Here is a 57,671-nt window from a genome sequence, read left to right as displayed (position 1 = left end):
AGTACGTTCAGGTTGAATTGCTTGTGGAAGGCTTCTTCCGTCAGGTCGTCGATCATTTCAAATACCGCGACACCGGCATTGTTGACGAGCACATCCAGGGTCCCGTATTTCGCCTTCACCGTTTCAAACAAGCGCACGACATCCGCCGCCAGGCTCATGTCAGCCTGTACCGCGAAGGCTGTGCCGCCGTTCTCGATGATCTGCGCAACCACCGCATCCGCATCGCGTTGGCTGGAGGCATAATTGACGATGACGGTTGCGCCCTGCGCGCCCAGGGCCTTGGCGATCCCTGCGCCGATACCTTTGGAGGAGCCTGTAACAACCGCTATTTTCCCTTCGAGTTTCATTAACTGACCTTCTTGAAGTTGAGTGATATCCCAGTGAAGATTCGTCGCTGGCGCTGCGTGAAACCCGCAGTGCAACCAACCACCGGCCACCAGTATTGCGCCAACACAGGGGGCCGACGTTTGCCAGTTATTCGCTCATCCTTGCCTATTCTTCTCAGACAGCTTGCGCTGCCCGGGGATCTAGCCCATGTTCAGGAACATGGAAAAAGCAATGACCGAACTGCGCAGCATCGTGATGCGCGCACAAAACAAGTGGACGGATACCGGCTTGCCTCGTGTGGCGATGGTCCGGGCTGAGGCGTGTGCGGACCAGGTATATCAGCCGATGCTGCACCTGGTGCTTCAGGGCCAAAAGACCCTATCGATAGGTGACGAGGTTTCTCAGTACGCTGCCGGAAGCTATTTCCTGGTTCCTGTCGATGTACCGGCGACGGGGCAGATTCACAGCATCGCGCCGGATCAGCCTTATCTCGCGATCAGCCTCACCCTGGACCCCGCTGTGATCTCTGCACTGCTGGTGGACGATGGGAGCGTGTCAGGCAAGGCCAGCAGTGCATGCTTTGATGCTGTGCCGGCGCCCGCTGAAATGATTGATGCCTGGCTACGCATGATGCGGCTCATGGACCAACCGCGCGAAGCTGCGGTGCTGGCGCCCATGATCGAGCGTGAAATCCTGTTCCGCGCCTTGCAGGGGCCACTTGGGGGTATTCTTCGTGAGGTGGCTCGCCCAGACAGTCGACTGGCACAGATTCGCCGTGCTACCCAGTGGATTCGTGAGCACTACACCGAGCCCTTTCGCGTTGAGCCCCTCGCGGTGATGAGCGATATGAGCGTTGCGGCTTTCTACCGGCATTTCAAATCGGTCACCGCCATGACGCCCATTCAGTATCAGAAGCGTTTGCGCCTGCTGAGGGCCCGCTGGCTGCTGCTGTTCGATACGCTGGATGCAACCTCAATCGCCTATAACGTCGGTTATGAAAGCGCCTCGCAATTCAGTCGGGAGTACGCTCGTCTGTTTGGGCTGCCACCCGTGCGGGATGCCGCGAGATTCAGGTCGCCGCCTGCCGCACAGAACAGTGCCAGGAAGCGTACGGCAACTTCCTGAGCACTGCTGAGCAGGACCGTCGAACTCAAAGATCAGTGATCGTCGTTCCCGCAATACTCTCGGCCAACCCACCACCGAAGAGCCGCGCGGGGGTTTCAAAACCCGGCCGCCGTTCGCCGTTCAATATACGGCGCGCAGCTTCAATAGCAGCCAGTGGCGTATAGGAATAGCCGTTCACAGTTTCAATCACGGAGCGTGCGACTGTACCGTCCGCCCCTGTGACTTCAGCCACTGCCCGAGCCCGATGAGCATCCCGTTCCTCAGAAGTGGGGCCATCAGGCAGTTGGGACAGATCCCCCTGCGCAAACGCATCGCCAGCGATATGCACGAACATCGCAATGTTGGGTATGCCGGTCGAATGCCAGGCAGTCACCAAGTCACCGAAAGACAGTGGTACGCAGAGCACCGGTCCGTCGCCAAAATCAAAGTGTTGCGGCTGCGCATTCGGTGTTGCGACGAGTTCGCCATCAACCCTGGCGAGCAAACCGGCTCCGATGATTTCGCTGACGCTTATCGCCGAACCACGCGACATGGACCCTGGAACCTGAAGCGCGATGCTCAGTGCCTGAGGCCGCTCTACCCGCTGGGCAACATGCACAGCCAGGCAATCGGTGGGCACGACGTCCCAGCCCACGCCTGGCAAAAGCATCACGCCCGCCTTGGCTGCTTCAACACCCAATCGCTCAGCCAACCGGTAAATATTGATCTCGGCCGTAATATCCAGGTAGTCGACCCCGACGTTAATGCAGGCGCACATCAACGGGTCCGCAGTTTTCACAAATGGTCCGGCGAAGTTGAGCAGCACATTGAAGCCCTTCAAGAACTTTTCCGCCTCTGGGCCGGCCTCAAAGACTCGAAATGGAACGCCCAGTTGCTCAGCCAGTACCGCGAGCCTCTGCTGATTACGCCCGGCTATTTCGAAATCCAGCCCCGAGGCTTTCGCCCACTCCGCAGCCATGCGGCCGGTGTAGCCCGTAGCTCCGTAAATCATCAGTTTTTTCATTGGGCGTGCTGCCAGTTCTTGTAGACAAATTCAAGACTGTAGCCGTCAGGGTCCAGGACATTGGCAGCATAGTAATTCGGGTCGTAGTGCAGCCGGGCACCCGGTGCGCCATTGTCGACAGCACCCTGAGCAATGGCGCCAGCATAGGCTGCGTCGACCTCAGCCTTGCTGCTCGCCACAAAACCAACGTGCACGGCCTGCCCTTGCACGATGCCCTCCCGCAGCCAGAAGAACATCCGGCCATTGGCACCGAAGCCCTTGAGGTCTGGATGGCCCGGCGGACCGTCCTTGCCGTCGTAGTCCAGGCGTGCGGTGATCCCAAGCGGTACCAGGGCTGCCTCGTAGAAACGGATGGAGCGTTCAATGTCACTCACCGACAGAAAAATATGATCCAGCATGCCAAAACCCTCGTTCAGATGTTGTAGCCGCCCGCGACCTCGATTGTCTGGGCATTGATCCAGGCGCCTTCTTCGCACAACAGCATGGCAATGACGCGCGCGACGTCTTGCGGTTCGCCGACCCTGCCAAGCGCTGTTTGCGCCGCCAGCAGCGTCTCGAATTCATCGTTCAGCCCACCGCCCAGTTCAGTACGAATCGCACCGGGCGAAACCGCGTTGGCCCTTATACGCCGGTCACCAAATTCCTTGGCCATGTAGCGGGTGAGCACCTCCAGGCCACCCTTGAAGGCCGCATAAGGAGCGACGCCCGCAGTGGCCACGCGGACCGTGGCGCTGGTCAGGTTGACGATGCTGGCGTTCTCTTCCAGCAACGGCAGCAAGGCCTGGGTCAAAAAGAATGGCCCCTTGAGATGAACATTGAACAGGCCATCGAACTGCGCTTCGCTGATCGATGGCAAAGGGTTGAACAGCCCATAGCCCGCGTTGTTGACCAGGCCACTGAGGGCGTTCAGGTTCCAGGTTTCCCGCAATACATGGACTACTGACTCACAAAAGCCCCCGAAGCTACCCACATCAGCGACATCAAGCTTGAGCGCAACAGCCTTGCCACCTGCCTGCTCGATACACCGCACGACCGTATCCGCCGCCTCGGGATTAGTGTTGTAGGTAAGGATCACCCCCAGGCCCCGCAGGGCAACCTGTTTAGCTGCACTGGCGCCGATTCCCCGGCTGCCTCCAGTAATAACGACAACGCCCATGTCCTGCTCCACTGTCGACCAAATGAGCCATCACAGTAAACTTGCCCCTCACCGTGGGCTCAGCCGTTCCTACTCAAGACTTGCCTGTTTCTGCTTTTTACTTGCGCAGCGTATCCGCCTGCGCTAAACATCCGCTTCATGAACAATCAACTGAATGAACTGCGGTCCTTGGCCTCCAAGGCCGAGAACCGCCGCACCGAGACAGGCATCCCGCGGGTCGCCATGGTCCAGGGCAAGATTCCCGAGCACATGCTGGCTGCGGTCTATGACCCGATGATCAACCTGATCCTGCAAGGCAGCAAAACCATGACCGTCGGCGACCGCACGCTGCGGTATGACCCCGCGACGTATTTCGTCATGTCCATCGAGTTGCCGGCGGTAGGCACCGTGCACCCAGCTGCGTCAGGCGAGCCTTACCTGGCGGTCAGCCTGACGCTCGACCCAACGGTGTTGTCCACACTGCTGGCAGACCTTCCAAAACCGAGGGAGCGGTATGAAAACGATCCCGGGTTTTCCGTGGCGGCTGTCACTCCAGAACTGATGGACGCCTGGGTCCGCATGTTGCGGCTGATGGACAAGCCTGACGCCATTGCGGCTCTGGCTCCCGTCTACGAGCGCGAGATTCTGTTCCGCGTGCTGCAAGGCCCACATGGCTGGATGCTGCGGGAGATTGCGGCGCCTGATACCGCCATGGCGCGAGTGAGCCTGGCGATTCAATGGATCCGCCGTGATTTTGCCGAGCCGATCAGGGTAGAGAGCCTCGCGCAGAAAGCGGCCATGAGCGTCTCGGCCTTTCACCGCCACTTCAAGGCAGTCACCACCCTAAGCCCATTGCAGTATCAAAAGCGGGTTCGTTTGCTTCAGGCCCGAACGCTCATGGTGGCCAGCGCCAGAAGCGTCACTGCGGCCGCCTTCGAGGTGGGCTACGAAAGTGCTACGCAGTTCACCCGGGACTATGCGCGGGTATTTGGCCTGCCTCCTGCGCGGGACACTGCGAGGATCCTTGGCGAAACCAGAGCCATCAGGGGTAGCTGACAAAGCCACAGGTCGCTAAAGCCTCTATGCCGCCAAAGTGATGAAAAAAGGCGCCTGTTCGGCGCCTTGAAAACCATAGTGAGCGAGACGGCACCGGGCTGCTCGCCACAGAACCTACGGGGCCCCGTGAAAGCTAACGAGGCGTCAACCCAGGCACACACCAGCTCTCAGCAACCGCTCAACGCCACCTTCGTACGCTCGCCCGCAAAGAAGAACGGCCGCAGACGCACGCCCACGCTATTACCGATAAACGCAGCCACCAGCCACAGCCAGCCATGCAGGCTGCCCGAGGCGATGCCACTGAAGTAGGCGCCGATGTTGCAGCCGTACGCCAGACGCGAGCCATAACCGAGCAGCAGACCACCGATCACCGCCGCGAACAGCGAGCGGGCCGGGATTTTCAGGTTGGGTGCGAAACGCCCGGCCAGGCCTGCGGCCAACAGCGCACCAAAGATGATGCCGATGTCCATGACGCTGGTGACGTCTTCCCACACCGGCGCAACCAGGGCCTTGGCATTGCCCGGGATCTGCCAGAACACCCAACTGCCGACATCGACGCCCAACCCGCTGGCAACCTTGGCGCCCCACAGCGCGAACGCCGAAGTAATACCCCACGGCCGTCCGGCCAGCGCCAGGGTGGCGTAGTTGAGCAAGGCCAATCCAATCGCGCCCCATACCAATGGCCACGGCCCGCGCAAGAAGCGGCGCAGCCCTTGGTGTTCGCTGGTCACGCCCTCTTCAAGCTGTCCATGACGACGTTTTTCCAGGCGTACGGTCACAGCCGCAATGATTGCGAACACGGCCAGGCTCACGAGCAATGCCGGAACCACGCCGAAGCTTTTGACGATGGAAGTCGCCGGGAACGAGGGCAGCGAAAACCACCAGTCAACATGGTGAGTGGCGATCAACGAACCGCAGATAAAGAACAACAAGGTCACCAGCATGCGTGCATTACCGCCGCCCACGGTGAACAAGGTACCTGACGCACATCCGCCGCCCAACTGCATGCCGATGCCGAAAATGAACGCACCGAACACCACCGAAACCCCGGCCGGCGCCACTAGCCCGACCACTGGCTGACCGAACAAAGTGCCCGCGCCCAGCGCGGGGAAGAACAGCACCACCGCCACCGCCAGCATCACCATTTGCGCACGCAAACCCGCGCCACGCCGATCATTGATGAACACCCGCCAGGCCGAGGTAAAACCGAAGGCTGCGTGATAAAGCGTCAACCCCAGCGCCGCGCCGACCACCAGCAACAGCACTTGGCGCGAGCCGACGCTGTTTTGCAGGAACACGGCGCCAAACAGCAGGAAGACAAACGCCAGCAGTGGCGCGACCGGCTTGTGCGCAGGTGTCGCAGGAAGAGAAAAGCTCATGAGGTATCTCAGTTCGTTTGATTTTGGTTAATTGCGATGGCGCCGAGTATAAACCCAGGAGAGGGTCTTGATCTTTATGCAACCCGTCATGGCGAAAAGCCGCCAAACAATCCCGCCACACTGGCGGAAAACCGCCAAAACCAACAAAAAACCCGCTATTGCTGTGTAAATGCTGGATAACCAAAGAACCTCGCCAAAACCAAAAACTTCTTTTAAATCAAATATAAACTCAAATAACCCAATACTGAAACTCGCTACCTCTCCATAGAGCGCAGCGCGGCATGTTTATTGCTGTTTAATTTTTGGGCGACACAACAAATAAAACCTAGGCAATTTCTAGCATGCGCCCCTCCTTTTCTGACATGCGACCTAGACTTGTTGTTAGCCCGTTTTCGCGCGACGGCGCTCAGCGTTATAAATACAATAAGAGGAATATTCGCATGTTCAAAACTGCTGCCAAGGCACTCGCATATTGTGCTCTGTCAATGAGCATCGCCGGTATGGCCCATGGGGCCGACCCGATCGTGATCAAATTCTCCCACGTTGTAGCCGACAACACGCCGAAAGGCCAAGGTGCCAACCTTTTCAAAAAACTGGTTGAGGAGCGTCTACCCGGCAAAGTACGGGTAGAGGTTTACCCTAACTCGTCGCTGTTCGGTGACGGTAAGGAAATGGAAGCCCTGCTGCTCGGGGATGTGCAACTGATCGCCCCATCGCTTGCCAAGTTCGAGCACTACACCCCAAAACTGCAGATTTTCGACCTGCCATTCCTGTTCAACGACATTAAGGCAGTCGACAAATTCCAGCAGGGCCCCCAAGGCCAGGAGCTACTCGCCTCGATGGAGTCGAAAAACATCACCGGGCTTGGCTATTGGCACAACGGCATGAAGCAATTGTCGGCCAACAAAGCATTGCACGAGCCAAAAGATGCACGTGGCCTGAAGTTCCGTGTGCAGGCTTCTGCAGTACTCGAAGAGCAGTTCAAGGCCGTTCGTGCCAATCCACGTAAAATGAGCTTCGCCGAGGTTTACCAGGGCCTGCAGACTGGCGTTGTCAACGGTGCGGAAAACCCGTACTCGAATATCTACAGCCAGAAGCTCAATGAAGTTCAAAAATACATCACCGAATCCAATCACGGTGTTTTGGACTACATGCTGATCGCCAATACCAAGTTCTGGAACGGCCTGCCGGAAGATATCCGCACGGAGCTGAACAAGATCCTGGTTGAAGTGACCGCTGACGTGAACAAGCAAGCTGAAGCACTGAACGCAGGTGACAAGCAGCGCATCATCGACGCCAAGACCAGCGAAATCATCAATCTGACTCCAGAGCAACGTACCGAGTGGCGCGATGCCATGAAGCCTGTCTGGAAGAAATTTGAAAACGACATCGGCCCTGACCTGATCAAGGCTGCTGAAGCTTCCAACCAGTAAGGTGAATCAGCCGCACTGCGGCTCTAAAACCAGTTGAGTGCCTATGCATGGGCACTGGGTTTTTAGGCGAGATCGTGGTTTACCACGGTCTTCGTCCCTCGCCTTTGGAGATATTATTGATGAATGCCTTGCGACGCATTTGGGACCATTTTGAAGAGGGCTTCATCGCCTTTTTATTAGGGATGATGACGCTGGTAACCTTTAGCTACGTAGTTCTCAACAACATCTATACCTTTTTCTACAACTGGGCCGACCACTGGGAAGGCGGTAGCGAGGTGTTGTTTTCGATTGGCGACTTCCTTCTTGGCATGGCCCAGTCAATGACGTGGAGCATTGCTTTAACCAAGGCGCTGTTCGCCTGGTTAATCTTTTTCGGCCTGGCTTACGGCGTACGTACCGCCGGGCATATCGGTGTAGATGCATTGGTCAAACTGGCCTCGCGGCCGACCCAGCGCATCATTGGCTTGGTTGCCTGTGTTGCCTGCCTGACTTACGCCGTGATGATTGGGGTTGGCAGCTTTGATTGGGTCAAAACCCTGTTTATCGCCGACATCGGCGCTGAAGACCTCGGCCATTACGGCATCGCCCAATGGCATATCGCAGCCATCGTACCGTTCGGTTACGCCATGGTGTTTGTCCGCTTTGTGGAAATCCTGGTGCGCATTCTGACTAATCAGCAAACCGGCCTGGGTTTGGCTGATGAAGCAGCAGATGCGCTGAAACTAAACGATCAGGAGCAAAACCAATGACGATTTTGTTCCTTTTTGTCGCACTCTTTGTGCTGATGTTTATCGGCGTGCCCATAGCGATCTCACTGGGCCTGGCAGGCTCGGTGACGATTATGTTGTTCAGCCCGGACTCGGTTCGCTCGCTGGCCATCAAGTTGTTTGAAACCTCCGAGCACTACACGCTGCTGGCGATTCCGTTCTTCCTGCTATCGGGAGCGTTCATGACCACCGGCGGCGTGGCCAAGCGTTTAATCGACTTCGCTAACGCCTGTGTCGGCCACATTCGTGGTGGTTTGGCGATTTCGGCAGTTATGGCCTGCATGTTATTCGCAGCATTGTCAGGCTCATCGCCTGCAACCGTTGCAGCGGTCGGCTCTATTGCGATTGCCGGTATGGTGCGTTCGGGTTATCCACAAGCCTTCGGCGCAGGCATCATCTGTAACGCTGGCACGCTGGGCATTCTGATTCCGCCATCGATTGTGATGGTTGTGTACGCAGCAGCGACCGAGCAATCGGTCGGCAAGCTGTTTATGGCAGGGGTTATTCCAGGCTTGTTGCTGGGCTTGGCATTGATGGTGGCGATCTACATAGTCGCCCGCAAAATGAACCTGCCAGCGCAACCTCGTGCAACCTTGCGCGAGTTACTCACCGCCGCACGCAAAGCTGTCTGGGGCTTGCTCCTGATGGTGATCATTCTCGGCGGCATTTACTCCGGCATGTTCACCCCAACCGAGGCGGCAGCCGTGGCTGCGGTGTATGCAGGTTTTGTAGCGCTCTTTGTGTATAAGGACTTGAGCTTCCGCGAGTGCCCAAAAGTACTGATCGACTCCGGCAAGTTGACAATTATGCTGATGTTCATAATTGCCAACGCCATGCTCTTCGCCCACGTACTGACCACTGAGCAAATTCCGCAGACCATCACTGCCTGGGTGATCGAAGCGGGCTTTGCACCTTGGCAGTTCCTGTTGGTGGTGAACATTGTGCTGTTGGTCGCAGGCGCTTTTATGGAGCCGTCGGCAATCATCCTGATCCTCGCCCCCATCCTGTTCCCGATTGCCATGCAACTGGGCATCGATCCGATCCACCTTGGCATCATCATGGTGGTCAACATGGAGATCGGCTTGATAACCCCACCCGTGGGCCTGAACCTGTTCGTCACCTCAGCGGTAACCGGTATGCCGCTGACACAGGTGATCCGCGCTGCGTGGCCTTGGCTGATGATACTTTTGGCCTTCCTGGTAGTCATTACCTACATCCCGTCGGTGTCCCTGGCCTTGCCTAACTGGCTGGGCATGAGCTAAACCGAACGTATCGATTGCAACCTTTTCGCCCGGCCTTGTGCCGGGCTTTTTTATCTTGATCAGCCTGAAGTTGCCTTGATTGAACATGGCCAACCTTACAAAAACCTATCACTCATTCACGAATTGTTAAGAATCGCCCTCGTATACTCGCCGAATGCCCGGACCGCTCTTCCGAACAGTCCTTTGCCCCGGTAGCCAAACCCCATGACGCGCTCCGCTCTATTGCTGCTCGCTGCCCTGTTGTTTTTCTTTGCCCTTGGTAATCATGAACTGCAAGGCTCGACCGAAGCCCGAGTAGCCGGGATCGCCATGACGATGCACCTGGATAACGACTGGGTGGTGCCCCGGTTGTTTGGTGAACCCTTTTTGGAAAAACCACCCTTGAGCCTGTGGATCGACGCCGGGGCGATTCGCCTGTTTGGCGGCACCTCTGGGGCGGTCCGCCTGGCGTCGGCGTGTGCCGGGTTGTTCAGCGTGATGTTGCTGTACGCAATGTTGCGCAAGTTTGGCCGGCCAAAGAACCTGGCGTTTGTCGCAGGGCTGATGCTGGCGACCATGGGCAGCTACTGGAGCAACGCGCGTGGGGTCGGTGAAGATGCGTTGCTCAGCCTCGGCGTGACCATGGCCTTGCTGGCGTTTTATCAAGCCAATCGCCCCGAGCCCGAACGCTCCACCTCCAACCTGGGTACCTGGCTACTGTTTACCCTAGGCATGGTGATTGCCACCTTGAGCAAGGGCGTACTGGGCCTGGCGATGCCCGGCATTGTGATTTTTGTCTACCTGGCCAGCACCAGCCTGATGGATAAGCACTTCAAGCCCGGCGACTGGCTTCGCCCCGGGTTGTTTACGCTGCTGGCCCTTGTTCCCCTGGCGATCTGGCTGGGCTTTCTATTCCAGCGCGCAGGGATGCAGGCAGTCGGTGAGGTGCTGTTGACCAACAGTGTCGGACGTTTCAGCGGCTCCTTTATCGAGGCCGGTCACTACGAACCCTTCTATTACTACATCGCCAAATTACCCGAGGCTTTTTTGCCGTGGAATATCCTCGTATACCTGGGTTTGTGGCACTTTCGCAAAAGCCTGGTGCGCAACCGTTACCGGCTGTTCTTCACGGTATGGTTAGTGGCGCAGTTCACCCTGCTGACGTTGGCGTCGAGCAAGCGCACGGTGTACCTGATGTCGCTGACTCCGGCCGCCGCGGTGCTGGCCGCCGAATATGGCAGGGTATTACTGGGCGGGTTAAAGAGTCGCACGCAAACATCACACGTTGCTGCGCACATCTATAACCATCGCCGGGGCCTGGCAGGGGGCGTCTTTACCTTTGTGGTTGCGTGTTACCTGATCGCCGCGTCCTGGTTTGCACCGAAGGCCGATATCCGCCAGTCGTTCGTGCCATTGATCAGCCAGGTCCAGGCGATACAAGCCGAGGGCAACAACGTGGCGTTGTATCGACCAAACGAACGGATCGCGGGTGCCAGCGTATTTTATATACAGGGTTACTTGAGGATTCTGCAGTCGGAACAGGAATTAACCGACTATCTAGCCGCCAAGCCGGGGAATATGGCGTTGGTGGATAACACCGACCGGCTGGGCGTGCCGATCAAGGTGGTCAAGGCGATGGCAGTGAACCGTCAGCCTTACTACCTTGTTGAGCACTGATCAGCAAGAGGAGCGCTTGGGCAAGCGCTCCTTCGCGCCCTTACTGAGCGGTTTTCAGCTTGACCACATCACCCGACACCTTGGTGGTGTAACCCGTCAGGACCCACGCCCAGAACCAGTTTTCCTGGATTTGCGTATTGATCATGGCATCGCCGCCCTTGGCTTGGATGGCCGCGGTTTGCGCCCGCACAAAACGGCTGTTCTGCCTGATCGGGATAACGCCCAGCAGCAGCAGGCCGGTGGCCTTCGCTTCACTGTGGCCAATCACGGTGTATTGGCTCGGGTCCAGTTGCTGGGTCTTCATGGCGGTACCGGTGCAACCGCTGACAGTCAGGGCCAATAACAGGGAAGCAGCGATTTTACTGACGTGGTTCAAGGTAAAACTCCATGGGTAAAAGCCCGAGACTCAGTTCTCGAGCGCGGCGTACTCTAACGACATTGTCGCCTGATTAGTACCGTTACCAGAGCGCCAGGTCATACGTCAGGTAGACCCGATAGTTGTCCCGGTCACTGGCGTAGGTGGAGCGATACGTCGCCTTGCGCAATTCAACACCCACCCCTTTGAAGACACTGTCCTGGATCACATAGCGCAGGTTGGTATCCGATTCCCACTCCCGTGCCTCGCGGCCCTTGAAGTCGCCGTCCTGGCCCTTGTAGTAGCGGGTCATGAAACTCAAACCCGGCAGCAACGCGGCAAAGTCGTAGTCATACCGCAGCATCCAGGTCTGCTCGCCGGCCTGGATAAACTTGCCTACACCTGCGTTGCTGAAGGAGTACACCGTCGACACACTGGCATAGGGCAGCGCTGTATCACCCGTGACTTTCTGGTAACCCACACCCAACGCCTGGGGCCCCAGCCGATAGGTGAACAGCCCGCTGAACATATTGCTGTCGACCTTGCCATTGCGCGCCTCCCCCGCTTCGCCGCTGATGAAATAGCGCAGATCACTGGTCAGGTTGCCACTGCCCAACGGCAGCTTATGCACCAGGCCAAAAAAATTCTGCCGATAGAATTCGCGCATTTCACCGTAGTACCACGTGCCGCTGAGGGCGGGCGTGAAGGCATAGGTGGCGCCGGCGAAATCAAAGTCACTGCCCTTTTTGCCGGTGTAGCCCTGTGGATAAATATCCACGCTGTCGCTGGAGTTACGCTGTTTGAATTTGTCCAGATGCCCGGTGTGCAGGTACAAGTTGCGCACACCGGTGTACTCGACTTGAGTGCCCTGGAAGGTCTGCGGTAACAAGCGGCCATCGTTGTGCACCAGCACCGGGATTTTCGGCAACAGTGTGCCGGTTTTCACCACGGCGCCGCCGATGCGCATCTTCGCCGTGACGCCCAGGCTTGAAAACTCGCTGGCCGCACGACCATCGTCGTTAACCGGCAGCAATCCGGTGCCGGCATGGGTGCGGCTGGAGTCGAGCCTGATCCCCGACAACCCCTGCGCATCCAGGCCAAAACCCACAGTACCTTCTGTATAACCCGATTGCAGGTTGAGCAAAAAACCCTGGGCCCACTCTTTGCGGTCCTCACCGCCGTCGCGGTAACCGTCGTTGAAGTAGTAATTGCGCAAGGTCAACTTGCCGTGGGAGTCCTCCCAGAAACCCTGGGCCATCAACGGCGTCGACAGGCCTGCCAATATCCCTGCAGACACCACGCCCGCTTTCGTGAACAGCTCACGCATAACCTTTTCTCCAATGCCGTATTGTCGATTTTTATAGGCAGTTGCTAAGTGCGACAGGCTGGACGGCAAGTCGCATTGCGGCGGACACTAACGGCTCAGCGAACACCCGACAACGTTATGCGTGAAGCGCATCAAGCTATGCGCAAAGCATCTCCCGCCTTCGCAACCGATAGGAAAATCACGGTGAACCTCAAGCAGCTCGAAGCCTTCAAGGCAATCATGTCCACCGGGTCGACCATCGGCGCCTCGACCCGCATGGGCCTGTCGCAATCGGCGGTCAGCCGCCTGTTGAGCCAGTTGGAAGAGGCCTTGGGCGTTGCCTTGTTCCTGCGCAAAAAGGGTCGACTGATGGCGACTCCGGAAGCTGAAGAGCTGCTCGCAGAAGTCGCTGGGCTGGTGGACGGCATGCAGCGTATCCAGCGCCTGGCCGATGAGATGCGTGTGGGCCGCTCACGCAAGAGCCTGCTCAAGGTCGGGGTGCCTACCAGCATGACCCAGGAGCTGCTGCCACGGATCGTCGCCGAGTTTCTCAAGAGCCATGAGGAGATTGTCGTCGAGCTGCTGACCGGCTCCTACGACATGATCGAACGGGCCGTACTGGACCGTTCCGCTGACCTGGGCTTTGTACGCCTACCCACCGAAATTCCCGACTTCGACATCGAGCCGGTGTTGCAAACCGAAGGCGTGTGCGTGATGCCAGTGGGGCACCCGTTGAGCCGCCACGCGGTCATTGAGGCGCAGCATCTGCGAGACGTGCCGTTGGTAATGCTGGGGCGACAACGAGCGCTGCGAGCAGAGCTGAACCAGATATTTCGCGCCGCCAACCTCACGCCTCAGGTGCGGGTCGAAGTGCACTCGGTGGGTGCCGCATGCAGCTTTGTTGCCGAAGGCCTGGGGGTATCGATCGTCAATGGTTTGCTGGCCAGCCATTTCCTGCACCTGCCTATTGTCATCCGCCCCTTCCGCCCGGCGTTACCCTATGCGTTTGGCCTGGCATTTCGCGCCGATGAGCCAAGGTCGCAAGTGGTGACCGCATTTGCCGAACACCTCAAACAGCGTCTGGCCGCAGAAAACGCATACCCCAACCCATCCCACGCATAACGTTGTCGCCGGTAAAACTTTGCCCTAGTGTCCGCCCAACCAAGCGTCATTACCCAAAACAAAAACAGTGCCTGCCCACCTACAAGGGGAGCGCACGCAGGGGCAGCCAGCATGACCGAACCGCAGATCATCCGTACCCAACCGCCAGCCGAAGTGGCGGCGGACAAACCCGCACAACGTAAACAAATCAACCCGGCCATTATCCTGCTGAGCATCGTCTTGCTCGCGGTGGCGTTTACCTACGCGGTGAACTCGGGCAAGTTCCAGCGCCAGGACGGCCTGGTGGTGCCTGGCTCTTATCAGGTGCTGGAAAAACACAACGCCCTGGGCCAATTGCTCTCACTGGAGCCGCGTAAAGCCGGTGACAGCGTGGCCCGCCCGGTGTCGCTGGTGGAAGGTTTCATGGCCATTCCCCAGGGCATCGAGAAGCGCGCAGCGTTGATTTTCATGGTGCTGTTCATTGGCGGCATGTTTGGCGTGTTGAACAAGGCCGGGGTGATCGACGCCGGATTGGAGCGCTTGCTGGGGCTGACCCGAGGCAACATCTACGTGCTGGTGCCCAGCCTGATGCTGGTGTTTTCCGCCGGCAGCACCTTTATGGGCCTGGCCAAGGAATTCATCCTGATCGTGCCGCTGATGGTCGCCATGGCCAACCGCCTGGGGCTATCGAACCTTATCGGCCTGGCCATCGTCACCATCTCGGTGAAGATCGGCTACCTGGCGTCGATCTCAAACCCGGTGGCGCTGTCGGTGGCCCAGCCAATGGTCGGGCTGCCGATTTTCAGCGGCTTGAGTATGCGCGTCCTCGCCTACTGCACCTTCCTGTTGGTGGGCATTGGGTTTGTGCTGTGGAGCATTCGCAAGCATGGTTTTGATGCCAGCGCGCAGATCACTTTCGAACGCAAGCCGCTGCCTGTCCGTCATCTGGCAAACCTGCTTGTGCTTGGCACCGGCATCGGCTTCCTGGTCTACGCCTCCAACCGCTGGGAGTGGAAATACCACGAACTGTCGGCGTTCTACCTGTTGCTGACCGTGGCCTTCAGTGTAATCGCCGGGCTCGGCGCCAGCGTCGCCGCCAGCGCTTTCGTCGACGGCATGAAAAAGGTGCTGATTGCCGGTGTGCTGATAGGCCTGGCGACCGCCGTGGAAATAATCCTCAGCACCGGCCAGGTGCTGGACACCATCGTCAACAGCCTGGCCAACCTGGTGGGCGATCACGGGCCGCTGGTCTCGGCGTACGGCATGTTCTTCGCGCAATTGGGACTGGACGTGCTGATCCCGTCCACCTCGGGCCAGGCTGCCGTGACCATGCCGATCTTCGGGCCCTTGGGCCAGCTGTCCGGCGTCAGCCCGCAGACCACCGTGTTCGCGTTCCTGATGGGCAATGGGCTGACCAACATGATTACGCCGACCTCCAGCGGCCTGCTGGTGTTGTTGGCCACCGCGAATGTCGGCTGGGGCCAGTGGGCGCGCTACATCCTGCCATTGTTTTTGATCTATGCCGTGCTGGCGATGGTGTTGCTGGCCATTGCAGTAGCGATTGGGTACTGAGTCGATGACTGTTTTCCAAGGAAGTGTTTTCCCCATGCAGACGCTACACAACCAGATGATCCCAATGCGTGATGGCATCCACCTGGCCACCGATATCTATCTGCCGATGGGTACCGCTGGGCCGTTTCCGGTGGTGATCGAACGCACGCCCTATGACAAGAGCAAACCGTCGCGCTCGGAAAAACAGCTCGACGGCCAGCACATTTCCCGCGAGCAAATGGCCGCCCGTTTTACCGCCCAGGGCTTTGTCGCGATCTTCCAGGATTGCCGCGGACGGTATGCCTCCGAAGGCGTATTCACCAAATACACCGCCGAGGGCGAAGACGGTGTCGACACCCTCGCCTGGATCGTCGAGCAGCCCTGGTGCAACGGCAGGATTGGCAGCATGGGTTTGTCTTATGCCGCCCATACCCAGTTGGCCATGGCCTGCCTGCATCCGCCGGGGCTCAGTAGCATGGTGCTGGACAGCGGCGGCTTCGCCAACGCCTATCAGTGTGGGATCCGCCAGGGTGGCGCGTTCGAACTCAAACAGGCGACCTGGGCTTTTCGCCAGGCCAAGGAAAGCCCCGCGGCGCTGGCCGATCCAGCCATACGAGAAGCCCTGGAACAGGAAGACATTCACCAATGGTTCGCCCGCATGCCCTGGCAAGCCGGGCAATCACCGTTGCGTCATGTTCCTGAATACGAAACCTACCTGCTGGAACAGTGGGCCCAGGGCGACTTTGGCCCGTACTGGCAAACGCCGGGGATCTACGCCGAAGGGCATTATCAGAACCTTCCGGACATCCCGGTGCTGTTCATGTCCAGTTGGTACGATGCCTATGTCAGCTCGACACTGGCCAATTACGCCGCCTTCAGCAAAAACAGCAGCCACTCGCACCAATTGATCATGGGCCCCTGGTTACATGGTGATCGCAATATCACCCATAGCGGTGATGTCGAGTTCGGCCCACAGGCCGCATTCGACGGGCAGGTCGACAGCAACTGGCTGGACTGTCGGCTGAACTGGTTCGAACATTCACTCAAGGCGACACACCCGTCAACGGCTGCTCACGTGAAGGTATTCCTGATGGGCGGCGGCAGTGGAGCCAAAGATCAAAACGGCCGGATGCAACACGGCGGACGCTGGCTGAATAGCTCGCAATGGCCGTTGCCCCATAGCGAGTCGCGCACGCTTTACCTCACGGCCAGCCACCAACTGAGCTCGCTGCGCCCTGACGACAAGGATCGCTTGAGCTATTACGCCGACCCGAACCACCCCGTCCCGACCCTGGGCGGCGCGCTGACCTCGGGGGCGCCCGTGTTCGCCGGTGGGGCTTTCGATCAACGGGAGTCCAGCGGCTTTTTCGGCAGCCGCGGCGACAATCGTCCACTGGCCGAGCGCGAGGATGTGCTGAGTTTCCAGACCGAGCCACTGGAACAGGACCTGACCGTCGCCGGCCCCTTGCACATCGAACTGTGGATCGACAGTGACGCGCCCGACACTGACTTCACCGCCAAGCTGGTGGATGTTTACCCACCAAGCGCCGACTACCCCGACGGCTATGCGATGAATATCACCGATGGTATCCGGCGTTGCCGCTACCGCGATGCCTGGGAACAACCGACATGGCTGACACCCGGCGAGCGCGTCAAGGTGGTCATCGAACCTTTCGCCACCTGCAACCTGTTCAAACGTGGCCATCGACTGCGCCTGGACATCGCCAGCAGCAATTTCCCGCACTTTGACGTCAACCCCAACAGCGGGGAAGCGCAGGGGCAGGCGCAGCATCGGCGACGCGCGCTCAATACGGTTCATTTAGGAGGCGAATATGCCTCACGCCTGGTGCTGACAACTGTCATCGACACCGAATGAAAACACCACGTATCTACCACCGCGACACTGGTTGAGCGCGCCAGGCTATGACTCCAATTCATCACCATGGAGTCATAGCCATGGGCATCGCCTCACCGAGACAGTGTCACGCCGTCGTTCCAGGAAATACGCAGTTACCTGAGCCAGATAGGCACCTACCTGCTCAAAAACAACCCGATTCCAGAGCAGGAAAAGCCCAGCGAATTGATCCATCTGGAGCAATTGAACGTGGGCTTCTCGCGAAAAGCAGCGCCAGCGCCTTTCGTGCCTCATGCACCTGGCACCTGATGCCTGATGCCTGATGCCTGAGTAATCGTTAGCGGGCCTTTATGCACGCCTGCAAGGTAAATCCAGCCTGCATGAAAACTTACTTCAGTTGAGGTGTTTTTAGCCGATAACCCTCTACACCTTTGTACTGGCCCCAAGAACAACAACCTTCCAGTGCCGACAATGAAATGACTGCGTGCCTGGAGGCATTCGATGAACAACTGGTTCGCCAACCTCAGCGTCAACCTGAAACTCGGCCTGGGCTTCGGCCTGGTGCTCGCCCTGACTTCGATCCTGGCCTTCACCGGCTGGACCAGCCTCGGCGGGTTGATCGACCGTAGCAACTGGATGAGCGACATCACCCAGCTCAATGCCTCGCTGACCAAATTGCGCATCGTGCGCCTGCAATACATGCTGGCCAACGGTGACGAAAGCGTGGCGCAAAACGTACAGGCCAGCCTCGACGGGTTCGTGGCCCAGCAGCAAAAACTGCTGAACAGCTTCAAAAGCCCGGAAAACCTCAAACTGCTCACCGAACAGAAAAACATCATCACCGCGTACCAACAGTCGCTGAACAAAATGCGCGAGGCCTACCGCAACGGCAACGCCGCACGTCAAACCATGGGCGATCGCGCCGACGCCGCCAACGCGGTGATCAACACCCTTGAGCGCAACGTGCACCAAATACCGGACAGCACCGAACGGTTTACCCAGTTCGAGGCCATCACCCACACCAAGGAACAGTTCCTGTTGGCCCGCTATGAAGTGCGCGGCTACACCGCTAACGTCAACCCAGACACCGAGGCGCATGCGGCAGCGCAAATCGAAGCCGCGATCAAGGGTTTGAAAGAACTGGACAATGTGTTCGGCGCCAGCCAGCCAACCGAATTGAGCGCATTGCAAAACACCCTCGGCGCTTATCGCAGCGCGGTGCAGGCCTATAAAGCTGCCAACGCCAACATCGTCCTCGCCCGCCAGGAAATGACCGTACAAGGCGCAGGCATTGTTTCGCGCAGCGAGGCGCTGTATGACATTCAGTTGCAGCGCCGCGATAGCGAAAGCGCCCAGGCTCGCAGCCTGCAATTGATCAGCACTGCACTCGCCCTGCTGGTGGGCATCATCGCCGCCCTGATCATCACCCGGCAGATCACTCGCCCATTGCAAGAAACCCTCGCGGTGGTCGAGCGCATCGCCTCCGGCGATTTGAGCCACAACATCCAGGTCACTCGCCGTGACGAGTTGGGCGCGCTGCAACAAGGTATCCAGCGCATGGGCAGCACCTTGCGCGAACTGATTGCCGGCATCCGCGATGGTGTCACTCAGATCGCCAGCGCCGCCGAGGAACTGTCGGCCGTGACCGAGCAAACCAGCGCCGGGGTCAACAGCCAGAAGATCGAGACCGATCAGGTGGCCACTGCCATGCACGAGATGACCGCCACCGTGCAGGAAGTGGCGCGCAATGCCGAGCAAGCCTCCCTGGCCGCCTCGGCTGCCGACGGCGAAGCGCGTGCCGGCGACAAGGTGGTGGCCGAAGCCATCGCCCAGATCGAACGCCTGGCCGATGAGGTGGCCCGCTCCACCGACGCCATGGCGCACCTGCAACAAGAGAGCAACAAAATCGGCAGCGTGATGGACGTGATCAAGGCCGTGGCCGAGCAGACCAACCTGCTGGCGCTCAACGCTGCCATCGAAGCGGCACGTGCCGGTGAAGCCGGACGTGGGTTTGCCGTGGTCGCCGATGAAGTCCGCGGCCTGGCTCAGCGCACGCAGAAATCCACCGAGGAGATCGAAGGCCTGGTGGCCGGTTTGCAGAACGGCACCCAACAAGTAGCCAACGTGATGAACAACAGCCGCAGCCTCACCGACAGCAGCGTCGAGTTGACCCGCAAAGCCGGTGTGTCACTGGAAACCATTACCCGCACAGTCTCGAATATCCAGTCGATGAACCAGCAGATCGCCGCAGCTGCCGAACAGCAAAGCGCCGTCGCCGAGGAGATCAGCCGCAGCATCGTCAACGTGCGTGATGTGTCGGAACAGACTGCCATGGCCAGTGACGAAACCGCCAAGTCGAGTGTCGAACTGGCTCGATTGGGTGGCCAATTGCAGCAGATGGTCAGCCATTTCCGGGTGTAAATACTCTGGCGTAAAAAAGCCGCCCTACCAAGGCGGTTTTTTATTGCCTGCGTTTTTCCGCAGACAGAAGACTTAATCCACAATTTCTTCGACAAACACCACCCGATTGCCAAACGGATCCTTGATGCTCATCTCCCGCGACCCCCAGGGCGTTTCTTCGACCTCAGGCTTCGCATAGCGGTAATTTTTGCCCAGCAATTGCTGCTGATACGCCGTAATACCTTCGGCCTGAATCCGCACTGCCGCCCCCGGTGAAGCATCGCCATGATGTTCGGACAAATGCAGTACGCATTCTCCTGACGACACTTGCAGGTACAACGGGAAATTAGCCTCGAACCGATGTTGCCAATCGACCTTGAACCCCAAGAAATCGACGTAGAACTCAAGGGCCTTGGTCTCGTCGAAGATCCGCAGGATGGGGGTGACTCTTCCTAAGTGCATAGTGGTGGCTCCCTGTTCATGAGCGACTACTATAGAGCCTTGAAGCCCTGCCGCAAATCTCCGCTGCGCGCCAAAAACCGTCCCGGCCGCTGGCCGTTCGCTTGACCGTTCTGGTAACTCAACACACCATTGACCCACACGTCGTCGATCCCTTCGGCGGCGCGCTGGGGGTCTTTGAAGTCGGCAACATCCCGCACCCGCAGCGGATCGAACAACACCAGGTCAGCCCAATGTCCTTCGCGAATTTCGCCGCGTTCCGACAGGCCAAACCGCGCCGCCGACAGGCCCGTCATTTTGTGCACAGCGGTGTGCAGTGGGAACAATCCCACGTCACGGCTGAAATGCCCGAGCACTCGCGGGAATGCGCCCCACAAACGCGGGTGCGGGAACGGGTCTTCCGGCAGGCCATCCGAGCCGACCATCGACAGCGGATGAGCGAGGATGCGTTGTACATCGGCCTCATCCATCCCGTAATACACCGCCCCCGCCGGTTGCAGTCGGCGGGCAGCTTCCATCAACGGCACGGCCCATTGCGCGGCAATGTCCTGCAAGTCCCGCCCACCCATGTCCGGGTGCGGCGTTGACCAGGTGATGGTGATACGAAAAGCGTCAGTGACTTGCTTGAGGTCCAGGGTCGAGGAACTGGCGGCATAGGGATAACAATCGCAACCTACCGGATGGGTCTTCGCTGCCTGCTCCAGGGCCGCCAACAACTGCGGGCTGCGGCCCCAATTGCCGGCGCCGGCGCATTTGAGGTGGGAGATGATCACCGGTGCCTTGGCGTGACGACCGATCAGGAACGCTTCGTCCATCGCCTCCAGCACCGGTTCGAACTCGCTGCGCAAATGGGTGGTGTACACCGCGCCAAAGGCCGTCAGTTCTTCGCTCAGTTGCAGCACTTCATCGGTGTCGGCGTTGAAGGCGCTGGCGTAGGCCAGGCCGGTGGACAAGCCCAGGGCGCCGTCCGCCAGGCTTTCCTGCAGTTGCGCGCGCATGGCGGTAATTTCAGCAGGCGTCGCGGTGCGCTGCAGGTCATCCATATGGTTGCTGCGCAGCGCCGTATGACCGATCAGCGCTGCGACGTTCACGGCCGGGTGGGCGCTTTCCACGGCGGCGCGGTAATCGCAAAACCGTGGATAGGCGAAGGCCTCCGCATTGCCCAGCAGGTTCATCGGGTCGGGTGGATCACCGCGCAAACTTACCGGCGCAGCGCTGATGCCACAATTGCCGACGATCACCGTGGTCACGCCCTGACTGAGCTTGGGCAGCATCTGCGGTTGACGAATCACCACGGTGTCGTCATGGGTGTGGACGTCGATAAAGCCTGGCGCCAACACCCGACCTGTGGCGTCGACTTCATGTTCGGCAGTGGCGTGCGCCAAGTCGCCGATCTTTTCGATACGACCCTCGCGCAACGCTACATCGGCGATATAACCCGGCGTGTTGCTGCCATCAATGATCATCGCACTGCGGATCAGCGTGTGGTACTTCATTTCAGTCTCCCAGCGGCAGGCAATCGGCGCCGCCGCGATAATCGTCCAGGGCCAATTTGATCCGGCGCAGGCGCTCCTGGTTGTCGTCCGGCCGGGTCAAGGCCAGCTCGGTGGCGAGCACGTCGATGGCCAGCAGCATTCCGTAGCGCGCCGCCGTGGGTTTGTAGATAAAGCTGGTTTCCGCCGGTTGCAGCGGTAATAGCACGTCCGCCAATTGCGCCAACGGTGAGTCGGCAAGAGTGATAGCGACGATCCGCGCGCCATAGTTGCGAGCCAGTTCCACCGCGCCTAACAACTCCGGCGTAAGACCGGTGAGGGAGCAAACGATCAGCGCGTGTTCTGCACTCAGCGTGGCGGCCGTCACACGCATCATCACCGGATCGTGGCACGCGGCAATGGCGTAGCCCAGGCGCACCAGACGCACTTGCAACTCGTCACTGCCCAGGCTCGATGGACCGCCCATGCCGAACGCATGGATCATCCGCGCCTTGCCCAGCAAGCTCACCGCATCGAGAAAACTACGCTGACTGAAACCGGACAGATGCTGACGCAAGGTCGCCTCGATATCGCCAAGAATCTGCCGGTGAAACGCCGATTGCTCAGGCAGGCCAGCAGGGTCGAGAAAGCGACTGCCGACGCCATTGGCCTGGGCCAGTTGCAAGCGCAGGTCACGCAGGTCACGGCAACCGACACTGCGGGCGAACCGCGACAAGGTGGCGGTACTGACCTCGGCCCGCTGGGACAATGCTTCCAGACTGGCGGACGCCGCGAAGCCGACATCGTCGAGCATCAACTTGGCAATACGCCCTTCGCCAGCGCTGAACGAGTCTTGGCGGGCGCGGATCTGGTAGAGGATGTCCATCGGTTTGGCTCCACGTTACAACAAACAGGACAGGCCATAAGTCAGACCGAAGGCGACCAGCGAAATCAAAGTCTCCAGCACGGTCCAGGTCTTGAAGGTCTGGATCACCGTCATATTGAAGTATTCCTTGATCAGCCAGAAGCCACCGTCGTTGACGTGGGAAAAGATCACCGAACCTGCGCCGGTAGCCAGCACCAGCAATTCCGGGTGGGGATAACCCAAACCCAGGGCCACCGGCGCCACCACACCCGAGGCGGTGGTCATGGCCACCGTGGCCGAACCAGTGGCAATACGCATCAGCGCGGCAAACAGCCAGCCCATCACCAGCGGTGACAGGTTGAAGGCATTGGCCAGACCGAGAATTTCATGGGTGACGCCAGCATCCACCAGAATCCGATTGAGACCGCCGCCCGCCCCCACCAACAAGGTGATGCTGGCGGTCGGGGCCAGGCATTCGTTGGTGAACTTGAGGATCGATTCGCGGCTGAAGCCTTGGGCCAGGCCCAGGGTCCAGAAGCTCACTAACGTCGCCACCAGTAGCGCGATCACCGAGTTGCCGATAAATAACAGGAACTGGTTAAAGGCAGTGCCGGGGGTGGAAATCAGGTTGGCCCAGCCGCCGATCATCATCAGCACCACCGGTAACAGAATGGTGCCCATGGTCAGGGCGAAACTCGGCAAGCGGGTGCGTGGTTCGCGGTCAATGAACTGGCGTTCCAGCGGGTTTTCGGCGGGCAGATGAATGCGCGGCACGATGAATTTGGCGTACACCGGGCCGGCGATGATTGCCGTCGGGATGCCGATCAGAATCGCATAGAGCACGGTTTGCCCGACCGAGGCGTTATAGGCCAGCACCGCCATCATCGCCGCCGGGTGCGGCGGCACCAGCGCATGCACCACCGACAAACCGGCGACCATCGGCAGGCCGACCATCAGGATCGACACCCCTACTCGCCGGGCGACGGTAAAGGCAATCGGCACCAGCAACACAAAACCGACTTCGAAAAACAGCGGCAGCCCCACCAGGAATGCGATGCACACCATGGCCCAGTGGGCGTTGCGCTCACCAAAGCGGTCAATCAGCGTGCGTGCCACCTGCTCGGCGCCACCGGACTCGGCCATCATCTTGCCGAGCATGGTGCCCAGGGCAACCACCAGCGCGATATGCCCCAAGGTTTTGCCGACGCCCGCCTCGTAGGAGCCCATGATCGTATCCGCCGGCATACCGGCCAGCAGCGCCAGGCCGATGGACACCAACGTGATCACAATAAAAGGGTTGAGCCGGTAACGTGCAATCAGCACGATCAATGCAATGATGGCGATAGCGGCGTAAGCCAATAGCCAAAAGCCCGGTGATGCGGCCATGCGGTACTCCTCAAAAAGGGTCACGTCGAATTGGTTGTGAAACTCATAAATCATTACTGAGGATAATTTTCAATTTTTATGAAAGTAATTTTCGCCCACAGACAAGCGCTGTCGCTTTGGGATATGTCCATGGGCAGTGAATGAAAATGGGTGGGGTGTTCTTACATCACAATCAGAGGACGCCGAAACTCAGAAGCCGGCATTGAGTCTTAGAATACGTACCCACTTATGACCAGGGAAAGCCGACCATGAATCGTACCTCACTCGCTGCCAGTGCTCTGTTCCTGGCCTTTTGCGCCAACGCATCGGCCGCCGACAACCCGGCGCTGAAAACCTGCATGGACAGCGCCAACACGACCGTGGACATGGTCGACTGCAACGCCAAGGAAGCCAAGGTCCAGGACACGCGCCTAAACCTGGCCTACAAGAGCGCCCTGGCCGCGCAAGACGGCCAGCGCAAGCAACAACTGCAAGATGTGCAGCGCCTATGGATTAAATACCGCGACGCCAACTGCGCCTTTGCCGGCTCAGCGACCGGCGGCAGCATCGATCAAGTCAACGGTTCCGGCTGCCTGCTGGACATGACCCAAGCCCGCGCCCAGGAATTGGAAAACCTGGTGGGGCCATAACGCCATACAGAACAGATCGTTCCCACGCTGCGTGGGAACGATCTGGTTGGGTTAGTCGTGCTGCACCCGGGCGCGCTTGAGCAGTTTCTTGCAGCGCTCGGACAAGTGCAGCACCCGCAAATGCTTGCCGGCCTTGGCGTAGCGCTCGCGCAGGGTCATCAGGGCGGCAATGGCCGAATAATCGACAAAGCTCAGGTGGCGGCAATCCAGCGTCACCTGTTGCGGGTCGCTGGCCGGGTCGAACTGATTGAGGAACGGCGTGGTCGAGGCAAAGAACAGCGTGCCGTGCAGGCGATAAAGCTTGCTGCCATCGGCTTCCAGATGCTCGTCGGCGTACAGCTCACGGGCCTGCTGCCAGGCGAAGTTCAGCGCCGCGATCACGATGCCACACAGCACCGCAGTCGCCAGGTCGGTGAACACGGTGATCACCGACACCGCGATAATCACCAGCACGTCATTGACCGGCACCTTGTTGATCACCCGCAATGATGCCCAGGCGAAGGTCTGCTGGGACACCACGAACATCACCCCCACCAGTGCCGCCAGCGGAATGCGCTCGATCAGCGGCGACAGAAACAGAATAAACAACAGGATCATGACCCCGGCGAACACCCCGGAGAATCGCCCACGCCCGCCGGAGCTTAAGTTGATCACGGTTTGCCCGATCATCGCGCAACCGCCCATGCCGCCGAACAGGCCGGAGAGCATATTGGCGGTTCCCAGGGCCACGCTTTCGCGGTCCGGGTAACCACGGGTCTCGGTGATTTCGTCGGTAAGGTTGAGGGTCAGCAGGGTTTCCAGCAAGCCGACCATGGCCATCAGGATCGCGTAGGGCGCGATGATTTGCAGGGTTTCCAGGGTCCAGGGAATCTGTGGCAAGGCGAACGTTGGCAAGCCACCGGCAATGTGAGCCATGTCGCCCAGGGTGCGGGTCGGCAGCCCCAGCAGATACACGGCAAGGCCTACACCGAGAATCGCCACCAGCGCTGGCGGCACCGCACGGGTCAAGCGCGGCAGCAAGTAGACAATCGCCATGGTCGCCGCCACCAACCCGATCATCATGTACAACGGCGTTCCGCTGAGCCAGGCTTCGCCGCTCTTGAAGTGCTCAAGCTGAGCCAGGGCAATGATGATCGCCAGGCCGTTGACGAAACCGAGCATCACCGGGTGCGGCACCATGCGTACCAGCTTGCCCAGGCGCAATAGGCCGAAGGCGACCATGATCAACCCACCCAGCAACACCGTGGCGAGCAAGTATTGCACGCCGTGCTGCACCACCAGGGCCACGATGACTACCGCCATCGACCCGGCCGCACCGGAAACCATCCCCGGACGACCGCCGAACAACGCCGTCAGGGTGCAGATGATGAACGCGCCGTAGAGACCCATTAACGGGTTGAGGTGGGCCACCAGGGCGAAAGCAATGCATTCGGGCAGCAAGGCAAAAGACGTGGTGAGTCCGGCCAGGGCGTCGGCGCGCAGACGGGTGAGTTTCATGAATTTACCGGGGAATTGCGGGGAATGAGGCTGGGGATGGTACGAAATTGCGGCAGGTGGGGCTAGCGTTGACTGATGAAGAAGCGGATGCAGAGTGTCCAGCAATGCGTTCCCACGCAGAGCGTGGGAACGATCAAGCGAACATCAGACCATCTCGTTGCGAATCCACTCGACCACCGACGTACGCTTGGGCACCCACCCCAGCAGTTCACGCGCATGCTTGCCGCGCACCCGGCTGTTGGAGCCCAGGCCATAGTTGGCCATTTCATAACCCCACTCGGCTTCGGCATCGGCCAGGGACCAATCCTGTGGCTGACCCAGGCCTAAGGCTTGGGCGATGGCGGTGGTCATGTCGATGAAAGACGCTTCACTGCTTTCCACGAAGTAGAAGGTGCCCGGAATGTTCTTTTCCAACGCCAGCAAGTACAGGGCGACCACATCTTCAATGTGTACGTTGGACCAGATGTTCTGGCCAGGCCCGACATGACGTACCACCGCACTTTTACGCGCTTGCTTGAGCAATCGCGGCAATTGCACACTGTCGCGCTTTACGCCCAGGCTATGGCCGTAAATCAAGGTATTGCAGATCACCGCCGAGTTCACACCGTCTTTCGCCGCCGCCAGGATCAGGTTGTCGATAGCCACGCGAGCGGCCTTGTCGACGCTAGGCTCCGGCAGGTTGTCTTCGAAGTAGACGACCTCACTGGACTTGCCGCCCGAGGCGTCACCGACGATGCTCGAACCGCTGGTGTGCAGCAACGGCTTGTTGGAACCGCGCAAGGCTGCCAGCAAGGTTTCGATGGCGCCGCGATGGTCGCTGCTGGCGGCGTTGATCACCGCGTCGGCTTTTTTGGCCTGTTCGGTCAGCACCGCACTGTCGTCCAGGGAGCCGACCACCGGGGTAATGCCCAAGGCCGTCATTTCTGCCGCCTGTTCGGCGCTGCGCACCAAGCCGGTGACGCTATGGCCAGCCTTGACCAAGCCGGTGGCGATGGAGCCGCCGATAAACCCGGCCGCGCCGGTCACGAATACGTTCATGCAAATATCTCCCGCCTAAATAAGTGATGAGGCGAGTATTGCGGACTTACCTGTGCCGAATAAGCCCACATTGCCCAATTCAATCTTGCTCAGGCGTCAAGAATCAGCAGGCGTAGCGCGCCAGTTTGTCCTGGATAAAGTCCAGGAAGCATTGGATGCGCAAGGCCAGTTGCGAGTTGCGGTAATACACCGCGTTGATCGGCTGGCGATAACCGCTGTTGAATTCCGGCAGGATCGCTTGCAAGCGCCCGGCATTGACGTCTTCGATTGTCATAAAGTGCGACAGGCACGCAATCCCCTGCCCTTGCAGTGCCAGTTGGCGCACGGTTTCGCCGCTGGACGCGGCGATTCCCGGCTGGATCTGCCAGCGGTCGCCGTGCACATGGCGCAATGGCCAGTGGTTGAGGGTTTCCGCCTGGGTGAAACCAAGCAAAGTGTGATCAGCCAGTTCCGCCACCGTCGCCGGCGTGCCGTACTGCTCCAGGTAAGCCGGGCTGGCGAGGATATGCAGCGGGCTGCAACCCAGGGAGCGGGCGTGCAGCGTCGAGTCCGCCAGAGTGCCGATACGGATGGCGATATCGGTGCTCTGTTCCAACAAGTCGATGATCAGGTCGTTGCTGTTGAGTTCCAGCTGGATGTCCGGGTACAGGGCTCGGAATTCAGCAATATAGGGCACGATTGCATGCAGCATGAACGGCGACGCCGCGTTGATTCGCAGGCGTCCCGACGGGGTTTGCTGGCGCGAGGACAGGCGCTCTTCCAGCTCGTCCATTTGTTCCAGGATCAGCTTGGCCCGTTCAAAGAAGTACTTGCCTTCTTCGGTCAGGTCCATGCGCCGCGTGGTGCGGTTGATCAAGGTGGTGTCCAGCTTGGCTTCCAACCGCGACAAGGTGCGGCTGACCGCCGAAGGCGTTTGCCCGACCTGTTCGGCGGCGGCGGAAATCGAGCCGCATTCAATCACACAGACGAAGACCTGTAGCTCATCGGATCGGGCTTTCAACGTGAATCCTCTCTATCGAATCGTTGTAGCCGCTGCCGAGGCACGAGGCTGCGGCTACAGATTACACCGAAAGGGTAAACACCTGCGCCAGGTGCTGCTCATACCGCGCCACGTCGGCTTCAATGGCCGGGCGTTTCATCACGTCCACACAGAGGAAAGTCGGCAGCGCGGTCATACCGAGGAATTCGTTGGCCTTGTGGAATGGAAAGTACACCGCGTCCACGCCTTTGGCTTCGAAGAAGTCGCTCGGGTCATCGAACGCCTGCTGCGGTGCGTTCCAGGTCAGGGACAGCATGTATTGCTTGCCTTGGATCAGGCCACCGCTGCCGTACTTCTGCGATGCATCGGAGCGCGTGCGACCATCACTGGCGTACAGGCTGCCATGGCCTTCAGTGAAGACTTCGTCGATGTATTTTTTGACGACCCACGGCGCGCCCATCCACCAACCGGGCATCTGGTAAATGATCACGTCGGCCCAAAGGAACTTGGCCACTTCTTCGGCGACATCGTAGCCGGCGTCGATGTGGGTGACTTTGACATCGATACCACCACGGTCCAGCACAGCCAGGGCGGCGTCATGCAGAGTGTTGTTATAGCGGCCTTCGGAGTGGGCGAAGGTTTTACCACCGTTGAGCAGCAGGACTTTTTTCATGCGGGAGCGAACCTGAAGGTTGAGAACGTATGGCACGCAGGCTATCGATAACGCCCCGCTTGAGTAAGCCCTGGTTCGGCAAAACACCTTTGACCAAACAGCACGAATCAACTACTCATTATTGCCTATCCACGAATCAGCAGGTGGCCGCCCAGCGCCGCCATGCCAATGAAGAACACCTGCTTGAACAGCACGGCGCTGATGCGTTGGCGCAAGGCTTGGCCAAGCCACATGCCAAGCAGCGCCGGTACCAGCGCCAGCAGCGAGGCATTGATTTCGCCACCGCCCAGGTTACCGCGCCAGAACAGGCCCGCTGCCAGGGCCAGGGTGGAAACAGTGAACGCCAATCCGAGGGCCTGCACCAGTTGATCTCGACTCAAGCCCAGGGCTTGCAGGTAGGGCACGGCCGGAATCACGAACACCCCAGTGGCTGAGGTAATGAGGCCCGTCACCAGGCCGCATACCGGGCCCAGCCAACGCTCGGTCGCCAGTTTCAGCTTGAACGTCGGCACACACAGCCCACTCAAGGCATACACCAGCAACGCCGCGCCCAATGCGCGCACCACCCAACGCCCACCGTCCATGCCCAGCCACAATGAGCCGAGCCCGGTACCGAGAAAGATCAACAGGAGCATGGGCCACAGGCGTTTGATCAACGCGCTCAAATGCCCGCCGAATGCCAGTTGCCAGAGGTTAGTGACCGCCGACGGAATGATCAGCAAAGCCGCAGCCTGTGCTGGCAGCATAGCCAGCCCGAGCATGCCCATGGCAACAGTGGGCAGGCCGAGGCCGATCACACCCTTGACGGTGCCGGCCAGCACGAAGGTGCCGATGACCAGTAGGGTCAGGGCCAACCCGAGATTTTGGTAGAACGCTAGAAAGGTATTCATGAGCCGATTCTGCGGGTTTGGCGTGAAGTTTGAAATTCGCCATATACTGAGGCAGCCTCTTGTTTTGCGTGAGGCTGAGGGAGTTCCAACCATGCATTTCGACCTGACCGACCTACGCCTCTACCTGCATATCCTCGACACCGGCAATATCACCGCTGGCGCCGCTCGCAGTCATCTGTCGCTGGCAGCCGCCAGTGCACGCATCCGGGCGATGGAAGCATCCCTGGGCATCGAATTTTTCCAGCGTGGCCGCCGAGGCGTGACCCCGACCGCCGCAGGCAAGGCCCTGGCCCGGCATGCGCGCCTGCTGTTGCAGCAGGCCGAGCGTATGCAACAAGACCTGGCGGAATACGCCAACGGCGTCAAAGGCCAGGTGCGTTTGCTGTGCAACACCACCGCCATCAGCGAACACCTGCCGGAACTGCTGGCAGATTTTCTCTGCGAACACCCCAACCTCGATATCGACCTGCAAGAACTGCCGAGCCTGCGCATCACCCATGCCTTGCGCCAGGGCGTGGCAGACCTGGGGATCATTTCCGATGCGGTGGACACGCACGGCTTGCAGACCCGGCATTTTCGCGATGATCCGCTGGTGCTGATCATGCCCCTTGAGCATCCCTTGGCTGCAACCGATGACGTCAGTTTTATCCACAGCCTGCAGCATGACTACGTGGGATTGGCGGCTGACAGCGCCTTGTCGGTGTACCTGGAAGAACAGGCGCTGCACGCAGGTTTTCGTTTGCAGACACGTATTCGCGCCGACGGGTTTGACGGCGTGATCCGCATGGTTGCCCGTGGCGCGGGCCTGGGAATTGTGCCGCAGACGGCGCTGGATCGCCGCCCTTGGCATGACCGCTTCAAGGCCCAGCCGCTGACCGAGGAATGGGCCTGCCGCACCTTACTGTTATGCGCCCGCTCGTTCGAGCAGTTGCCGGGTTACGCCAAGGCCTTGTTCGATACCTTGTCCCTGCCCTTGCGGAAAAAGGCGTAATACACCACCGAGAGAATCACCAGGAACGGCACCCCAAACACCAACGTCATCTTGAACGCGTCGGTGAAGTAGGTGGTGATCATCACCGCGCCCATCAGCACCAGCCCCAGCAACGTGCTGTAGGGAAACAGCCGCAGCTCAAATGACAACTTCGGCCCGCCGTGGCGCTTGCGGTAGCGGCGGAAGAAAAAGTGGGTGAGGAAGATCATGAACCAGGTGAAGATCGCGCCAAACATCGAGATTGCCATCATCAACGTGAACGAGCTTTCTGGGTACACCACGTTGAGCAAGGTCGCCAGGGCGATACCCGAACTGGACAGCAGCAATGCGTTCAGCGGAATCCCGCTCTTGCTCAAGGCGCCCATGGATTTGGGCGCAAAGCCGGCGCGGGACAGGCTGAACATCATGCGCGTGGTGATGTAGAGCTGGCTGTTCATCGCCGACAGCGCGGCGATCAGGATCACAAAATTCATCACCCCGGTGGCGCCCGGAATGCCGATAGTCTGCATCACCGTGACAAACGGGCTCTGGGTGTGGCCTGCCTGGGTCCACGGCACGATGGCCAGCATCAGCGCCAGGGTCAGCAGGTAGAACACCACCAGACGCACGATCGTGGCGCGGAAAGCTTTTTTCACCGCCTGTTCCGGATCGGCGGCTTCGCCCGCCGCCACCGCGATCATCTCCACGCTCAAGTAGCTGAAGATCGACACAATCACTGCGATCCACATGCCGCTCAACCCGTGAGGGAAAAAGCCGCCGTGGGCCGTGTAATTCTGCACGCCGTATTCCGGATTGCCGGAACCGAACACTACATACGCCGCCAGAATAATGAATCCGACAATGGCGCTGATCTTGATCGTGGAAAACCAGTATTCGAATGTGCCAAAGGTCTTGACGCTGATAGCGTTGAGTACGATCAGCACACTGGAAAACGACACGATCCACACCCACTCCGGCACATTGGCGAACCAGTACTTCATGTACATCGCCACCGCCGTGACCTCAGCGCCCACCGCCAGCACAATCGCCGCCCAGTAGGCATAACGCACCAGGAATCCGGCCAGGGGGCTGATGTAGAACTCGGCATAGGCGCCAAAGGAGCCTGAAGTGGAATGGGCCACCGTCATCTCCGCAAGGCACCCCATCAACAGCAAGGTGATCAACGCGCCGATGGCATAGCTGACCAACACGCTGGGCCCGGCATAACCGATGGCGTATGCGCTGCCCATGAACAGGCCAGTGCCAATAGCGCCCCCGATGGCAATCATGCTCATCTGGCCGGAGGTGAGCTGGCGCCGCAGGCCCAGTTCGCGGTTGGTAATTTCTGCAAAGCCGTTGTCTGGCGTGGTCACGTGGCGTGCCCCTTTATTATTGTGATTGCACACGAAGCTCATGTTTTCTGTAAGAGCGAGCTTGCTCGCGAAGATCGTGAACGATGACGCTGGCACTCTGGATGAACCCATCGCTCTCGGGTTTCTCGCGAGCAAGCTCGCTCCTACAGGGGATGTATTGTTTTTACGTAACGCTGTGGCGCACTTTGAATTGCGGTTGGTCCCAAGTCTTCTGGTCGAGAATTTCACCGAGGATTTCCACCGCCTCCCAGACCTCGGTGAAGCTGGTGTACAGAGGCGTAAACCCAAAGCGCATGATCTTCGGCTCGCGGTAATCACCAATCACGCCACGAGCAATCAGCGCCTGGACGATGGCATAGCCTTGCGGGTGTTCGAAGCTCACATGGCTGCCGCGTTTGGCGTGATCACGCGGCGTGATCAGGGTCAGTTCATGGGCGGCGCAGCGCGCTTCAACCTGTTCGATGAACAGGTCGGTCAACGCCAGGGACTTGGTACGCAAGCTGGCCATATCGGTCTGGGCGAAAATATCCAGGCCACACTCGACCATCGCCAGCGAGGTTATCGGCTGGGTACCGCACAGGTAACGGGTGATGCCTTTACCCGGCGCGTACTGCGGTTCCATCGCGAACTGCCGACTATGCCCGAACCAGCCCGACAACGGCTGGCGTGCAGCCTCCACCAGGGACGGATTGACCCAGACAAACGCCTGGGAACCCGGGCCACCGTTGAGGTATTTGTAGGTGCAACCAATGGCGTAGTCGGCGCCGGCCTGGTGCAGATCAATCGGCACCGCACCGGCCGAATGCGCCAAGTCCCAAATGGCCAGCGCGCCACACTCATGACTCAGGGCCGTCAGTGCCTGCATGTCGTGCATATAGCCAGTCTTGTAGTTGACGTGGGTGATCATCACCACCGCGGTGTCCTGGTCGATGGCTTGGGGCAGTTCATCAGGGCTGTTGACCAGCCGCAAGGAGTATCCCTGTTGCAGCAACTCGGCCAGGCCTTCGGCGATATACAGGTCGGTAGGAAAGTTGCTCGACTCACTGACGATAATCTTGCGCTTCGGCTGGCGCTGGCGTTGCACGCTCAGCGCGGCGCTGAGGACCTTGAACAGGTTGATGGACGTGGTATCGGTAATCACCACTTCATCCTCACCCGCGCCAATCAGCGGGGCCAGGCGATTGCCCAGGCGATGGGACAGGTCAGCCCATCCGGCGCTGTTCCAACTGCGGATCAAGCCATTGCCCCACTCTTGGGCAATTACCGTTTGCGCCCGTTCCAACGCCGCCACCGGTCGTGCGCCGAGAGAGTTGCCATCGAGGTAGATCACGCCTTCAGGCAGTGCAAATTGATGGCGCAACGGCGCCAGCGGATCCTGGGCATCGAGCATCTGGCAATGGGTTTGGGTGGGCATGGAAAGTCCTGTTTTTATAAGTGACGATGGACCAAATAATGAACGAAGTTTTGCAGAATTTTCATGCGAAGTGCGCTACAAGTAGCTTAATAAGCTGTAGGAAATTCGAATTTAACTCCTAAACTCGCGGATTTATTCTAACCATGACTCTCGACGCCACCGACCTGCGCCTCCTGCATTTCCTGCAACAGGATGGCCGTATCAGCAACCAGGAACTGGCGGAGAAAGTCTCCCTGTCTCCCTCCGCTTGCCTGCGCCGTTTGCGCTTGCTGGAGAGTGAAGGGGTAATCAGCGGGTATCGCGCGGTGCTCAATGCCGAGCAGTTGGGAGTCGAGCTGGAGGCCATCGTCCACTTGTCATTGCGCCAGGATGTGGCGGACTGGCACGAGACGTTTATCAAGAAGGTCCAGGGCTGGCCGGAAGTGGCGAGCGCCTATGTGATTACCGGCGCCAGCAACTATGTGCTGCGAGTGCAGGCGCGCAACCTCAAGCACTTTTCGGACTTTATCGTGAACCACCTGAACCGCACGGCGGGAGTGATGGATATTCGCTCGGAGATTGTGCTGCAGAAGATCAAGGATCGGGATGAGGTGCTGGATCTGGTTATTCGCAAGTGATGATGATCGCTCCCACGCCGAGCGTGGGAACGATCATACGACCACTATCAGTCTTCGAGGGCCCGCACGCGCTGCATGCGCTTCTGCTCCACCGGCGCTGCCGTCGGCTGCAACTCAAAGTTGAAATCAATCTGCGCAAACCGGCCTTCTACGCCAAATTCTCGCGCCAGTTGTTGATCCTCGCTGAAGCGGATTTCTGCAATCAGCTCATCACGTGTTGCATAAGCAAAATCATCATGCAGGTATGGGTCATCCGACAGGTTGATCTGGGTGGTCAGGTGCCGATGCCCCGGGGCCGAGATGAAGAAGTGAATATGCGCCGGCCGCTGGCCATGTCGCCCCAGTTGATCGAGCAACTGCTGGGTCGGGCCCGTCGGCGGGCAGCCGTAGCCGGACGGTACGATGCTGCGAAAACAGTAGTTGCCCTGGGCGTCGGTTTCGATCCGTCGGCGCAGGTTGAACTCTGACTGAGTGACGTCGAACCAGGAATACGTACCACCGGTATTGGCCTGCCACACATCGACAATCGCCCCGGCCAATGGCTTGCCATCGGTGTCGCGTACCTGGCCCTGCATGAACAACGGCACACCCGGATCCTGGCCGTCATCCAACCGCGCTTTGTATTTGGACAACGGCGCACCCGCCACATACAACGGTCCTTCGATGGTGCGCGGGGTACCACCGGACTTGCCGGCTTCCTCGTCCGCCGCATCCATCAGCAGGTCCAGGTAATGCTCCAGGCCCAAGCCTGCGACAAGCAGCCCGGCTTCCTGGTTCTTGCCTAGTTCGTTGAGGTAGTTGACCGCCTTCCAGAACTCTTCCGGGGTCACTTCCAGGTCTTCAATGATGTTCACCGTGTCCCGCAGGATTCGGTAGATCAGCGCCTTGGTCCGTGGGTTGCCAGCCTCATTGAGGTTACCGCTGGCTTCTTCGAGAAATTGTTGGGCGTGGGCAGTCTGGGACAGTCGAATGGACATGGTGCTCTCCTCATCTTGTAATTATCAGGTGGCTAAACAGACTCAGCGGTCATCCTCATGGATCGACGATGGATGCCGGCACAGGGCATTCACTTCGATGCTCATGTAGGGATAGAGCGGCAGTTGCATCAGTAGATCATGCAGCTCTTGTACGCTGTCGACATCAAACACGCTGTAGTTGGCGTACAGCCCGGCAATACGCCACAGGTGGCGCCATTTTCCCTCTTGCTGCAAACGCTGAGCCAGGGCTTTTTCTTGCGCCTTGAGCCCGGCTGCGTGCTCGGGGTTCATGTCAACGGGCAGGTTCACGGTCATTTTTACGTGGAACAACATGCAGGTACCCTCTTGTTATTTATCGCGACGGAAGAACGCCAGGCGCTCCTCATCAATAGCCAGGCCCAAGCCCGGTGCGGTCGAGACATGCAGATGGAAGTCGCGGTAGAGCAACGGCTCGGTGAGGATGTCCTCGGTGAGCAGCAACGGGCCAAACAGTTCGGTGTCCCACGCCAGTTTGTTCAGCGTGAGAAAGGCGTGGGCCGAGGCCAACGTACCGATGCCACCCTCAAGCATGGTGCCGCCGTACAGGCCAATACCGGCCGCTTCGGCAATCGCTGCCGTGCGTAACACTGCGCGCGGGCCACCGTTCTTGGCGATTTTCAAGGCAAACACCGAGGCTGCGCCTTCACGGGCAAGGTTGAAGGCGTCTTCGACACATTCGATGGATTCGTCAGCCATGATCGGGGCCGGGCTCGACAGGTTGAGCCGGACCATGCCGCCACGGTTATTGCGTGAGATCGGTTGCTCGATCAGGTCGATGCCGTTGTCGCCCAGCACTTTGCAGGCGCGTAACGCCACGGCCTCATCCCAGGCCTGGTTGACGTCCACCCGGACACTTGCACGGTCGCCCAGGGCTTTTTTGATAGCAATGACGTGAGCCAGGTCGTGGCAGACTTCACCGGCGCCGATCTTCAACTTGAAGATGCGGTGGCGGCGCAGGTCGAGCATTTTCTCGGCTTCGGCAATGTCCTTTTCAGTGTTGCCGCTGGCCAGGGTCCAGGCCACGGGCAAGGCATCGCGCACGCGACCGCCGAGCAGTTCGCTGACTGGCAGGTTCAGGCGTTTGCCAAGGGCATCGAGCAAGGCGCTTTCGATGCCGGACTTGGCAAAGGTGTTGCCACGAATGCTGCGTTCCAGGCGTAACATCGCTGCATTGATATTGCTGGCGTCCTGGCCGATCAGCAGCGGCGCGAAGTGCCGGTCAATGTTGGTCTTGATGCTGTCGGGACTTTCATTGCCATAGCTCAGGCCGCCGATGGTGGTGGCCTCGCCAATACCTTCGATGCCGTCGGCGCAGCGCACGCGGATGATCACCAGGGTCTGGTTCTGCATCGTGTGCATCGCCAGTTTGTGCGGGCGGATAGTGGGGAGATCGACGATAATGGTTTCGATCGACTCGATGGCGCAAATCGGCATGACAATACCCGTTGGGTTCTTTATTGGTTGGGTCCGATTTTGTTCCGGTTCTTTTGCGGGTTCCAATATAGAATGAGTCTCGAACAATACCTTTAAGGTATTAAAGGAGTCCTTATGGAGCTGCGCCATCTGCGTTATTTCCAGGTGCTGGGAGAAACCCTGAACTTCACCCGCGCCGCCGAACGCCTGCACATCGCCCAGCCGCCGTTGAGCCGACAGATCCAACAATTGGAGGATGAACTGGGCGTGGTACTGCTGGAACGTGGCCGGCCATTGCGGCTGACCGAAGCCGGGCGCTTTTTCTATGAACATACCCATGTGCTGCTGGAGCAATTGGGCAAGGTCTGCGACAACACCCGGCGTATCGGCCTGGGACAGAAGACCTGGCTGGGCATCGGCTTTGCGCCGTCGACACTGTATGGCGTGTTGCCGGAACTGATTCGTCGGTTGCGCACCCACGATGGCCTGGAGTTGGAGTTGGGGTTGTCGGAGATGACCACCCTGCAACAGGTCGAAGCCCTCAAGGCCGGGCGGATTGATGTGGGCTTCGGGCGGATTCGCATTGACGATCCAGCCATCGTGCAACGGGTGCTGGTGGAAGACCGGCTGGTGGCCGTATTGCCGGCCGACCATCCACTGCTGGGCGCCCCGGCGACCCTCGCGCAACTGGCCGCAGAGCCGTTCGTGCTTTATCCCGGCAACCCGCGCCCAAGCTACGCCGACCATGTAATCGCGCTGTTCGATGCCCATGGCTTGAGCCTCAAGGTGGCGCAATGGACCAACGAACTGCAGACGGCCATCGGCCTGGTGGGCGCGGGCATGGGCGTGACGCTGGTACCGGCTTCGGTGCAGATCCTGCATCGGGCGGACATCGGCTACACGCCGATTGTCGAAGCCACCGCCACTTCGCCGATCATTCTCAGCCGACGGGTCAATGACCAGTCGCCGGGGCTCAGTCATTGCCTGCAACTGGTGGAAGAGTTGATTTGACCCCTCTCCCTGTAGGAGCAAGGCTCAGCGTTGGCGCCGGGCATCATTGCGTTGCAGAGTCTGGCTCGGCGATTCATCAAACAGCTTGCGGTACTCCGCCGAAAACCGTCCCAGATGGGTAAAACCCCAGCCCAGGGCAATTTCGGAAATGGTACGAATGGTGCCGTGCTCAAGGATTTCCTGACGCACGGCGCCCAAGCGGTACTTTTTCAGATAGACCATGGGCGATAGGGCGAAGTATTTGCGAAAGGCATCGAACAGCTTGAACCGAGACACCCCGGCGGCGACTTCGAGGTCCTCCAGGTGTACGGCTTCACGAGCGTTGTCATGGATGTACTGCCGCGCACGGATCAAATAGTGCGGCAACTTCACCCCGAGTACGTCTCGCAGTTCTTCGGAGTAGTTGTTGGGTTGGGCGAGGATCAGCCCCTTGATCAGTGAGCTTTCCAGGTCCCGGGTAAACGCTGCCTGCTCATACAGCTCGCTGCCCAGTTCCAGCTCTGCAATGAAGTTGCGCGCCATGCGCCACCACGACGCTGAAGTGCCGCCCACCGCATCCATCACCGGCTCAAAGCGTAGTGGCGCATCAATCGAGCGTTGCAACAGGCCTTCCAGGGATTCGCTCATGGCCGCACGGGTGATCACCACTTGCAGCTTGCGGCAATCGCCGGAGATTGCCAGCACCTGATGTTCGTTGGGCGAAATGATTACAGCCTGGTCGCGGTTGGAACTCAGCCGCTCACCGCCCTTGCTCAACTCCTGCTCCCCCACCAAAGGCAGGCTCAGGCTGTAGCTGCTGAAGTGCTCGGCGTCTTCGATGTCGATGGTGACATCCGTGCCATATTCGATAATCCCCAGCGTTGTCGCGCGGGACTTGAACACATTGGCGCTGTGATGGAAGCGGATGCGCTCAGGCGTTGCCGTTTCCAACCGATGGGGTCCGCAAATACCGGACATCCAGCTTCGGGCGCCCTCAAGGTCGAAACGAACAATACGGATATCACGTGTATCGCTACTCATCAGGGTGCACCCACGGCGATTGTGGCCAGCGCGCTCTGATGGCGCGTCTTGGCGGGGCTTTCAAGTGAAAGAGAGCAAGTTCTGCGCCACGCCAGCGGTTTGACCACTGGATGGATAGCAACCGTCGACTATGTGGATAAGAAGCGGTTTTTTCCGATAATTGCCTGGTAGGACAGTAGCGCATTACGTCACTGCCCTGCACCTTCGTGGGTATTTCCTGCCCAACTTTATGGCTCACCTTCCCCTACTAAGTGGATAGCCCCTCCCCCATGCTGCCGCTTCTAATGCACCACCGATTAGCCCTACAACAAAGGTGCCTCCCATGAGTGGTGCAAGAAGCGTCGAGCAGTGGAAAACCTTTATCGAAAGCTGCCTGGATTTCCGTCCGGCCGACCAAGTATTCCGCATTGCCCGGGACATGTTCACCGAGCCCGAACTGTTCGACCTGGAGATGGAACTGATCTTCGAAAAGAACTGGATCTACGCCTGTCACGAAAGCGAACTGGCCAATAACCACGACTTCGTGACAATGCGCGCCGGGCGCCAACCGATGATCATCACCCGCGATGGCGAAGGCCAGCTCAATGCACTGATCAATGCCTGCCAGCATCGGGGAACAACCCTCACCCGCGTGGGCAAGGGCAACCAATCCACCTTCACCTGCCCGTTCCACGCTTGGTGCTACAAAAGCGATGGACGCCTGGTAAAGGTCAAGGCGCCGGGCGAATACCCAGAAAGTTTCGACAAGGCCACCCGTGGCCTGAAAAAAGCTCGAATCGAGAGCTACAAAGGCTTCGTCTTCATCAGCCTCGACGTCAACGCCAGCAACAGCCTGGAAGATTTCCTCGGCGACGCCAAAGTGTTCTTCGACATGATGGTCGCCCAGTCCGCCACCGGTGAGCTGCAAGTGTTGCCCGGCAAGTCAGCCTACACCTACGATGGTAACTGGAAACTGCAGAACGAAAACGGCCTGGACGGTTACCACGTCAGCACCGTGCACTATAACTACGTGGCCACCGTGCAGCATCGCCAGCAGGTCAACACCGAGAATGGCGCTGCAGCCGATATGACGCTGGACTACAGCAAGCTTGGCGCCGGCGACGCGAATACCGATGACGGTTGGTTCGCCTTCAACAACGGCCATAGTGTGCTGTTCAGTGACATGCCCAATCCGTCGGTGCGTTCAGGCTACGCCACCATCATGCCGCGCCTGATCGAAGAACATGGCCAGCAAAAGGCCGAGTGGATGATGCACCGCCTGCGTAACCTGAACGTCTATCCCAGCCTGTTTTTCCTCGACCAGATCAGCTCGCAACTGCGGATCATTCGCCCGGTGGCGTGGAACAAGACCGAGATTATCAGCCAGTGCCTGGGGGTGAAAAACGAGTCCGACGCCGACCGGGAAAACCGTATCCGCCAGTTCGAGGACTTCTTCAACGTCTCCGGCATGGGCACCCCCGACGACCTGGTGGAGTTTCGCGAAGCCCAGCGCGGTTTCCAGGGCCGCCTGGAGCGCTGGAGCGATATTTCCCGGGGCAGCCACCGCTGGGAAACCGGTCCGACCCATAACAGCGAAGCTATCGATATCCAACCGGCCATGACCGGTACCGAATTCACCCACGAAGGGCTGTACGTCAACCAGCACCGCAATTGGCAGAAATTCCTGCTGGACGGTCTCGACGCTCAATCCTTGAAGCTGCGTGAGGTGAAATGATGAATGCGCAACTGCAATACCAGATCGAACAGTTTTTCTATCGCAAATCCGAGCTGTGCGACGCCCAGGACTGGGACGCCTACGTGCAGTTGTTCGACCCGCAGAGTGAATTCCACCTGCCGCAATGGGACTCGGAACACGTCTATACCCGTGACCCCAAGCGTGAAATGTCGCTGATCTACTACGCCAACCGCTCGGGCCTGGAAGACCGGGTGTTTCGCCTGCGCACCGGCAAGGCCGCGTCCGCCACGCCGATGCCGCGCACTTTGCACCTGATCAATAACGTGCGTATCGCCGAACAGGCGGACGGGTTGCTGGAAGTGCGGTTGAACTGGCACACGCTGTTCTATCGCCTGGCCACTTCGGAGCAGTTCTACGGCCACGCCACCTACAGCCTGAAACCCCACGACGGCAGTTGGTTGATCACGCGCAAACATGCACTGTTGCTCAACGACACCATCAATTCGGTGCTGGATTTCTATCACCTGTAACCACCTCTACCTGTAGCCGCTGCCGCGGCACGCAACTGCGATGCGTGTCCGCAGGACCGCCGCCTGGGTCGCTGCGCAACCCATCGCGGCCTCGTGCCTCGGCAGCGGCTACAAGTGTATTTGGGAGTTCAACGAATGAATCACAAAGTGGCCTTCAGTTTTGCCGACGGCAAGACCCTGTTTTTCCCGGTGGGCACCAATGAAATCCTGTTGGATGCAGCGTTGCGCAACGGCATCAAGATTCCCCTGGATTGCCGCGAAGGGGTTTGCGGCACGTGCCAGGGCCGTTGCGAGTCCGGCGACTACAGCCAGGATTACGTAGACGAAGAAGCCCTCTCCAGCCTCGACCTGCAACAACGCAAGATGCTCAGTTGCCAGACTCGGGTCAAATCCGATGCAGCGTTCTATTTCGACTTTGATTCAAGCTTGTGTAACGCACCGGGGCCTGTGCAGATCCGCAGTAAGGTCTGTGAAGTGCAGCAAGTATCCGCCAGCACGGCAATTCTTTACCTGCAACTGGACCAACCGCTGGACTTCCTGCCGGGCCAATATGCCCGGCTGTCGATTCCCGGCACAGACAGCTGGCGCTCCTATTCCTTCGCCAATCTCCCCGGCAATCAGTTGCAGTTTTTGATCCGTCTGTTGCCCGACGGTGTGATGAGTAACTACATCCGCGAACGCTGCCAGGTAGGCGATGAACTATTACTGGAGGCCCCCTTGGGAGCCTTCTATCTGCGCCATGTCACCAAACCGCTGGTGTTGGTGGCGGGTGGCACGGGCTTGTCGGCACTGTTGGGCATGCTGGATGAGCTTGCCGAACGCAGGTGCGACCAGCCAGTACACCTGTATTACGGCGTGCGGGGTGCAGATGACTTGTGTGAAGCGACACGCATGGGTGCCTACGCTGAAAAAATCCCGGGTTTTCGCTACACCGAAGTGCTAAGCGACCCGTCGCCGCAGTGGGCCGGCAAGCGCGGTTACCTGACCGAGCATTTCAATCTGGCCGAATTGCGGGACAGTTCGGCAGATATGTACGTCTGCGGTCCGCCGCCGATGGTCGAATCCATCAAGAACTGGCTGTTGGATCAGGGACTTGATGGCGTTTCGCTGTATTACGAAAAGTTTACCGAGAGTAATATCTGACCCTCAGCAGTGAGGGGCTGGTTCGGCGCGCAATCAACCCTGAAATAACAAGTAGAAGGGAACGTGAATGGCGGATGACATGGTTAACCCGGTGGGCCTTAAGCGTGGCCTCAAGAACCGGCATATTCAGCTGATTGCCCTGGGTGGGGCAGTGGGTACGGGCTTGTTCCTCGGTTCAGCCGGGGTGCTCAAGTCGGCGGGGCCGTCGATGATCCTCGGCTATGCAATTGCCGGGCTCATTGCGTTTCTGATCATGCGCCAGTTGGGCGAGATGATCGTTGAAGAACCGGTAGCAGGCTCCTTCAGCCATTTCGCCCACAAATATTGGGGCAGTTACGCGGGATTCCTGGCGGGCTGGAACTACTGGGTACTGTATGTGCTGGTGGGCATGGCCGAGCTGACAGCGGTCGGCAAGTACATCCAGTTCTGGTGGCCGGAAATCCCGACCTGGGTCAGCGCGGTGGTGTTCTTCATCGCGGTCAACCTGATCAATACCTTGAACGTGAAGTTTTTCGGCGAGACCGAGTTCTGGTTCGCGATCATCAAGGTGGTGGCGATTATCGGCATGATCGTGCTCGGTTGCTACCTGCTGTTCAGCGGTACCGGCGGCCCGCAAGCATCGATCAGCAATTTGTGGGATCACGGCGGATTCTTCCCCAATGGCGGCATGGGGTTGTTAATGGCCATGGCGTTCATTATGTTCTCGTTCGGCGGCCTGGAGCTGGTAGGCATCACGGCGGCCGAGGCCAGTGAGCCGCGCAAGGTAATCCCCAAGGCCATCAACCAGGTGGTGTACCGGATCCTGATTTTCTACGTCGGCGCGCTGACGGTGCTGCTGTCGTTGTACCCATGGGACCAATTGCTGCAAACCCTTGGCGCGTCCGGCGATGCCTACAGCGGCAGCCCGTTTGTGCAGATCTTCTCGTTGATCGGTAACGACACCGCCGCGCATATTCTCAACTTCGTGGTACTGACCGCGGCACTGTCGGTGTACAACAGCGGCGTATACTGCAACAGCCGCATGCTGTTCGGCCTGGCCGAACAAGGCGATGCCCCCAAGGCGTTGATGAAGCTGAACAAGCAAGGCGTGCCATTGCGCGCGCTGGGCATTTCGGCGGCAGTGACGTTGCTGTGCGTGGTGATCAACTACCTCGCACCGCACGATGCACTGGAGTTGTTGTTTGCCCTGGTGGTTGCCTCATTGATGATCAACTGGGCACTGATCAGCCTGACCCACATCAAGTTCCGCAAGGCCATGGGCGAGCAAGGCGTGGTGCCGTCGTTCAAGTCTTTCTGGTTTCCGTTCAGTAACTACCTGTGCCTGGCGTTCATGCTGATGATTATCTGCGTGATGCTGGCAATTCCAGGAGTGCGCGCGTCGGTATATGCGATGCCGGTGTGGGTGGGGATTATCTTTGTCGCGTATTGGCTACGTATGAAGAAGGCCAAGGCGGTTGCGGTAGCGTAATAACCATGTAGATCGGCAATAAAAAGCCCCGGTACTCAGTGAATGCCGGGGCTTTTTATTGGGCGCTGATCAGAGAGAGGAACGTACTCGCCACAGCTCCGGGAACAGCACGGTGTCGAGCATCTTGCGCAAATAACCCACGCCTTCGGTGCCGCCGGTGCCCGGTTGGAAACCGATGATCCGCTCCACGGTGGTGACATGCCGAAAGCGCCACTGGCGGAAGGAGTCTTCCAGGTCGATGAATTTTTCGGCCAGTTGATACAGGTCCCAATAACGGCTCGGGTCGCGATAAACCTCGCGCCACGCTGCCTCCACAGAGTCATCGTGAACCGTGGCTGCCGTCGGGTCGCGCTCGGCCCGCTGCGGATCGATTGCCAGGCCCGCCTTGGCCATCAGGTTGATCGCCTCGTCATACAGTGACGGCGTGGCAATCGCTACTTGCAGCTCCTTCAACAACTCCGGGCGATGGGCGTGAGGCCGCAATAGCGCCGAGCTTTTATTGCCGAGGATGAATTCGATTTCCCGGTACTGGAACGATTGGAACCCGGACGATTGGCCCAAGTATGGCCGTATTGACTTGTACTCCGACGGCGTCATGGTCGCCAGCACCGCCCAGGCATGCACCAACTGATCAAAAATCCGCGACACCCGCGCCAACATCTTGAAGGCTGGCGACAACTCACCCTGGCGCACGTGTTCGCGAGCGGCCTTGAGTTCATGAAGCATCAGTTTCATCCATAGCTCCGAGGTCTGGTGCTGGATGATGAACAGCATCTCGTTGTGGTCCGGCGACAACGGATGCTGGGCGCTCAGCACACGGCCCAGGTCGAGGTAGTCACCGTAGCTCATGGACTCGGAAAAATTCAGTTCGGCGTTATGCCATTCTTCCGGCGGCTGGTAGTCAGGAGAGAAAGGACATTGGCTCATCGCGTGGACTCCTTGAGCGGGCGCAGGATTGCTCGTACCGGGCTGGCATCGAGGTTGGCAAAACGCAGCGGCAGCGCGATCAACTCGTAATCGCCTTCGGGCACATCGTCGAGGACGATGCCTTCGAGAATCGCCATGCCGTGACGGGCCACCGCATTGTGGGCATCCATGGTCTTGGACTGCTGGGGGTCCAGGGACGGGGTGTCGATCCCGATCAAACGTACGCCAAGACTGGCCAACAACTCGACGGTTTCTTTCGCAACGGCGGTAAAATTCGGATCCCAGGCAGTCAGTGGGGCCTGTTGATAAGTACGCAGCAGGACACGCTCCGGCAGGTTGTCCAGGCGCCCTTTCAATTGCTGCGCCTGCACCAACGCGCCGCTGCCCAGGCAATGCAGCACCCGGCACGGGCCCAGGTATACATCCAGCGAAACCTCACCGATCGGCGCACCGTCGGCGCTGTAGTGCAGTGGCGCATCGACATGGGCACCCGTGTGGGGCGACAAGGTAATGCGCCCGACATTCACCGGACACTCCGGGCCTAACTGCCAGACTCGCTCTTCCTGGAACGGCGTATCACCAGGCCAGGTCGGGGTCGCAGTGCTTAAGGGTGGGCTGATGTCCCACCATGTTTTTATTGGGTTCATACACGGCTCTCGGTTGCTTCTGAAGTGAATGATACGAGGGCCAGCTGTAAATATTCTTGCAAACTCCTGCGCCAACCATGAAATTTTTCGCACTTACTGCGAGAAAATGACTAATTGACGCAGGGATGTTTCAATATTTCACCATCACCGTACACCTGCGTTACTGGGCATCCCGATGTCGAGTTCAGACCACTCCCTCCTCAACCGACGCTATAGGGTTCGACTTCCCTTCCCTTGCCTCGGAGTCACCATGTCCAAGCCGATCACCGTTCTGCGCGACACCCATCCTCTACCGGTACTGGATGCCTGCAAATGGGAAAAACTCGAAGGCGACCCCCACACTGTCAACCTCAACGCCTACACCAGCGAAGACGGCAGCAAGATCATGGGCACCTGGATCTGCACCCCGGGCAAATGGCGGGTGGAATATGTGAAGTGGGAGTATTGCCATTTCCAGGAGGGCTACTGCGTGATCACCCCGGACGGCCTGGAACCGATTCACTTGAAGGCCGGCGATATTTTTGTAGTTGAACCCGGAATGAAAGGCACATGGGAGGTGGTTGAGACCGTGCGCAAATACTTCGTCTTTGCCTGAAAAACACCTTCCATAAAAAGGGGCCGTCAGGCCCCTTTTTCGTGGGTGAACCAGATGTTCAGGCCCAGCAAACAATGGCTATTCTGCAGCAGGCCACTTTACAAATAGCGCCCGTAAAAACCGTTGTTCAAAAAAACCTAACAAATCAATCATAAACCGCCTACCACTACTTTAGTGCTAGATAGTATTTCATTTTGACATCATTGCCCTTTTCGTCTAATTTTCTGGAAACCCAAGCAGCATCAAAGACTCATGCAATTATAACAAGTTTATAACATGGCACGCTTGGAAAGGTGGTCAACTTCACAGTATGAAAACTTTCCTTGCACCTCCGTAGAAAACGTTTAGTGATTGAATTAGACTTTCAGCCCATCAAATTACAATTCCATGGGTTTGCGCTAAACATTCATCACTTCATTTAACTACTGTACGTGGCAGTTGAGACCGCGCTCTGCAAAAGGATCAAGAAAATGTCTGAAAAAACTACGCGTCTGACCATCCTCATCGACTCCCCAACCAAACAAAGGCTGGAGGCTCTTTCAGAAGAAGTTGACCTTACTATTTCTCAGGTCATTCGCAAGCTGATCAGGGATCATCTTCAGCAATATGAAAGCCCCGTCAAGCCTGTGGTGATAGAAAAGGTGCGTGAAGACTCATCCACTTATTCCGGACATATATAGTTTGGACTAACACTTTTATCTCTGAATATTAGTTATACATTCGCCTGTGTTTTTTTATTGGCGAGGCGATCAATAATAAGCCTACACTCCCGACTTCAACTATTTCATTAATGGATAGGCCATGTCTGTGAAACAGCAATTGCTCGCTTGTTATGCTCTGCTGAGCAAAGACACCGATGAGCGAGCTGTTTCATCAGACACGGCACATGCCTGCACTTTATTTTTCTCAATCAGTGACAGCACAAAACGCGCGCATGTTCTTCATGTCACTGCCGGCAACTTCGAAAGCGCATGGCAAACAGGAGCAAGTGGGCTCCAGAAATTCCATGACCAGCGGGTAAAACAGTCAGGTAATACACCCGAACGTACGTGGATTCGTGTCGAACGTGCGATTAACGTGACCCCCCTGAGCTGGGAAAACCTCAATGAACGCCTCAAGCATCACAAACGCAATTACTTCAGGCGAGGCATCGCGTTCGACAGCAGTTTACACATCGCGCTCACCGAACAGGAACTGAACGCCAATGCCATTCTCTATGGCGGCGGCAACATTGCCCACGCCACCTTCAATGCCGGGAATTTTTCCGTCTACGCCAAACGCCGCTTTACAGAACCGGCGGCGCTCAATGTAATTGCCATGCTGCAGCCCGACACCACTGTCTATCTATTCGACACAGCGGGCGTGTTCTGCGCTGAAGACGGGGTGGCCCACAAGCTCAACAGCAACACCGCGGAAGTTGGCTGGCGCACTCTACCTGCCCTGGAGCCTGACGACGTCAGTGCGCGAATCTGCAGTGCGGCCGCTTATCTGGGGACCCAGGTGCAAGACAGCGGCCAGTTCGTCTACGGCTATTTCCCCTGCTTCGATCGGCCGATCAAGAATTACAACACCTTGCGCCATGCCAGCAGCACTTACTCGATGATCGAGGCCTGGGCACTGAACGGTGATGAAACATTGATGGCCGCTATTCAACGGTCACTGGACTACCTGACCCGGACGCTGATCAGACCCAGCCTGCTACCCGATGGCAGTGTGGCCGCCTTCCTCGTGGACACCGGCGACGAGATCAAGCTGGGCGGCAACGCGGTGTGCCTGTTGGCGCTGGTCAAGTACAGCGAAGTGACCAACACCCGCCACTATCTACCGCTGCTCGAAGCCCTCGCCAACGGCATGGCCTCAATGCAGGACCGCAATACCGGTGCCTTCGTGCACGTATTGCATGCCCACGACTTGAGCGTCAAAGAGCCGTTTCGCATTATTTACTACGACGGCGAAGCTGCGTTCGGCCTGATGCGCCTCTATGGGCTGACCCGCAACGAACGCTGGCTGAATGTCGTGGAAAAAGCCTTCGATTACTTCATCGGCAAAGAGCATTGGCGCGAGCATGATCACTGGCTCAGCTATTGTGTGAACGAGTTGACGCGTTATCGCCCGCACGAAAAGTACTTCCGTTTTGGCCTGAACAACGTCGCGGGGTACTTGGGGTTCGTCCAGCAGCGCATCACCACCTTCCCCACCTTGCTCGAGTTGATGATGGCCGCTCAGCAAATGCTCCAGCGGATCGCGCAGCAACCGTCGATGCAACACCTGCTCAAGGATATTGACCTGCACGCGTTCTATCGGGCCCTGCACCATCGTGCCCGCTACCTGCTCAATGGTTATTTCTGGCCGGAAATGGCGATGTTTTTTGCAAACCCGGCCCGTATTGCAGGCGCTTTCTTCATTCGGCATCACGCGTTCAGGGTGCGCATCGACGACGTCGAGCACTACCTTTCCGGGCTGATTGCCTATCACCGGTACCTGCTGGACGGTGCGCCACACGTCAGCCTGGCGTCGCCGCCCGAGACCACGCCCGACTGGACCTGGGATGCCGCGACCCTGGCCCGCGTAACACAGGGCACCTGGGCCAGGCAGCCGCCATCAGGCTGGCGAGCCGCAGGCTTGATACCCTCCATGCAATTCTTCAAGCCGCAACGCATACTCAGCCGTCACCCCACCAAGGTCGGCCCGAACGAAGCGCAATCGGCCTTGCGCTGGGCGCAGGCCAGCCCTGAACGACGTCCCTCGGCCTTTCTGTGTGTGGACCCAACGCCCTATCTGGACAGCGGCTTGCCGGTACTGCAAGTCGCCGACACCCGCGAGTCAATATTGCAATTGGGCAGGTATGCCCGGCAGCACTTCAGTGGGCAGGTGTTCGGTGTGACTGGCAGCGCTGGCAAAACCACAGTGGTGTCGATGCTGACCCATGCTTTGAGACACTGGGGCGAGGTTGGGCAAACCGAAGCCAATGCCAACCTGCCCCACGGCATTGCCTGGAACCTGGCGAGCATGCCCACGACGGCAAAATTCTGGGTCCTGGAGATGGCCGTGGGGCGGATGCCCATCAACTCGGAGCTGGTTCGACCACAGTTCGCCATCGTTACCGGCATAGCCCCCGCGCATCTGGAATACCACGGCACACTGGAAAACCTGACCCGCAAAAAAAGCGCGATCTTCCGCTCGATGGCGCCCGGTGACCACGCCATCCTCAACCGCGACATGCCCTATTACGAGCTGTTTGCCCAGGCGGCAGAAGGCGCGCGCCTGAACGTGATCAGTTATGGCGAACATGCCGACGCGGATCTACGACTGCTGGATTGGCACAACGAGGCAAGCCTGGTGTACGTCAAGGCGCAACGAGGCTCACAGATACTCGACTTCACCCTGCGGGCCCGAGGCCGGCATATGGTGCTCAATGCACTGGCGGTGCTGGCTTCACTGTTCGCGGCAAGCCTGCCAGCCAGTGAGGCACTCAAGATCCTGGCCGGGTTCGAGCCTGTTGAAGGGCGAGGCAACGTCATGCAGATCCAGTGCGAGGGAGGCCATTTCCATCTGATTAACGATGCCTACAACGCCAACCCCGGCTCCATGGCCGCGGCGCTGCAATCCATAGCGGACCTTCCCGTTACCTCACGCCATCGGGTGCTGGTGTTGGGAGACATGCTGGAACTCGGCCCCGATGCCCAGCGTTATCACCTGGAACTGATAACCCCGCTGCGACTGGCAGCGCCCCGGCGTGTGTTGCTCTGTGGCCCGTTGATGCATGAGCTTTACCTGGTGTTGCGCGACGAGCTGTCGACCCAGTGGTTCGAGAATGCCGAGGCGCTGAACCAGGCCTTGATGCAGAACCCTACACAGTGGTTTCACCCGGGCGATTGGGTGCTGGTGAAAGGCTCGGGGGGGACAGGATTGTCGCAGGTGTGCGAATGGATGAGGTCGACCGAGCATGCAGTGCTTGCCAAGTAACCGTCCAATGGAAATCCTTATTTCGCACCGCCAGCCACCCTCTTGAGACCGACATCAGTGTGCAGTTGATCAAACGCCGGCCTTACAGCCTTGGCCTTGATCAACTTCACACGATGCCTCGCCTTAATCAGCACCTGGAAAAAACTTTCCTGCAGCACAATCGGCGCAACCTTATCCTCTAGCGCTCGCGCAACGCCTCGCGCGCGCGGTTCATGGGCTTGATCAAATAGTCGAGGATGGTTTTCTGGCCGGTCTTGATGTCCACCGACGCAATCATCCCCGGAACGATGGAGAATGACTTGCCGGCCTTGTTTTTCAAGGTGTCGGCGTCGGTGCGGATAAACACCCGGTAGTAGAAAACCTCAGGTTTGACTTCGTCCTGGATGGTGTCGGGAGAGATGGTCACCACCTTGCCATCCATGCCGCCATAAACCGCATAGTCGTAGGCAGTGATCTTGACCTTGGCCACTTGGTCAGGGTGAATGAAGGCGATGTCCCGCGGCGAAATACGGGCTTCGATCAACAGTTGCTCGTCCAGGGGCACGATCTGCATCAAGCGCCCATTGGGTGGGATGACCCCGCCGATGGTGGTGACTTCGATGTCTTTGACAATACCTCGTACGGGAGAGCGCAAGGTCAGGCGCGTGACCGAATCCGAACGCCCGCGCATAATCGATAACAGCGTCTCGACGTCGGCATTGGCCTTGGCCAGGTCCTCGCCGGCACGCACCATGTAATCGGAGCGGGCCTGGGTCAGCTTCATCTCCAGCTCAGTCTTCTGGCGTTTGAGGCGCAGAACCTCAACATTACTGGCAGCACCGACCTTGGCCAGGTTCTCGGTAATCTGCAACTCGCTACGCACCAGAGACAGGGACGAACGCAACCCTCCCAGGGTGTCTTCCAGGCCCCTGCGCCGGGTATTGAACAAATCGGTTTCGGCCTCCATCAACTCAGGGTGCTCTTGCAACTCGGCAGGAAACACCAAGGGCTTGCTGCTCACCTCTGCCTGCAAACGGGTGACGCTGGCCAGGGATGCCCGGTACTTCGAAGCACTCTCATCAAAGTTGGATTCAGTCTTGGTCGGGTCGAGTTTCGCCAACGTCTCCCCGACCTTGACGATATCGCCCTCTGCTACGTTCAGCTCGGTGACGATGCCGCCTTCCAACGATTGGATAATCTGCTCACGGGAGGTCGGGATCACCTTGCCGCTGCCGGTCGAGACTTCATCGATCTCAAAGAAGTAAGCCCAGCAGCCAAACGTGATCAACAAGACAAACACCCAGAAGACTACCCGTGTCGAGCGCACCACCGTATTGTCATCAATGCCGTCGTTATAGTGGTGGGCGCTCTCGTCCTCGATGCCCAGCAGGGGAATTCTTTTGCGCTCATAGGTTTTCACTGATTCTTCCCCTTGGGTTTGGAAAGCCGGGCGATCGCATTATCTTTGCTGTCATCAACGATGATCTGCCCGTTGTCGACGACGATGATCCGGTTCACCAGGCTCAATACGCTCATGCGGTGGGTAGCGATGATCAGCGTGCGATGGGCCGCCCATTTGTCCAGGTTCTGGATCAACTGACGCTCGGTCGCTTCATCCAGGGACGCCGTAGGTTCGTCCAGCAGGACGATATGGGGTTGGCGGATGATCAAGCGCGATAGCAACAATGACTGGCGCTGCCCGCCCGACAATCCGAGGCCGCCTTCCAGAATCATGTGGTCCATGCCGTCGGCGAATTTGCCAATAAAGTCTGCCGCACCAGTCAACGCCAAGGCCTGGAGAATCTCCTCGTCGGACGCATGGGGCGCGCCCATGATCAGGTTGTCCCGCAGGGTGCCGTGAAAAAGACGTGAGTTTTGCGTCATCAGCCCGACATCCCGGCGCACGTCCGCCGGGTCGATATGGCCCAGGGCAACCCCGTCGAGGCTGATGCTCCCGTCCTTCAGGTCGAGCATGCCGGCCAATGCTTGCAGCAAGGTCGACTTACCCGCGCCATTACGACCCAGAATGGCGATGCGCTCACCCGGCTGGATCTGCAAATCCGCCACCCGCAAGGCCGGTACCGGCGCATCGGCGCTGTACTGAAATGCCGCCTGGGTGAGGACGTAATGGCCACGCACCACCGGCAAGTGCACGCGCTTGCTGCCTTCGGCGTGGTCCACTGGCAGTTCCATGAGACCGTTCAGGCTTTTCAGCGCCACCTTGGCCTGCTGCCAACGGGTCAATACCTGGGTGACCTGCGACATCGGCGCCATCATTCTCGAGGCGAGAATCGAGGCAGCCACCAGGCTACCGGTGGTCATATCGCTGGCCATGACCATGGGCGCGCCGAACACCACCACGACGGCAAACACCGAACCCTGCACGCTATTGCCCCAGTTCACCAACTTGTTGGTCAACATGCGCAGTCGCAAGCTGGCATCGCCACAAGTGGCGTTGTAGTGGTTCCACTGGTGCTGGAAGCGCTGTTCGGCTTGCAGTGCCTTGATATCGTCCAGCCCCTGGACAGACTCCACCAGCATGGCACTGCGCAACGAGCTTTCACGCATCGACTGGCTGGCCAGCGACGCCAGCTTCTTCTGCGACAACAAACCCGGCACTATCAGAAACAGCAGCGCCACCATGGGTATCGCGACCAGTGGCCCAGCAATCATCCAATAAATCACCAGGAACAGCAGGAAAAACGGCAAGTCCGCCAAGGCCGTCGCCGTGCTTGAGGTAATCAATTCACGCAGTTGCTCCAGCTCCTTGAGCTGGGAAATGAACGCGCCGGTGGATTTGGGACGGGCACTGTTGCGCAAACGAATGGCGTGTCCGAATACCAGGTCGGACACGCGTATGTCCGCTCGTTTACCGAGCATATCGGTGATCCGTACCCGAGTGATGCGCATGATGAAGTCGAACATCAGCGCCAGCATGACGCCGCCGAACAGCACATACAAAGTGGGCATCGACTCGGCGGGAATGACCCGGTCGTACACCTGCATGGAAAACAACACTCCCGCCAGCCCAAGCACGCTGGTCACCAGCGAGGCCAGCATGACGTAGCCATAGGGCCGCATGTCTCGCAGCACGATGCTTTTGAACCAATCCTTCTCATAAGGCTTGATGTAGTCGTCTACCCGGTTATCACGCACGGCACTCATGGGCCGCAGGATCACGGTCTTGCGGGCCGAATCGAACAGTTCCTGCTGGTTGAGGCTGCTTTGCAGGCCACCATCGCCGCTATAGGCGATACCGACGTGCTCGCCATCGCCCAAGGTTTCCAGGACACCAACCTGGCCGTCACTGAACTGCAGGATCATCGGCAGTTGCCGTTGCATCAAGGTCGAGGGACTGAACTCGGCGATCACGCAATTCAAGCCAGCCTGGCGGGCCATCTGCCGCACCACGTCTTCCACCGAGGCACCCTCGGTCCACTGTGCGGCGAGCCGGACACTTTGCGCCGAGCACTCCAGGCGATAATGCCGAGCCACGTTCAGCACAGCCTCCAGCCACACCTCGTAATCAAACCCAGGTACCGGGTTGAGTGCCGGCTTCACTGCGCTCATGTCACCCTCAAGCTTCACGGCATCATTCATGGCCGAATCTCCACACCTTGCAAGGTGCTGTTATCTAGATGGAACGCCGTGCGCAACCCGCCGGTGTTGTAGAGGCAATCGATTTTCAGGCGGCGCAGGTCAGACGCGGTGTTTTCCCGATCCATACGTGCCTGGTGGATTTCCTGCTCGGCATTGAGCAAGTCCAGCAGTGGCCGGGTGCCCAGTTCGAGGTATTGCTGACGATAAAGGTCGCGTGTCTCGGAGATGCTGCGCTCACGAAAGTCCAAGGTGGACAGCCGTTGGGTCAGGCTCGAAACCTGATCCCGTGCCTCCAGCAGGCTTTGGCGCACTTCAAGGCGAGCGGCGTCGTTGGCCGCCTCGGCCGAGCGAAGGGCTTGTTGTGCGGCGGACTTGCGCGCAGTGATGGCGCCGCCTTGATACAGCGGCATCTTCACATTAAGGAACACACCGTAGCGGGTCCGGTCTCGGCCGCCGGAGACACCGGTTTCGTCGTTGTTGTCCAGGTATTGAGTCACCGATGGATCCAGCGACACGGTCGGCAACGCATCGGCCCGGGCCAGGGCGATCTGCGCCAAGGCATCGATCCGTTGCGCCTGGGCAACCAACAGCGTCGGGGTGACTGCTTCATCAGGCACCGCGCCTTGACAGGATTGTTCCAGGTCCGTTGGAAAACCTTGCGAAACACTCACTGGCGACTGCGCCCCCAGCAAGCTGCTCAAGGCGCTGCGCCAGCGATTGAATTGCGCCTGGAATTGCAATTGCGTCGCCTCCGACGCCTCGACTCGCGAACGTGCCTGGATCAGATCCGAACGGGTACTGGCGCCCATGTCGCTGCGTTGCTTGGCCAGCTCCGCAATCTTCGAAATGCCCTTGATCTGTTCACCTGCCAGTTCTACCAGCAACTGCGAACGCTGCAACTCGATCATGGCGTACGAGGTATCACGGGTCACTTGGTCGATCGACAGCAAGACCGCCGCCTGGCTGCCACTGACCCGGGCCAGGGCACTGTCCACGGAGCTGGACACTTTGCCGAAGTCGTAAAGCATCTGCGATGCCGACAAGGAAAAGGTCTGGCTTTGGCCGTTGCCGGTCAGGCCGCTGTCGTAGCCGGAGTTGAAACCGCCGCTCACTTGCGGGTAGTAACCGGAACGGGCAATGGTCACGTTCTCGTTTTGCTGATACAGCTGACCGATCGCCTCGGCAATAGCCGGGTGCCATTCCACGGCTAATTGAATAGCCCGTATGAGGTCGATGTTGTTCGGTATGACGCGTTGCGGTGCCACCGGCGCACTGACGCCCATGGGACCACCCGGTAAATTCGTGCCCAAGTCACTGGGGCTGATGATGTTGACGCTTTCTTCGTCGTCGATAAACGACTTGGCCATGACCTGTTCATGCGCCGGAGCGGTAATTGCCGCTACCAGGAAAGCCGCAGACAGCTGTTTGACCAAACTCTTATGCCTCACTTCAAGTCCCCTGATTGTTGTTAAACCTGATGGGTACAACCATAGACCGTGACTGCGAACAGTCACGGTCCATCGTTGAAAAAACATTGGTGAGGAAGCCGGGCCTGACGGCCCGGCCGTTGGATGCGTGGTTAAACCACGCTGATGCCGCTTTGTACCCACAGATGATGGGTTTCATCTTCCTGACTGGTGTAGATCACGTACTCCAGACCGTTCTCTACCTCGGTCGCACCGGCGGACCAGTTGCCTGTCAGATGAACACTGTCCTGATCGTCGCCCTGGATCATCAAGCGATCCGACTCGGGGTCCGCGATGGACACCAGGTCTTCCAGGCTCAGCGTCAGCTCAACCGCGCTGACATCGTTCAGGTCAATGCTGTCCACACTGCTGGCCTTGCCGATCAGATCGGCCAGGTTGATGGCTGCATCACCACCTTCCCACAGCAACCCATCTGCACCCGCGCCACTGTCGACATGGGTGAAGTCAGTGCCGTCAACCGCCACAGAGTGGTCGCTGCCACTGTCTGCAATGCCTTCGGAACCGGCACTGTCATCGCCCGACGCGGCCTGATCCACAATGCTGGCGGCGGCGAAACCGGCGCCCTCAGTGGCGGGCGAGCCAGGATTGGCGTCGTCCCAGATCAGATCACTGTCTGGTGAATCAAGGCGAACATACAACGTGGCAGTGTCCTCCTGGCCACCTGGTGTGGTGAGTTTGTAGGTGAAGCTATCCACCTGGCCGATGTCCGCAACCGCCAGACCCGGGGTCGGCGTGTAGCTGTAAGCACCGTCCGCCTGCAACGTCAGCGTGCCGTAGAGCCCTTGGACTACCGCTCCGGTTTGACCCGGTATGACGTAATCCCCATTGCTCAGCACAGTCAGTACGGTCAGCGTCGAGCCGAGGCTGTCTGCTGGCGATAGATCACTGAGTTCGAGGACATTGCCCGTTGCGGCGACTGCAGCACCCGTGACGAACTCCGTCAGATGGGTGGTAGCCAGCGTCTGGGTGATCGTCACAGTCCCGAGCGATACAAGCGCACCAGTCGATGCCGTCACTCGATACTCACCTGCATCCAGCCCGGTGAAGGTATGAGTTGCCGCGGTCGTGGTTTGCTGCGTCGTCCAGGTGCCGTCGATCAGTTTCTGCAGCTCGATTGTCGTCGTAGGAAGCAAGCCGATACCCGAGAAGCTGCGGCTGATAGCCAGCTCTGCCGTCGTATCGGCCACCACCGTAAAGACGTCGCCCGTATCTGTACCGTTCCCGATAAGTACTGGCGGCGTATAGCTCAGTGCCGTCATGCTCTGGGTGTCGACCAGATTGTCGATATCGATCTGTGCAGTGCCGATATCATCGGTGGCAACTACATCCACGACACCCGGTGCCGACGGATCGGTAGGGCTCCAGTCAATCGTCGTATCGTTGCTGTCTATACGGATGTACAGGTTGGCCGAAGCCACTGCGCCTGCCGCCGTAATCAGTTGATACGCGAAGCTATCGACCAGACCAATGTTCGCTATATCGCCATTAGGCGTGTAGCTGTAATCACCATTGGCAAAGATCGTCAGCTCACCGTACAGCCCTTGCAGGACCGTACCGACCGTGGCATCTGCATCGACAAACACACCGTCGACTTCCACCTGCACCGTCGCATCACCCAAAGGCCCCGTGGAATCCGGTTCCCCATTGAAGCCTGGATCGGTGATGACGTTACCTTCAACATCAGCGCCGGGCTCTACAGTGAAGTCGGTCAGGCTTTTGTTATCGACACTCAGGCTAGCCGTTGCAGTGGCGCCAATCGCTACCAGGTTCGGGTCGAGGCTGAGCGTGAAGCGATACTCACCTGCGGCCAGACCGTCGATTTGCGCGGTCGTACCCGAACCGAACAGCCCCAGCAGATCGAGCAGGCCCGAACCACCACTGGCCTGATCGATACCGACCCAGCCGCCAGCGCCATCGCTGACTTCAAGCACTCCAGTAAAGCCACCACCCAAGACAGACAACAGGTCGCCTTGACTGAAGGACAGGTTCAGCGTCCCGGAACTACCCGCATCCACAGTGAACTCTTGAGTCAGCGAAGGCACCCCGAGCTGGATACCACCGACTCCCAGCAACGTGAATACTCGCATGTCGTTCAGTTCTGTCTGCGTAGTCACCGGCGTAACGATGAGCTCAGCAGTACCGACGTCGTCGGTTGCTTCGAGGTCGGAGTCGGAGTCAGCATCAGCATCAGCATCAGCATCGGCATCGGCGTCAGCATCAGCATCAGCATCGGCATCGGCATCGGCATCGGCGTCAGCATCAGCATCGGCATCCGCGTCGGCATCAGCATCCGCATCAGCGTCGGCATCAGCGTCGGCATCAGCATCGGCATCGGCATCGGCATCGGCATCGGCATCAGCATCAGCATCGGCATCAGCATCCGCGTCGGCATCAGCATCAGCATCAGCATCAGCATCGGCATCGGCATCAGCATCAGCATCAGCGTCAGCATCCGCATCGGCATCCGCATCGGCATCCGCATCGGCGTCAGCATCAGCGTCGGCATCAGCATCAGCATCGGCGTCAGCATCCGCGTCGGCATCAGCATCAGCATCAGCATCAGCATCGGCGTCAGCATCGGCATCCGCGTCGGCATCAGCATCCGCGTCGGCATCAGCATCAGCATCGGCATCGGCATCGGCATCCGCGTCGGCATCGGCATCGGCATCGGCATCGGCATCGGCATCAGCATCAGCATCGGCGTCGGCATCAGCGTCGGCATCCGCGTCGGCATCGGCATCGGCATCGGCATCGGCATCGGCATCGGCGTCAGCATCGGCATCGGCATCCGCGTCAGCATCCGCATCCGCATCAGCATCAGCATCAGCGTCGGCATCCGCGTCAGCATCGGCATCAGCATCCGCGTCAGCATCGGCATCCGCATCCGCATCCGCATCGGCATCCGCATCCGCATCGGCATCCGCATCGGCATCGGCATCGGCGTCCGCATCCGCATCGGCATCCGCGTCGGCATCGGCATCGGCATCGGCATCAGCATCAGCATCAGCATCCGCGTCGGCATCAGCATCAGCATCAGCATCAGCGTCGGCGTCGGCGTCGGCATCGGCGTCAGCATCGGCATCGGCATCGGCATCGGCATCGGCATCGGCATCGGCGTCAGCATCAGCATCGGCATCCGCGTCGGCATCAGCATCAGCATCCGCGTCGGCATCGGCATCGGCATCGGCATCGGCATCAGCATCAGCATCAGCATCAGCATC

At 58.8% G+C, this 57,671-nt stretch carries 50 protein-coding genes and 1 pseudogene (1 of these 51 running past the window's edge); 23 read left to right on the top strand and 28 right to left on the bottom strand.

What is annotated here, in order from left to right:
- Positions 1–347: the 5' end (the start) of an SDR family NAD(P)-dependent oxidoreductase gene (locus tag GIR22_RS20665; protein ID WP_154745119.1), read on the bottom strand. 403 nt of this gene lie to the left of the window's left edge; only the first 347 of its 750 coding nucleotides appear in the window; the start codon lies at positions 345–347; the stop codon falls past the left edge of the window.
- A gap of 211 nt (positions 348–558) precedes the next feature.
- On the opposite strand from GIR22_RS20665, the gene GIR22_RS20660 reads away from it, so the two are divergent.
- Positions 559–1,452, top strand: a complete 894-nt coding sequence (locus tag GIR22_RS20660; RefSeq protein WP_178122380.1) for an AraC family transcriptional regulator — start codon at positions 559–561, stop codon at positions 1,450–1,452.
- Positions 1,453–1,477: 25 nt separating this feature from the next.
- Here GIR22_RS20660 and GIR22_RS20655 read toward each other — a convergent pair whose 3' ends face one another.
- Genes GIR22_RS20655 through GIR22_RS20645 form a run of 3 tightly spaced genes read right to left on the bottom strand, consistent with a single transcriptional unit; the run spans position 1,478 to position 3,611 of the window.
- Positions 1,478–2,455, bottom strand: coding sequence for a saccharopine dehydrogenase family protein (locus GIR22_RS20655; protein ID WP_154745118.1), 978 nt, complete (start codon positions 2,453–2,455; stop codon positions 1,478–1,480).
- The gene (locus GIR22_RS20650; RefSeq protein WP_154745117.1) at positions 2,452–2,853 is read right to left on the bottom strand and encodes a VOC family protein; all 402 of its coding nucleotides are present in this window, start codon (positions 2,851–2,853) and stop codon (positions 2,452–2,454) included. The genes GIR22_RS20655 and GIR22_RS20650 overlap by 4 nt, the downstream gene beginning before the upstream one ends.
- A 14-nt stretch (positions 2,854–2,867) precedes the next feature.
- Positions 2,868–3,611, bottom strand: coding sequence for an SDR family NAD(P)-dependent oxidoreductase (locus GIR22_RS20645; protein WP_154745116.1), 744 nt, complete (start codon positions 3,609–3,611; stop codon positions 2,868–2,870).
- Positions 3,612–3,749: 138 nt separating this feature from the next.
- Here GIR22_RS20645 and GIR22_RS20640 point away from each other — a divergent pair, with 138 nt between their 5' ends.
- Entirely contained in the window at positions 3,750–4,646 is an 897-nt protein-coding gene (locus GIR22_RS20640) for an AraC family transcriptional regulator (RefSeq protein WP_178122379.1), read from the top strand.
- Positions 4,647–4,813: 167 nt separating this feature from the next.
- Here the strand turns inward: GIR22_RS20640 and GIR22_RS20635 are convergent, their stop codons facing one another.
- A complete protein-coding gene (locus GIR22_RS20635; RefSeq protein WP_154745115.1) occupies positions 4,814–6,025 on the bottom strand; it encodes a YeeE/YedE family protein in 1,212 nt (403 codons plus the stop codon).
- A gap of 440 nt (positions 6,026–6,465) precedes the next feature.
- Between GIR22_RS20635 and dctP the strand changes: the two genes are divergently transcribed.
- The 4 genes from dctP to GIR22_RS20615 all read left to right on the top strand — a co-directional run bounded on the left by dctP (position 6,466) and on the right by GIR22_RS20615 (position 11,143).
- Positions 6,466–7,458 carry a C4-dicarboxylate TRAP substrate-binding protein DctP gene (gene dctP, locus GIR22_RS20630; RefSeq protein WP_154745147.1) on the top strand — a complete coding sequence of 331 codons (993 nt, stop codon included), beginning with the start codon at positions 6,466–6,468 and terminating at the stop codon, positions 7,456–7,458.
- Positions 7,459–7,577: 119 nt separating this feature from the next.
- On the top strand, positions 7,578–8,207 hold the full coding sequence (locus GIR22_RS20625; protein WP_154745146.1) for a TRAP transporter small permease: 630 nt from the start codon (positions 7,578–7,580) through the stop codon (positions 8,205–8,207).
- Complete coding sequence (dctM, locus tag GIR22_RS20620; RefSeq protein ID WP_154745114.1) at positions 8,204–9,487, top strand: C4-dicarboxylate TRAP transporter large permease protein DctM; 1,284 nt, start codon at positions 8,204–8,206, stop codon at positions 9,485–9,487. Before GIR22_RS20625 ends, dctM begins: the two co-directional genes overlap by 4 nt.
- A gap of 204 nt (positions 9,488–9,691) precedes the next feature.
- Entirely contained in the window at positions 9,692–11,143 is a 1,452-nt protein-coding gene (locus GIR22_RS20615; protein WP_154745113.1) for an ArnT family glycosyltransferase, read from the top strand.
- Between the two features lie 40 nt (positions 11,144–11,183).
- Here GIR22_RS20615 and GIR22_RS20610 read toward each other — a convergent pair whose 3' ends face one another.
- Together GIR22_RS20610 and GIR22_RS20605 are read right to left on the bottom strand one after the other, a co-directional pair.
- Positions 11,184–11,519 carry a hypothetical protein gene (locus GIR22_RS20610; RefSeq protein WP_154745112.1) on the bottom strand — a complete coding sequence of 112 codons (336 nt, stop codon included), beginning with the start codon at positions 11,517–11,519 and terminating at the stop codon, positions 11,184–11,186.
- A gap of 82 nt (positions 11,520–11,601) precedes the next feature.
- The gene (locus tag GIR22_RS20605) at positions 11,602–12,825 is read right to left on the bottom strand and encodes an OprD family porin (protein ID WP_154745111.1); all 1,224 of its coding nucleotides are present in this window, start codon (positions 12,823–12,825) and stop codon (positions 11,602–11,604) included.
- Between the two features lie 183 nt (positions 12,826–13,008).
- Between GIR22_RS20605 and GIR22_RS20600 the strand changes: the two genes are divergently transcribed.
- From GIR22_RS20600 to GIR22_RS26775, 5 genes and pseudogenes are all read left to right on the top strand, one after another.
- Positions 13,009–13,926, top strand: a complete 918-nt coding sequence (locus GIR22_RS20600; RefSeq protein WP_178122378.1) for a LysR substrate-binding domain-containing protein — start codon at positions 13,009–13,011, stop codon at positions 13,924–13,926.
- 111 nt (positions 13,927–14,037) lie between these two features.
- A complete protein-coding gene (locus GIR22_RS20595; RefSeq protein WP_154745109.1) occupies positions 14,038–15,477 on the top strand; it encodes a YfcC family protein in 1,440 nt (479 codons plus the stop codon).
- 34 nt (positions 15,478–15,511) lie between these two features.
- Positions 15,512–17,332 (top strand): CocE/NonD family hydrolase, encoded by a 1,821-nt coding sequence (locus GIR22_RS20590; RefSeq protein WP_154745108.1) that lies wholly within the window; start codon positions 15,512–15,514, stop codon positions 17,330–17,332.
- 480 nt (positions 17,333–17,812) lie between these two features.
- Positions 17,813–18,877, top strand: a pseudogene (locus tag GIR22_RS26780) (methyl-accepting chemotaxis protein); the annotation flags it as partial.
- Positions 18,869–19,732 carry a methyl-accepting chemotaxis protein gene (locus tag GIR22_RS26775; RefSeq protein WP_425502935.1) on the top strand — a complete coding sequence of 288 codons (864 nt, stop codon included), beginning with the start codon at positions 18,869–18,871 and terminating at the stop codon, positions 19,730–19,732. The pseudogene GIR22_RS26780 and the gene GIR22_RS26775, both read left to right, overlap by 9 nt.
- A gap of 72 nt (positions 19,733–19,804) precedes the next feature.
- Here the strand turns inward: GIR22_RS26775 and GIR22_RS20580 are convergent, their stop codons facing one another.
- Genes GIR22_RS20580 through GIR22_RS20565 form a run of 4 tightly spaced genes read right to left on the bottom strand, consistent with a single transcriptional unit; the run spans position 19,805 to position 23,893 of the window.
- Positions 19,805–20,206 carry a glyoxalase superfamily protein gene (locus GIR22_RS20580; RefSeq protein WP_343039660.1) on the bottom strand — a complete coding sequence of 134 codons (402 nt, stop codon included), beginning with the start codon at positions 20,204–20,206 and terminating at the stop codon, positions 19,805–19,807.
- Entirely contained in the window at positions 20,203–21,666 is a 1,464-nt protein-coding gene (locus GIR22_RS20575) for an N-acyl-D-amino-acid deacylase family protein (RefSeq protein ID WP_154745105.1), read from the bottom strand. The genes GIR22_RS20580 and GIR22_RS20575 overlap by 4 nt, the downstream gene beginning before the upstream one ends.
- 1 nt (position 21,667) lies before the next feature.
- Positions 21,668–22,528 (bottom strand): MurR/RpiR family transcriptional regulator, encoded by an 861-nt coding sequence (locus GIR22_RS20570; RefSeq protein WP_154745104.1) that lies wholly within the window; start codon positions 22,526–22,528, stop codon positions 21,668–21,670.
- A 15-nt stretch (positions 22,529–22,543) separates the two neighbouring features.
- Positions 22,544–23,893, bottom strand: coding sequence for a GntT/GntP/DsdX family permease (locus GIR22_RS20565; RefSeq protein ID WP_246208453.1), 1,350 nt, complete (start codon positions 23,891–23,893; stop codon positions 22,544–22,546).
- Positions 23,894–24,141: 248 nt separating this feature from the next.
- Here GIR22_RS20565 and GIR22_RS20560 point away from each other — a divergent pair, with 248 nt between their 5' ends.
- On the top strand, positions 24,142–24,522 hold the full coding sequence (locus GIR22_RS20560) for a lysozyme inhibitor LprI family protein (RefSeq protein WP_154745102.1): 381 nt from the start codon (positions 24,142–24,144) through the stop codon (positions 24,520–24,522).
- Positions 24,523–24,573: 51 nt separating this feature from the next.
- On the opposite strand, the gene GIR22_RS20555 is transcribed toward GIR22_RS20560, so the two are convergent.
- From GIR22_RS20555 to GIR22_RS20535, 5 genes are all read right to left on the bottom strand, one after another.
- Positions 24,574–26,019 carry a SulP family inorganic anion transporter gene (locus tag GIR22_RS20555; RefSeq protein ID WP_154745101.1) on the bottom strand — a complete coding sequence of 482 codons (1,446 nt, stop codon included), beginning with the start codon at positions 26,017–26,019 and terminating at the stop codon, positions 24,574–24,576.
- 144 nt (positions 26,020–26,163) lie between these two features.
- Complete coding sequence (locus tag GIR22_RS20550) at positions 26,164–27,057, bottom strand: NAD-dependent epimerase/dehydratase family protein (RefSeq protein ID WP_154745100.1); 894 nt, start codon at positions 27,055–27,057, stop codon at positions 26,164–26,166.
- Between the two features lie 103 nt (positions 27,058–27,160).
- The gene (locus GIR22_RS20545) at positions 27,161–28,057 is read right to left on the bottom strand and encodes a LysR family transcriptional regulator (protein ID WP_154745099.1); all 897 of its coding nucleotides are present in this window, start codon (positions 28,055–28,057) and stop codon (positions 27,161–27,163) included.
- A gap of 61 nt (positions 28,058–28,118) precedes the next feature.
- Entirely contained in the window at positions 28,119–28,709 is a 591-nt protein-coding gene (gene mdaB / locus GIR22_RS20540) for an NADPH:quinone oxidoreductase MdaB (protein ID WP_154745098.1), read from the bottom strand.
- Between the two features lie 125 nt (positions 28,710–28,834).
- Positions 28,835–29,599 (bottom strand): sulfite exporter TauE/SafE family protein, encoded by a 765-nt coding sequence (locus GIR22_RS20535; RefSeq protein ID WP_154745097.1) that lies wholly within the window; start codon positions 29,597–29,599, stop codon positions 28,835–28,837.
- Between the two features lie 91 nt (positions 29,600–29,690).
- Between GIR22_RS20535 and GIR22_RS20530 the strand changes: the two genes are divergently transcribed.
- The gene (locus GIR22_RS20530) at positions 29,691–30,590 is read left to right on the top strand and encodes a LysR substrate-binding domain-containing protein (protein ID WP_154745096.1); all 900 of its coding nucleotides are present in this window, start codon (positions 29,691–29,693) and stop codon (positions 30,588–30,590) included.
- Here the strand turns inward: GIR22_RS20530 and GIR22_RS20525 are convergent.
- Positions 30,536–31,984 carry an amino acid permease gene (locus GIR22_RS20525; protein WP_154745095.1) on the bottom strand — a complete coding sequence of 483 codons (1,449 nt, stop codon included), beginning with the start codon at positions 31,982–31,984 and terminating at the stop codon, positions 30,536–30,538. The genes GIR22_RS20530 and GIR22_RS20525 overlap by 55 nt on opposite strands.
- A gap of 121 nt (positions 31,985–32,105) precedes the next feature.
- Positions 32,106–33,356, bottom strand: a complete 1,251-nt coding sequence (gene kynU / locus GIR22_RS20520; RefSeq protein ID WP_154745094.1) for a kynureninase — start codon at positions 33,354–33,356, stop codon at positions 32,106–32,108.
- Positions 33,357–33,499: 143 nt separating this feature from the next.
- On the opposite strand from kynU, the gene GIR22_RS20515 reads away from it, so the two are divergent.
- Positions 33,500–33,973 (top strand): Lrp/AsnC family transcriptional regulator, encoded by a 474-nt coding sequence (locus GIR22_RS20515; protein WP_154745093.1) that lies wholly within the window; start codon positions 33,500–33,502, stop codon positions 33,971–33,973.
- 47 nt (positions 33,974–34,020) lie between these two features.
- Here the strand turns inward: GIR22_RS20515 and catA are convergent, their stop codons facing one another.
- The 3 genes from catA to GIR22_RS20500 are packed head-to-tail and all read right to left on the bottom strand — an operon-like array spanning position 34,021 to position 36,423.
- The gene (gene catA, locus GIR22_RS20510) at positions 34,021–34,950 is read right to left on the bottom strand and encodes a catechol 1,2-dioxygenase (protein ID WP_154745092.1); all 930 of its coding nucleotides are present in this window, start codon (positions 34,948–34,950) and stop codon (positions 34,021–34,023) included.
- A gap of 42 nt (positions 34,951–34,992) precedes the next feature.
- Positions 34,993–35,283 (bottom strand): muconolactone Delta-isomerase, encoded by a 291-nt coding sequence (gene catC / locus GIR22_RS20505; protein WP_154745091.1) that lies wholly within the window; start codon positions 35,281–35,283, stop codon positions 34,993–34,995.
- A gap of 15 nt (positions 35,284–35,298) precedes the next feature.
- Positions 35,299–36,423, bottom strand: a complete 1,125-nt coding sequence (locus GIR22_RS20500; RefSeq protein WP_154745090.1) for a muconate cycloisomerase family protein — start codon at positions 36,421–36,423, stop codon at positions 35,299–35,301.
- A 114-nt stretch (positions 36,424–36,537) separates the two neighbouring features.
- On the opposite strand from GIR22_RS20500, the gene GIR22_RS20495 reads away from it, so the two are divergent.
- The gene (locus GIR22_RS20495; RefSeq protein ID WP_154745089.1) at positions 36,538–37,413 is read left to right on the top strand and encodes a LysR family transcriptional regulator; all 876 of its coding nucleotides are present in this window, start codon (positions 36,538–36,540) and stop codon (positions 37,411–37,413) included.
- Between the two features lie 24 nt (positions 37,414–37,437).
- On the opposite strand, the gene GIR22_RS20490 is transcribed toward GIR22_RS20495, so the two are convergent.
- On the bottom strand, positions 37,438–38,433 hold the full coding sequence (locus GIR22_RS20490) for an AraC family transcriptional regulator (protein WP_154745088.1): 996 nt from the start codon (positions 38,431–38,433) through the stop codon (positions 37,438–37,440).
- A gap of 322 nt (positions 38,434–38,755) precedes the next feature.
- Here GIR22_RS20490 and antA point away from each other — a divergent pair, with 322 nt between their 5' ends.
- The 4 genes from antA (at position 38,756) to GIR22_RS20470 (ending at position 43,249) form a co-directional block, all read left to right on the top strand.
- Positions 38,756–40,147, top strand: a complete 1,392-nt coding sequence (antA, locus tag GIR22_RS20485) for an anthranilate 1,2-dioxygenase large subunit (protein WP_154745087.1) — start codon at positions 38,756–38,758, stop codon at positions 40,145–40,147.
- Positions 40,147–40,638: an anthranilate 1,2-dioxygenase small subunit gene (antB, locus tag GIR22_RS20480; RefSeq protein WP_154745086.1), complete on the top strand. Its 492-nt coding sequence runs from the start codon at positions 40,147–40,149 to the stop codon at positions 40,636–40,638. The genes antA and antB overlap by 1 nt, the downstream gene beginning before the upstream one ends.
- A 135-nt stretch (positions 40,639–40,773) precedes the next feature.
- The gene (gene antC, locus GIR22_RS20475; protein ID WP_154745085.1) at positions 40,774–41,781 is read left to right on the top strand and encodes an anthranilate 1,2-dioxygenase electron transfer component AntC; all 1,008 of its coding nucleotides are present in this window, start codon (positions 40,774–40,776) and stop codon (positions 41,779–41,781) included.
- A gap of 67 nt (positions 41,782–41,848) precedes the next feature.
- Positions 41,849–43,249 (top strand): amino acid permease, encoded by a 1,401-nt coding sequence (locus GIR22_RS20470; protein ID WP_154745084.1) that lies wholly within the window; start codon positions 41,849–41,851, stop codon positions 43,247–43,249.
- A 69-nt stretch (positions 43,250–43,318) separates the two neighbouring features.
- Here the strand turns inward: GIR22_RS20470 and kynA are convergent, their stop codons facing one another.
- Together kynA and kynB are read right to left on the bottom strand one after the other, a co-directional pair.
- Complete coding sequence (kynA, locus tag GIR22_RS20465; RefSeq protein ID WP_154745083.1) at positions 43,319–44,176, bottom strand: tryptophan 2,3-dioxygenase; 858 nt, start codon at positions 44,174–44,176, stop codon at positions 43,319–43,321.
- On the bottom strand, positions 44,173–44,823 hold the full coding sequence (kynB, locus tag GIR22_RS20460) for an arylformamidase (protein WP_154745082.1): 651 nt from the start codon (positions 44,821–44,823) through the stop codon (positions 44,173–44,175). The genes kynA and kynB overlap by 4 nt, the downstream gene beginning before the upstream one ends.
- Positions 44,824–45,073: 250 nt before the next feature.
- Between kynB and GIR22_RS20455 the strand changes: the two genes are divergently transcribed.
- From GIR22_RS20455 to GIR22_RS20445, 3 genes are all read left to right on the top strand, one after another.
- Positions 45,074–45,418 carry a cupin domain-containing protein gene (locus GIR22_RS20455; protein ID WP_154745081.1) on the top strand — a complete coding sequence of 115 codons (345 nt, stop codon included), beginning with the start codon at positions 45,074–45,076 and terminating at the stop codon, positions 45,416–45,418.
- A 470-nt stretch (positions 45,419–45,888) separates the two neighbouring features.
- A complete protein-coding gene (locus GIR22_RS20450) occupies positions 45,889–46,098 on the top strand; it encodes a hypothetical protein (RefSeq protein ID WP_154745080.1) in 210 nt (69 codons plus the stop codon).
- 397 nt (positions 46,099–46,495) lie between these two features.
- Positions 46,496–49,384: a UDP-N-acetylmuramoyl-tripeptide--D-alanyl-D-alanine ligase gene (locus GIR22_RS20445; protein ID WP_343039658.1), complete on the top strand. Its 2,889-nt coding sequence runs from the start codon at positions 46,496–46,498 to the stop codon at positions 49,382–49,384.
- Positions 49,385–49,562: 178 nt separating this feature from the next.
- On the opposite strand, the gene GIR22_RS20440 is transcribed toward GIR22_RS20445, so the two are convergent.
- The 4 genes from GIR22_RS20440 to GIR22_RS20425 all read right to left on the bottom strand — a co-directional run bounded on the left by GIR22_RS20440 (position 49,563) and on the right by GIR22_RS20425 (position 56,537).
- Positions 49,563–50,744: a beta-barrel domain-containing protein gene (locus GIR22_RS20440; protein WP_343039659.1), complete on the bottom strand. Its 1,182-nt coding sequence runs from the start codon at positions 50,742–50,744 to the stop codon at positions 49,563–49,565.
- 35 nt (positions 50,745–50,779) lie between these two features.
- Positions 50,780–52,963 (bottom strand): type I secretion system permease/ATPase, encoded by a 2,184-nt coding sequence (locus tag GIR22_RS20435; RefSeq protein ID WP_154745078.1) that lies wholly within the window; start codon positions 52,961–52,963, stop codon positions 50,780–50,782.
- Positions 52,960–54,411, bottom strand: a complete 1,452-nt coding sequence (locus GIR22_RS20430) for a TolC family outer membrane protein (RefSeq protein WP_178122375.1) — start codon at positions 54,409–54,411, stop codon at positions 52,960–52,962. Before GIR22_RS20430 ends, GIR22_RS20435 begins: the two co-directional genes overlap by 4 nt.
- Positions 54,412–54,542: 131 nt before the next feature.
- Entirely contained in the window at positions 54,543–56,537 is a 1,995-nt protein-coding gene (locus GIR22_RS20425) for a BapA/Bap/LapF family large adhesin (protein WP_246208452.1), read from the bottom strand.
- Between GIR22_RS20425 and GIR22_RS20420 the strand changes: the two genes are divergently transcribed.
- Positions 56,475–57,671: hypothetical protein (locus GIR22_RS20420; RefSeq protein ID WP_178122374.1), on the top strand; the 1,197-nt coding region annotated here is incomplete at its 3' end. The genes GIR22_RS20425 and GIR22_RS20420 overlap by 63 nt on opposite strands.

Origin of the sequence: Pseudomonas karstica (assembly GCF_009707515.1) — a bacterium.
GTDB classification, from domain to species: Bacteria; Pseudomonadota; Gammaproteobacteria; order Pseudomonadales; family Pseudomonadaceae; genus Aquipseudomonas; species Aquipseudomonas karstica.
The sequence above is the reverse complement of the archived record's forward strand: the minus strand, read 5'-3'. Positions and strand labels throughout refer to the sequence as shown.

Bases quoted from the DNA above. Each gene is read 5' to 3' on its own strand.
- GIR22_RS20535 (WP_154745097.1), bottom strand. From the start codon at position 29,599: ATGAATACCTTTCTAGCGTTCTACCAAAATCTCGGGTTGGCCCTGACC.
- GIR22_RS20530 (WP_154745096.1), top strand. From the start codon at position 29,691: ATGCATTTCGACCTGACCGACCTACGCCTCTACCTGCATATCCTCGAC.
- GIR22_RS20560 (WP_154745102.1), top strand. From the start codon at position 24,142: ATGAATCGTACCTCACTCGCTGCCAGTGCTCTGTTCCTGGCCTTTTGC.
- antC (WP_154745085.1), top strand. From the start codon at position 40,774: ATGAATCACAAAGTGGCCTTCAGTTTTGCCGACGGCAAGACCCTGTTT.
- dctP (WP_154745147.1), top strand. From the start codon at position 6,466: ATGTTCAAAACTGCTGCCAAGGCACTCGCATATTGTGCTCTGTCAATG.
- GIR22_RS20575 (WP_154745105.1), bottom strand. From the start codon at position 21,666: ATGAAGTACCACACGCTGATCCGCAGTGCGATGATCATTGATGGCAGC.
- GIR22_RS20590 (WP_154745108.1), top strand. From the start codon at position 15,512: ATGCAGACGCTACACAACCAGATGATCCCAATGCGTGATGGCATCCAC.
- GIR22_RS20645 (WP_154745116.1), bottom strand. From the start codon at position 3,611: ATGGGCGTTGTCGTTATTACTGGAGGCAGCCGGGGAATCGGCGCCAGT.
- GIR22_RS20470 (WP_154745084.1), top strand. From the start codon at position 41,849: ATGGCGGATGACATGGTTAACCCGGTGGGCCTTAAGCGTGGCCTCAAG.
- GIR22_RS20625 (WP_154745146.1), top strand. From the start codon at position 7,578: ATGAATGCCTTGCGACGCATTTGGGACCATTTTGAAGAGGGCTTCATC.
- antB (WP_154745086.1), top strand. From the start codon at position 40,147: ATGAATGCGCAACTGCAATACCAGATCGAACAGTTTTTCTATCGCAAA.
- GIR22_RS20660 (WP_178122380.1), top strand. From the start codon at position 559: ATGACCGAACTGCGCAGCATCGTGATGCGCGCACAAAACAAGTGGACG.
- GIR22_RS20490 (WP_154745088.1), bottom strand. From the start codon at position 38,433: ATGAGTAGCGATACACGTGATATCCGTATTGTTCGTTTCGACCTTGAG.
- GIR22_RS20500 (WP_154745090.1), bottom strand. From the start codon at position 36,423: ATGCCGATTTGCGCCATCGAGTCGATCGAAACCATTATCGTCGATCTC.
- kynA (WP_154745083.1), bottom strand. From the start codon at position 44,176: ATGAGCCAATGTCCTTTCTCTCCTGACTACCAGCCGCCGGAAGAATGG.
- GIR22_RS20655 (WP_154745118.1), bottom strand. From the start codon at position 2,455: ATGAAAAAACTGATGATTTACGGAGCTACGGGCTACACCGGCCGCATG.
- GIR22_RS20555 (WP_154745101.1), bottom strand. From the start codon at position 26,019: ATGAAACTCACCCGTCTGCGCGCCGACGCCCTGGCCGGACTCACCACG.
- GIR22_RS20605 (WP_154745111.1), bottom strand. From the start codon at position 12,825: ATGCGTGAGCTGTTCACGAAAGCGGGCGTGGTGTCTGCAGGGATATTG.
- kynU (WP_154745094.1), bottom strand. From the start codon at position 33,356: ATGCCCACCCAAACCCATTGCCAGATGCTCGATGCCCAGGATCCGCTG.
- GIR22_RS26775 (WP_425502935.1), top strand. From the start codon at position 18,869: ATGGGCAGCACCTTGCGCGAACTGATTGCCGGCATCCGCGATGGTGTC.
- GIR22_RS20550 (WP_154745100.1), bottom strand. From the start codon at position 27,057: ATGAACGTATTCGTGACCGGCGCGGCCGGGTTTATCGGCGGCTCCATC.
- mdaB (WP_154745098.1), bottom strand. From the start codon at position 28,709: ATGAAAAAAGTCCTGCTGCTCAACGGTGGTAAAACCTTCGCCCACTCC.
- antA (WP_154745087.1), top strand. From the start codon at position 38,756: ATGAGTGGTGCAAGAAGCGTCGAGCAGTGGAAAACCTTTATCGAAAGC.
- GIR22_RS20595 (WP_154745109.1), top strand. From the start codon at position 14,038: ATGACCGAACCGCAGATCATCCGTACCCAACCGCCAGCCGAAGTGGCG.
- GIR22_RS20650 (WP_154745117.1), bottom strand. From the start codon at position 2,853: ATGCTGGATCATATTTTTCTGTCGGTGAGTGACATTGAACGCTCCATC.
- catC (WP_154745091.1), bottom strand. From the start codon at position 35,283: ATGTTGTTCCACGTAAAAATGACCGTGAACCTGCCCGTTGACATGAAC.
- GIR22_RS20455 (WP_154745081.1), top strand. From the start codon at position 45,074: ATGTCCAAGCCGATCACCGTTCTGCGCGACACCCATCCTCTACCGGTA.
- GIR22_RS20425 (WP_246208452.1), bottom strand. From the start codon at position 56,537: ATGCGAGTATTCACGTTGCTGGGAGTCGGTGGTATCCAGCTCGGGGTG.
- GIR22_RS20435 (WP_154745078.1), bottom strand. From the start codon at position 52,963: ATGAATGATGCCGTGAAGCTTGAGGGTGACATGAGCGCAGTGAAGCCG.
- GIR22_RS20635 (WP_154745115.1), bottom strand. From the start codon at position 6,025: ATGAGCTTTTCTCTTCCTGCGACACCTGCGCACAAGCCGGTCGCGCCA.
- GIR22_RS20640 (WP_178122379.1), top strand. From the start codon at position 3,750: ATGAACAATCAACTGAATGAACTGCGGTCCTTGGCCTCCAAGGCCGAG.
- GIR22_RS20565 (WP_246208453.1), bottom strand. From the start codon at position 23,893: ATGGCCGCATCACCGGGCTTTTGGCTATTGGCTTACGCCGCTATCGCC.
- GIR22_RS20525 (WP_154745095.1), bottom strand. From the start codon at position 31,984: ATGAGCTTCGTGTGCAATCACAATAATAAAGGGGCACGCCACGTGACC.
- GIR22_RS20570 (WP_154745104.1), bottom strand. From the start codon at position 22,528: ATGGACATCCTCTACCAGATCCGCGCCCGCCAAGACTCGTTCAGCGCT.
- GIR22_RS20515 (WP_154745093.1), top strand. From the start codon at position 33,500: ATGACTCTCGACGCCACCGACCTGCGCCTCCTGCATTTCCTGCAACAG.
- GIR22_RS20495 (WP_154745089.1), top strand. From the start codon at position 36,538: ATGGAGCTGCGCCATCTGCGTTATTTCCAGGTGCTGGGAGAAACCCTG.
- dctM (WP_154745114.1), top strand. From the start codon at position 8,204: ATGACGATTTTGTTCCTTTTTGTCGCACTCTTTGTGCTGATGTTTATC.
- GIR22_RS20615 (WP_154745113.1), top strand. From the start codon at position 9,692: ATGACGCGCTCCGCTCTATTGCTGCTCGCTGCCCTGTTGTTTTTCTTT.
- kynB (WP_154745082.1), bottom strand. From the start codon at position 44,823: ATGAACCCAATAAAAACATGGTGGGACATCAGCCCACCCTTAAGCACT.
- catA (WP_154745092.1), bottom strand. From the start codon at position 34,950: ATGTCCATTCGACTGTCCCAGACTGCCCACGCCCAACAATTTCTCGAA.
- GIR22_RS20450 (WP_154745080.1), top strand. From the start codon at position 45,889: ATGTCTGAAAAAACTACGCGTCTGACCATCCTCATCGACTCCCCAACC.